The 55,221-nt window shown below is 70.9% G+C and carries 57 protein-coding genes and 1 pseudogene (1 of these 58 only partly in view); 30 read left to right on the top strand and 28 right to left on the bottom strand.

The features are described 5' to 3' along the window. From KILIM_RS08830 to KILIM_RS08815, 4 genes are all read left to right on the top strand, one after another. Positions 1-291: the final stretch of an alpha/beta hydrolase gene (locus KILIM_RS08830; RefSeq protein ID WP_006592319.1), read on the top strand. Its footprint begins 1,155 nt before the window's first position; the window shows 291 of its 1,446 coding nt (coding positions 1,156-1,446); its start codon lies off the left edge, out of view; its stop codon occupies positions 289-291. A 110-nt stretch (positions 292-401) separates the two neighbouring features. Further along, on the top strand, positions 402-659 hold the full coding sequence (locus KILIM_RS08825) for a hypothetical protein (RefSeq protein WP_006592318.1): 258 nt from the start codon (positions 402-404) through the stop codon (positions 657-659). A 452-nt stretch (positions 660-1,111) separates the two neighbouring features. Next, complete coding sequence (locus tag KILIM_RS08820) at positions 1,112-1,738, top strand: hypothetical protein (protein WP_006592317.1); 627 nt, start codon at positions 1,112-1,114, stop codon at positions 1,736-1,738. A 123-nt stretch (positions 1,739-1,861) separates the two neighbouring features. Beyond that, positions 1,862-3,043 carry an ATP-binding protein gene (locus tag KILIM_RS08815; protein ID WP_006592316.1) on the top strand — a complete coding sequence of 394 codons (1,182 nt, stop codon included), beginning with the start codon at positions 1,862-1,864 and terminating at the stop codon, positions 3,041-3,043. Between the two features lie 26 nt (positions 3,044-3,069). Here the strand turns inward: KILIM_RS08815 and KILIM_RS08810 are convergent, their stop codons facing one another. Next, positions 3,070-4,008, bottom strand: a complete 939-nt coding sequence (locus KILIM_RS08810; RefSeq protein WP_006592315.1) for a DUF2971 domain-containing protein — start codon at positions 4,006-4,008, stop codon at positions 3,070-3,072. A 106-nt stretch (positions 4,009-4,114) separates the two neighbouring features. On the opposite strand from KILIM_RS08810, the gene KILIM_RS08805 reads away from it, so the two are divergent. Then, complete coding sequence (locus tag KILIM_RS08805; protein ID WP_040562751.1) at positions 4,115-4,828, top strand: proline racemase family protein; 714 nt, start codon at positions 4,115-4,117, stop codon at positions 4,826-4,828. A 20-nt stretch (positions 4,829-4,848) separates the two neighbouring features. Here KILIM_RS08805 and KILIM_RS23950 read toward each other — a convergent pair whose 3' ends face one another. Beyond that, on the bottom strand, positions 4,849-5,040 hold the full coding sequence (locus KILIM_RS23950) for a hypothetical protein (RefSeq protein WP_157551604.1): 192 nt from the start codon (positions 5,038-5,040) through the stop codon (positions 4,849-4,851). Positions 5,041-5,243: 203 nt separating this feature from the next. Here KILIM_RS23950 and KILIM_RS08800 point away from each other — a divergent pair, with 203 nt between their 5' ends. After that, positions 5,244-6,485 carry a cation:proton antiporter gene (locus KILIM_RS08800; protein WP_006592313.1) on the top strand — a complete coding sequence of 414 codons (1,242 nt, stop codon included), beginning with the start codon at positions 5,244-5,246 and terminating at the stop codon, positions 6,483-6,485. Here KILIM_RS08800 and KILIM_RS08795 read toward each other — a convergent pair. After that, entirely contained in the window at positions 6,457-7,533 is a 1,077-nt protein-coding gene (locus KILIM_RS08795; RefSeq protein ID WP_006592312.1) for an NAD/NADP-dependent octopine/nopaline dehydrogenase family protein, read from the bottom strand. The two genes, KILIM_RS08800 and KILIM_RS08795, sit on opposite strands and share 29 nt — an antisense overlap. A 239-nt stretch (positions 7,534-7,772) precedes the next feature. Between KILIM_RS08795 and KILIM_RS22270 the strand changes: the two genes are divergently transcribed. Beyond that, positions 7,773-9,428, top strand: a complete 1,656-nt coding sequence (locus KILIM_RS22270) for a methyl-accepting chemotaxis protein (RefSeq protein WP_006592311.1) — start codon at positions 7,773-7,775, stop codon at positions 9,426-9,428. A 68-nt stretch (positions 9,429-9,496) separates the two neighbouring features. Here the strand turns inward: KILIM_RS22270 and KILIM_RS08785 are convergent, their stop codons facing one another. Next, a complete protein-coding gene (locus KILIM_RS08785; RefSeq protein WP_085955996.1) occupies positions 9,497-10,324 on the bottom strand; it encodes an alpha/beta fold hydrolase in 828 nt (275 codons plus the stop codon). Positions 10,325-10,602: 278 nt separating this feature from the next. Here KILIM_RS08785 and KILIM_RS08780 point away from each other — a divergent pair, with 278 nt between their 5' ends. Together KILIM_RS08780 and KILIM_RS08775 are read left to right on the top strand one after the other, a co-directional pair. Then, the gene (locus tag KILIM_RS08780) at positions 10,603-11,832 is read left to right on the top strand and encodes an AAA family ATPase (protein ID WP_006592309.1); all 1,230 of its coding nucleotides are present in this window, start codon (positions 10,603-10,605) and stop codon (positions 11,830-11,832) included. An 85-nt stretch (positions 11,833-11,917) separates the two neighbouring features. Then, positions 11,918-13,519, top strand: a complete 1,602-nt coding sequence (locus KILIM_RS08775) for a Na+/H+ antiporter NhaC family protein (RefSeq protein WP_006592308.1) — start codon at positions 11,918-11,920, stop codon at positions 13,517-13,519. Positions 13,520-13,561: 42 nt separating this feature from the next. Here the strand turns inward: KILIM_RS08775 and KILIM_RS08770 are convergent, their stop codons facing one another. From KILIM_RS08770 to KILIM_RS08755, 4 genes are all read right to left on the bottom strand, one after another. Then, complete coding sequence (locus KILIM_RS08770; RefSeq protein WP_051988711.1) at positions 13,562-14,338, bottom strand: CE1 family esterase; 777 nt, start codon at positions 14,336-14,338, stop codon at positions 13,562-13,564. A gap of 531 nt (positions 14,339-14,869) precedes the next feature. Continuing rightward, complete coding sequence (locus tag KILIM_RS22265) at positions 14,870-16,054, bottom strand: sensor histidine kinase (RefSeq protein ID WP_006592306.1); 1,185 nt, start codon at positions 16,052-16,054, stop codon at positions 14,870-14,872. A 13-nt stretch (positions 16,055-16,067) separates the two neighbouring features. Further along, on the bottom strand, positions 16,068-16,472 hold the full coding sequence (locus KILIM_RS22260) for a response regulator (RefSeq protein WP_157551603.1): 405 nt from the start codon (positions 16,470-16,472) through the stop codon (positions 16,068-16,070). Between the two features lie 26 nt (positions 16,473-16,498). Continuing rightward, a complete protein-coding gene (locus KILIM_RS08755; protein ID WP_006592304.1) occupies positions 16,499-17,233 on the bottom strand; it encodes a response regulator transcription factor in 735 nt (244 codons plus the stop codon). Between the two features lie 111 nt (positions 17,234-17,344). On the opposite strand from KILIM_RS08755, the gene KILIM_RS22255 reads away from it, so the two are divergent. Both KILIM_RS22255 and KILIM_RS22250 read left to right on the top strand, forming a co-directional pair. After that, positions 17,345-18,307 carry a M14 family zinc carboxypeptidase gene (locus KILIM_RS22255; protein ID WP_006592303.1) on the top strand — a complete coding sequence of 321 codons (963 nt, stop codon included), beginning with the start codon at positions 17,345-17,347 and terminating at the stop codon, positions 18,305-18,307. Continuing rightward, complete coding sequence (locus tag KILIM_RS22250; protein ID WP_006592302.1) at positions 18,304-18,741, top strand: hypothetical protein; 438 nt, start codon at positions 18,304-18,306, stop codon at positions 18,739-18,741. The genes KILIM_RS22255 and KILIM_RS22250 overlap by 4 nt, the downstream gene beginning before the upstream one ends. A gap of 25 nt (positions 18,742-18,766) precedes the next feature. On the opposite strand, the gene KILIM_RS08745 is transcribed toward KILIM_RS22250, so the two are convergent. Then, a complete protein-coding gene (locus KILIM_RS08745) occupies positions 18,767-19,600 on the bottom strand; it encodes a hypothetical protein (protein WP_051988709.1) in 834 nt (277 codons plus the stop codon). A 120-nt stretch (positions 19,601-19,720) separates the two neighbouring features. Here KILIM_RS08745 and KILIM_RS08740 point away from each other — a divergent pair, with 120 nt between their 5' ends. The 6 genes and pseudogenes from KILIM_RS08740 to vapC all read left to right on the top strand — a co-directional run bounded on the left by KILIM_RS08740 (position 19,721) and on the right by vapC (position 26,026). Then, positions 19,721-20,719: an MBL fold metallo-hydrolase gene (locus KILIM_RS08740; protein WP_006592300.1), complete on the top strand. Its 999-nt coding sequence runs from the start codon at positions 19,721-19,723 to the stop codon at positions 20,717-20,719. Between the two features lie 113 nt (positions 20,720-20,832). Beyond that, on the top strand, positions 20,833-22,512 hold the full coding sequence (locus KILIM_RS08735) for an ABC-F family ATP-binding cassette domain-containing protein (protein ID WP_006592299.1): 1,680 nt from the start codon (positions 20,833-20,835) through the stop codon (positions 22,510-22,512). A gap of 85 nt (positions 22,513-22,597) precedes the next feature. Continuing rightward, a pseudogene (locus KILIM_RS08730) lies at positions 22,598-24,304 on the top strand (ABC-F family ATP-binding cassette domain-containing protein). Next, complete coding sequence (locus KILIM_RS08725) at positions 24,301-24,939, top strand: cyclase family protein (protein WP_006592296.1); 639 nt, start codon at positions 24,301-24,303, stop codon at positions 24,937-24,939. The pseudogene KILIM_RS08730 and the gene KILIM_RS08725 overlap by 4 nt, the downstream one beginning before the upstream one ends. A gap of 455 nt (positions 24,940-25,394) precedes the next feature. After that, positions 25,395-25,622, top strand: a complete 228-nt coding sequence (locus KILIM_RS08720) for a type II toxin-antitoxin system VapB family antitoxin (RefSeq protein WP_006592295.1) — start codon at positions 25,395-25,397, stop codon at positions 25,620-25,622. Further along, complete coding sequence (vapC, locus tag KILIM_RS08715; RefSeq protein WP_006592294.1) at positions 25,619-26,026, top strand: type II toxin-antitoxin system VapC family toxin; 408 nt, start codon at positions 25,619-25,621, stop codon at positions 26,024-26,026. Before KILIM_RS08720 ends, vapC begins: the two co-directional genes overlap by 4 nt. A 138-nt stretch (positions 26,027-26,164) precedes the next feature. On the opposite strand, the gene KILIM_RS08710 is transcribed toward vapC, so the two are convergent. Both KILIM_RS08710 and arsB read right to left on the bottom strand, forming a co-directional pair. Beyond that, entirely contained in the window at positions 26,165-26,599 is a 435-nt protein-coding gene (locus KILIM_RS08710) for an arsenate-mycothiol transferase ArsC (protein WP_006592293.1), read from the bottom strand. Next, the gene (gene arsB / locus KILIM_RS08705; RefSeq protein ID WP_006592292.1) at positions 26,596-27,684 is read right to left on the bottom strand and encodes an ACR3 family arsenite efflux transporter; all 1,089 of its coding nucleotides are present in this window, start codon (positions 27,682-27,684) and stop codon (positions 26,596-26,598) included. The genes KILIM_RS08710 and arsB overlap by 4 nt, the downstream gene beginning before the upstream one ends. 82 nt (positions 27,685-27,766) lie before the next feature. Here arsB and KILIM_RS08700 point away from each other — a divergent pair, with 82 nt between their 5' ends. After that, on the top strand, positions 27,767-28,147 hold the full coding sequence (locus tag KILIM_RS08700) for an ArsR/SmtB family transcription factor (RefSeq protein WP_006592291.1): 381 nt from the start codon (positions 27,767-27,769) through the stop codon (positions 28,145-28,147). A 69-nt stretch (positions 28,148-28,216) separates the two neighbouring features. On the opposite strand, the gene arsM is transcribed toward KILIM_RS08700, so the two are convergent. Then, positions 28,217-29,077, bottom strand: coding sequence for an arsenite methyltransferase (arsM, locus tag KILIM_RS08695; RefSeq protein ID WP_006592290.1), 861 nt, complete (start codon positions 29,075-29,077; stop codon positions 28,217-28,219). Between the two features lie 95 nt (positions 29,078-29,172). Beyond that, positions 29,173-30,225 (bottom strand): aldo/keto reductase, encoded by a 1,053-nt coding sequence (locus tag KILIM_RS08690; protein ID WP_006592289.1) that lies wholly within the window; start codon positions 30,223-30,225, stop codon positions 29,173-29,175. A gap of 122 nt (positions 30,226-30,347) precedes the next feature. On the opposite strand from KILIM_RS08690, the gene KILIM_RS08685 reads away from it, so the two are divergent. Then, a complete protein-coding gene (locus KILIM_RS08685) occupies positions 30,348-30,968 on the top strand; it encodes a ClpP family protease (protein WP_006592288.1) in 621 nt (206 codons plus the stop codon). Further along, complete coding sequence (locus tag KILIM_RS08680) at positions 30,965-31,558, top strand: ClpP family protease (RefSeq protein ID WP_006592287.1); 594 nt, start codon at positions 30,965-30,967, stop codon at positions 31,556-31,558. Before KILIM_RS08685 ends, KILIM_RS08680 begins: the two co-directional genes overlap by 4 nt. A gap of 43 nt (positions 31,559-31,601) precedes the next feature. On the opposite strand, the gene KILIM_RS08675 is transcribed toward KILIM_RS08680, so the two are convergent. Then, positions 31,602-31,916: a helix-turn-helix domain-containing protein gene (locus KILIM_RS08675; RefSeq protein ID WP_006592286.1), complete on the bottom strand. Its 315-nt coding sequence runs from the start codon at positions 31,914-31,916 to the stop codon at positions 31,602-31,604. A gap of 70 nt (positions 31,917-31,986) precedes the next feature. Here KILIM_RS08675 and KILIM_RS08670 point away from each other — a divergent pair, with 70 nt between their 5' ends. Continuing rightward, complete coding sequence (locus tag KILIM_RS08670; RefSeq protein WP_255247628.1) at positions 31,987-32,688, top strand: MOSC domain-containing protein; 702 nt, start codon at positions 31,987-31,989, stop codon at positions 32,686-32,688. A 35-nt stretch (positions 32,689-32,723) separates the two neighbouring features. Here KILIM_RS08670 and KILIM_RS08665 read toward each other — a convergent pair whose 3' ends face one another. Continuing rightward, positions 32,724-33,194 carry a peroxiredoxin family protein gene (locus KILIM_RS08665; RefSeq protein ID WP_006592284.1) on the bottom strand — a complete coding sequence of 157 codons (471 nt, stop codon included), beginning with the start codon at positions 33,192-33,194 and terminating at the stop codon, positions 32,724-32,726. A gap of 240 nt (positions 33,195-33,434) precedes the next feature. Beyond that, positions 33,435-33,941 carry a GyrI-like domain-containing protein gene (locus KILIM_RS08660; RefSeq protein ID WP_006592283.1) on the bottom strand — a complete coding sequence of 169 codons (507 nt, stop codon included), beginning with the start codon at positions 33,939-33,941 and terminating at the stop codon, positions 33,435-33,437. A 184-nt stretch (positions 33,942-34,125) separates the two neighbouring features. Between KILIM_RS08660 and KILIM_RS08655 the strand changes: the two genes are divergently transcribed. Then, positions 34,126-35,340, top strand: coding sequence for a hypothetical protein (locus tag KILIM_RS08655; protein WP_040562748.1), 1,215 nt, complete (start codon positions 34,126-34,128; stop codon positions 35,338-35,340). Positions 35,341-35,418: 78 nt separating this feature from the next. Here KILIM_RS08655 and KILIM_RS08650 read toward each other — a convergent pair whose 3' ends face one another. The 4 genes from KILIM_RS08650 to KILIM_RS08635 form a co-directional block, all read right to left on the bottom strand. Next, entirely contained in the window at positions 35,419-35,679 is a 261-nt protein-coding gene (locus tag KILIM_RS08650) for a putative endonuclease domain-containing protein (protein ID WP_006592281.1), read from the bottom strand. Continuing rightward, positions 35,624-36,439 carry a hypothetical protein gene (locus KILIM_RS22245; RefSeq protein ID WP_006592280.1) on the bottom strand — a complete coding sequence of 272 codons (816 nt, stop codon included), beginning with the start codon at positions 36,437-36,439 and terminating at the stop codon, positions 35,624-35,626. The genes KILIM_RS08650 and KILIM_RS22245 overlap by 56 nt, the downstream gene beginning before the upstream one ends. Positions 36,440-37,023: 584 nt before the next feature. Further along, positions 37,024-39,363, bottom strand: coding sequence for an endopeptidase La (gene lon / locus KILIM_RS08640; RefSeq protein WP_006592279.1), 2,340 nt, complete (start codon positions 39,361-39,363; stop codon positions 37,024-37,026). A gap of 75 nt (positions 39,364-39,438) precedes the next feature. Continuing rightward, a complete protein-coding gene (locus tag KILIM_RS08635) occupies positions 39,439-40,323 on the bottom strand; it encodes a CPBP family intramembrane glutamic endopeptidase (protein ID WP_255247627.1) in 885 nt (294 codons plus the stop codon). A gap of 151 nt (positions 40,324-40,474) precedes the next feature. On the opposite strand from KILIM_RS08635, the gene KILIM_RS08630 reads away from it, so the two are divergent. Further along, complete coding sequence (locus KILIM_RS08630) at positions 40,475-41,386, top strand: CPBP family intramembrane glutamic endopeptidase (RefSeq protein ID WP_006592277.1); 912 nt, start codon at positions 40,475-40,477, stop codon at positions 41,384-41,386. Here the strand turns inward: KILIM_RS08630 and KILIM_RS08625 are convergent. Next, a complete protein-coding gene (locus KILIM_RS08625) occupies positions 41,294-42,940 on the bottom strand; it encodes a phytoene desaturase family protein (protein WP_006592276.1) in 1,647 nt (548 codons plus the stop codon). The genes KILIM_RS08630 and KILIM_RS08625 overlap by 93 nt on opposite strands. A 109-nt stretch (positions 42,941-43,049) precedes the next feature. Here KILIM_RS08625 and KILIM_RS24960 point away from each other — a divergent pair, with 109 nt between their 5' ends. The 5 genes from KILIM_RS24960 to gnd all read left to right on the top strand — a co-directional run bounded on the left by KILIM_RS24960 (position 43,050) and on the right by gnd (position 47,016). Beyond that, positions 43,050-43,592 (top strand): putative universal stress family protein, encoded by a 543-nt coding sequence (locus KILIM_RS24960; protein WP_006592275.1) that lies wholly within the window; start codon positions 43,050-43,052, stop codon positions 43,590-43,592. Beyond that, positions 43,589-44,035: a camphor resistance protein CrcB gene (locus tag KILIM_RS24955; protein WP_006592274.1), complete on the top strand. Its 447-nt coding sequence runs from the start codon at positions 43,589-43,591 to the stop codon at positions 44,033-44,035. The genes KILIM_RS24960 and KILIM_RS24955 overlap by 4 nt, the downstream gene beginning before the upstream one ends. After that, positions 44,032-44,436 (top strand): fluoride efflux transporter FluC, encoded by a 405-nt coding sequence (locus KILIM_RS08610; RefSeq protein WP_006592273.1) that lies wholly within the window; start codon positions 44,032-44,034, stop codon positions 44,434-44,436. The genes KILIM_RS24955 and KILIM_RS08610 overlap by 4 nt, the downstream gene beginning before the upstream one ends. Positions 44,437-44,523: 87 nt before the next feature. Next, the gene (locus KILIM_RS08605) at positions 44,524-45,210 is read left to right on the top strand and encodes a hypothetical protein (RefSeq protein ID WP_006592272.1); all 687 of its coding nucleotides are present in this window, start codon (positions 44,524-44,526) and stop codon (positions 45,208-45,210) included. 213 nt (positions 45,211-45,423) lie between these two features. Beyond that, the gene (gene gnd / locus KILIM_RS08600) at positions 45,424-47,016 is read left to right on the top strand and encodes an NADP-dependent phosphogluconate dehydrogenase (protein WP_006592271.1); all 1,593 of its coding nucleotides are present in this window, start codon (positions 45,424-45,426) and stop codon (positions 47,014-47,016) included. A gap of 62 nt (positions 47,017-47,078) precedes the next feature. On the opposite strand, the gene KILIM_RS08595 is transcribed toward gnd, so the two are convergent. Further along, the gene (locus tag KILIM_RS08595) at positions 47,079-47,573 is read right to left on the bottom strand and encodes an ANTAR domain-containing protein (protein ID WP_006592270.1); all 495 of its coding nucleotides are present in this window, start codon (positions 47,571-47,573) and stop codon (positions 47,079-47,081) included. Between the two features lie 462 nt (positions 47,574-48,035). On the opposite strand from KILIM_RS08595, the gene KILIM_RS08590 reads away from it, so the two are divergent. After that, complete coding sequence (locus KILIM_RS08590; RefSeq protein WP_040562746.1) at positions 48,036-48,938, top strand: NAD-dependent epimerase/dehydratase family protein; 903 nt, start codon at positions 48,036-48,038, stop codon at positions 48,936-48,938. On the opposite strand, the gene KILIM_RS08585 is transcribed toward KILIM_RS08590, so the two are convergent. The 6 genes from KILIM_RS08585 to KILIM_RS08560 all read right to left on the bottom strand — a co-directional run bounded on the left by KILIM_RS08585 (position 48,927) and on the right by KILIM_RS08560 (position 53,093). Beyond that, complete coding sequence (locus tag KILIM_RS08585) at positions 48,927-49,682, bottom strand: alpha/beta fold hydrolase (protein ID WP_006592268.1); 756 nt, start codon at positions 49,680-49,682, stop codon at positions 48,927-48,929. The genes KILIM_RS08590 and KILIM_RS08585 overlap by 12 nt on opposite strands. Before the next feature lie 68 nt (positions 49,683-49,750). Continuing rightward, complete coding sequence (locus KILIM_RS08580; RefSeq protein ID WP_006592267.1) at positions 49,751-50,467, bottom strand: ABC-2 transporter permease; 717 nt, start codon at positions 50,465-50,467, stop codon at positions 49,751-49,753. Further along, positions 50,467-51,090 (bottom strand): ABC-2 transporter permease, encoded by a 624-nt coding sequence (locus KILIM_RS08575; protein WP_006592266.1) that lies wholly within the window; start codon positions 51,088-51,090, stop codon positions 50,467-50,469. Before KILIM_RS08575 ends, KILIM_RS08580 begins: the two co-directional genes overlap by 1 nt. A gap of 47 nt (positions 51,091-51,137) precedes the next feature. Then, positions 51,138-52,055: an ABC transporter ATP-binding protein gene (locus KILIM_RS08570; protein ID WP_006592265.1), complete on the bottom strand. Its 918-nt coding sequence runs from the start codon at positions 52,053-52,055 to the stop codon at positions 51,138-51,140. Further along, complete coding sequence (locus KILIM_RS08565) at positions 52,052-52,507, bottom strand: GntR family transcriptional regulator (RefSeq protein WP_083876019.1); 456 nt, start codon at positions 52,505-52,507, stop codon at positions 52,052-52,054. Before KILIM_RS08565 ends, KILIM_RS08570 begins: the two co-directional genes overlap by 4 nt. Positions 52,508-52,592: 85 nt before the next feature. Next, positions 52,593-53,093, bottom strand: a complete 501-nt coding sequence (locus tag KILIM_RS08560; RefSeq protein ID WP_006592263.1) for a nucleoside deaminase — start codon at positions 53,091-53,093, stop codon at positions 52,593-52,595. Between the two features lie 106 nt (positions 53,094-53,199). On the opposite strand from KILIM_RS08560, the gene KILIM_RS08555 reads away from it, so the two are divergent. Further along, on the top strand, positions 53,200-55,221 hold a 2,022-nt coding region (locus KILIM_RS08555), incomplete at its 3' end, for an exodeoxyribonuclease V subunit gamma (protein WP_006592262.1).

Here is a 55,221-nt window from a genome sequence, read left to right as displayed (position 1 = left end):
TCGCTCACCGCTGTCGACGGTGCGACGTTCGACAAGCCGTTCCTTATGATCGGCGAGACCCTCGACGGAGCGACCCCGTTCAGCGACGCGCTTGCCGTGCGGGACCGATTCGCATCCGCGCGCCTCGTCGAAGGCAAGAACGGCTCCACCCATTCTTCCGCGTTCTCCGCCAGCCCCTGCGTCCTCGACACCATCGCCGCCTACCTGACCACCGGCGACGTGCCGGCCCGCGCCGCGGGCTCCGTAGCCGACAAGGAATGCCCCGCAGTGGCACCGCTCCCCACCAGCTAGCCAAGGGTGGGTCACGTCGTGGTCAGTGGCGTCTGTCGGGTTAGCCCGACAGACGTCTGTCCGGCTCACCGGATGGTGCCCGGCCACCGCCGCTCCGTAGCGTCAAGGGCATGACGTCCCACCGCGTGCGCGCCACCCTCAATCGCCTCGTCCGGGAGTCGGTCTACCTGCTGATCTCGTGGCCGCTGCTGGTCGCCGCGCACGTCGTGCTCCTCACGTTGATCGCGGCCGGCATCCCCCTGGTGATCGTCTGGGAAGCTCGAGCACGACCCCACATCGGCCGGCGCGGCGGTCGAGTCCTCGATGTCGCAGGCCCGAGACACCCTCGCCGGGTCAGCGCGGTGCTCGCCTTCCTCGATCGGCGATGACGCGGGCCTAGGAGGAGGCGGCCCGGAGCCCGACCACCGGGCGGCGGTGCTCGAATCCGGGCGAAATGCTCGATACGGTGCGGAAGCATGCCGCGCCTTCTCTTGCATTCGCCCGCGACCCTCTCCGGCCCTGCGCGCAGATCGAGCGGGCGTCTGCTCGCGATCGTCACGATCGGCGCGTTGGCGGTCACGGGATGCGCCATTGCGCAGGACCCGGACGACGCCGCCCAGGCGCAGGAGGCGCAAGCCCCCACTCCCACTCCGGAACCCGAGCCCGAGCCGGCTGAGCTGCCCGGCGGGGGCACCACGATGTTCCCCGACCGGCGACTCGTCGCCCTCTACGGCTCCCCCGGCGTGCCAGCGCTCGGAGCGCTCGGCCAGCAGGATGTGACGCGGCCATCGCGCGCATCAAGAAGAAGGTCACCGAGTACCAGAAGTACAGCGACGAGCCGGTGCAGCCGGCGTTCGAGATCATCACCACCGTCGCCGCACGCGACCCCGGGCCCGACCGCAAGTACACGATGCTGCGCCCCAAGAGCGTGCTGCGGCCCTGGATCGAGGCGGCCGCCGAGAACGATGTGCACGTGGTGCTCGACCTGCAGCCGGGCCGCTCCCACTTCCTCGATCAGGCCAAGGAGTACGAGGAGTTTCTGCGCGAGCCACACGTGGGCCTGGCCCTGGATCCCGAGTGGCGGATCACGAACACCCAGGTGCACGGCAATCAGATCGGCTCGGTCGACGCCAAGGAGATCAACGAGGTCTCGAAGTGGCTCGCGGAGCTGACCCGCGAGCACGAGCTGCCGCAGAAGATGCTCATCCTGCACCAGTTCACCGACGGCATGATCACTAACCGCAGCCAGGTCGACACCTCCCACAAGGAGCTCGCCATCACCCTGCACGCCGACGGCCACGGCGGCCGGGAGCTGAAGTTCGCCACCTGGAATCGCCTGCAGCGCAACCTGCCCGACGGCATCTGGATGGCGTGGAAGAACTTCCACAAGCAGGACACCCCGACGTTCACCCCGCAGCAGACCTACCAGGACGTCGAACCCAAGCCGTGGTTCGTCTCCTACCAGTGAGCCGCTGCTGACGCGCGCCGCCACCGGGACTCCTCGGGCGGCAGCACGAAGACGTCCGGCCGTCCCCCGCTTTATGATCCTTTATGAAACGGCCCACTTCATAAAGTTTCATAAGGAGGCTCCGTGCTCGACCCTCTCGCATCGCCCTACACGCCGGGCGACATCGCCACGTTCACTCCCGGTCGTGAGCGGCAGACCGCCGCGCTGGAGCGGAGCCTCGTCGGTGTGGCAGGCAGGCAGCACTTCGAGGGCCGGATTCAGGTCGTGCAAGGCGCTCGAGGTGTGGGCAAGACATCACTGCTGCGAGCCGTAGAGCGAACAGCAACGGCACTGGGCCTGTCCACGGCCTTCGTGACCGCCAGTCCCGGCGCCACGCTCGCCCCGCTGGCGGACCTCCTCGCGCACCGGATGCAGCAGCTGTCGCCGATGCCGCTCACCGAGCAGTTCAAACACGCCGTCAGCCGCGTCGGCCTCCGACTCGGCCCCGCCGAAGTCGCGCTCGATGTCCGGGCCGCGAGCGCACTCCCCTCCGCAGTCTCCAGCCTCAAGCAGGTGGTGACGGCCGTCGCAGGCGCGACACAGGCGACCAACCGCGGCCTGGTGATCTTCATCGACGAGCTGCAAGATGCCGACCCGTCGGAGATTCGGGTTCTCGCGACCGCCTGGCAGGAGCTCCAGGCCGAGGTGCACGCCGCCGGAGCAGCGGCCCTTCCAGCAGCACTGATGGCGGCCGGACTGAGCAGCACCCAAGAGCGAGTCACCGAAGGAGCGTCCTTCGCCGAGCGGTTCCGTTTCGAGACGGTCACTAACCTGCCCGAGAACGCAGCCACCGCAGCCCTCTTCCAGCCAGCTCTTGAGGCTGGGGTGATTTGGGAGTCCGAGGCGCTGGAGATCGTGCTGACCAGGTCGGGCGGCTACCCGTACTTCGTCCAGCTCTACGGCCATGAAGTGTGGCTGTCACGCGAGCGACGAAGCGGCGACCGCATCGACCTCGATGACGCCAGGAGCGGAGTCGCCGCCGCTGACGAGCAAGTCGAGCTGTTCTATCGGGGGCGCTGGAACCGCGCGACCGCAGCCGAACGGCGCGTCCTAGCGACCATCGCGCGCTCGGGGCTGGAGGAAATGTCCCGAGCAGAACTCGCTGCAGCACTCGGCATGCACTCCAACGACCTCAGCGTCGCCCGCGCAGCTCTCCTGGGGAAGGGACTGCTTGCTGTCCCCCGCCGAGGGGTCCTCGCGCTCAACGCTCCAGGGTTCGGGCAGTTCATCCTCGACGAAACCGACGGAGATCCCCAGTTCGCCTAGCCCTCGCGCTCGTAGGCGCAGACGCGCTACGCGCGGAAGGGGATCTGGGACGCGAAGACGTCGACGTCGTAGCCGTTGCCGGCGAGCATCGCGCGGGTGGGTTCGGCGGAGCGGCCGCCGTGGGGAGAGGGTGAGATGGCGACGGCCCGGATCGGCAGGGGCGCGGCGCGATCGGTGAAGACCGAGCCGGGCTCTCCTGCACCCGTGAGGTGCAAGTAGGGCGCCATCCCGAAGGCCGACGCACGGTAGCGAACCACCCCCTGCCGGTACGCCGAACCGTCGGGGTCGAAGATGCCGGTGCAGTAGCGCACCTCGCGCTCGTCGTGAAAGCCGGAGTGTTTGATGAGGAAGAGGGCCTGTTCGAGATCGTCGAGCGTGCCCTGCACCGCCTCCAAGACGTCGGCGCGATCCAATTCTCCGGAGGCCACGCGGGCTCGGGCCGCCTCGTACGCCGCCGGGAGTCCCTCGACCACCGCCTCCGCCAGCGCTCGCTGCTCGGCCAGGTCGTAGCGCACGGGGGCCCACGGACGATGCGTGACGTAGCCGTCGCCCGTCGTCAACGGCGAGACGTCGACGCCCGGTTCGGTGAGCACGGCCAAGGGGGCGTGCGGATCGAGGCCGATGGCGTACGACTCCCCGCGGCCGCCGTAACACCGCCACATCGCCAGCAGATCCCAGTGCTGGGCGGCGCTCAGGATGAAGAACAGCGTCGGCGAGGCCGTCGAGGGCTTCATCAACTCCGACCGCAGCCGCTCCTCGATGAAGCGGCGCACCACGTCGTCGCTGCCTGCGGCCTTGACCTCCAGAGCCTCCTTCATGCGCGTGACCCCGAGCTCCACCTCCAGTGCGTCGTTGAGAAAGCCGGACGCGGTCGCCCACAGCACATGGTTGCTCGTGATGGACAGCAGGCCGGCGGCGTCCGTGTAGTGCCAGACCAGCCCGTCCGCAGGGGTGCTCGACGTCATCGGCTCAGCCTAGAAGGCCGCTCGCTCCGCCGACCGGACTGAGGGCGACCGTCGGGGCGGCGAAGTCGTCGCCTATGTTGCCGACGCAAGCGCTAGCGTGCGCACCATGCCGCACTCACTCCCCCCGGCCACGGAGCATTACCAGAGCGTCGACTATCACACGGGCGGCGAGCCGTTCCGCATCGTCACCAGCCTTCCGATCGACATCGAGGGAGCGAACGTGCCGGCGAAGCGGGTCTTCGCGATGGCCAACCCGCAGATCGAACGGATCCGACGGATCCTGTGCCACGAACCTCGCGGGCACGCGGACATGTACGGCGGCTTCGTCGTCGAGCCCGACGATGCAGGCGCGCACTTCGGCGTGCTGTTCTGGCACAAGGACGGCTTCTCGACGGCGTGCGGACACGGCACCATCGCCCTGGGTGTCTGGGCGATCGAGAGCGGACTCGTCCCCGCCGACCCCAGCGGCATCACCGAGGTGATCATCGATGTCCCCTCCGGCCGGGTGACCGCGCGCGTGCACACCGCCGCCGACGGCACGGTCCAGTGCGCGGATTTTCTCAACGTCCCCAGTTACGTGCTGGCCACGGACGTACCGGTGCAGACCTCGCGGGGCGAGTTGAGCGTGGACGTCACCTACGGCGGCGCGATCTACGCGCAACTCGATGCGGCAAGCGTGGGCTTGCAGGTCACGCCCGAATACGTCGACGACCGGGATGCCGTGCTGCCGATGGTCACCGGGATGGCCTATCGAACCGGCGAGCACACATTCGTCATCGACTCTCGCGATGACCTGACCCCCGGGTTCGTACTGCGTTGACCCGGCCGGAGAGCGCTCGGTCACGTTCCGTCGGCTCCGGCGCCCACGTCGCGGACAGCTGGGGCCGGTGTCGCCAGAGCGGTGGCTGCCAGGCTGCGTTCGTTGTGGGCGGCCGCGAGGTCGGCGGCGGCCGTGGCGTCGCCGGCCGCCACGAGGTCGACGAGGCGCCGCGTGCGACTCGACGACCGCCCCGGCATCGGCTTCGCAGGCAAGGCCGCGTTCTACGAGGTGTTGCGCGGACTGCACAGCTGACGAGGCGCGTTGCTGCGGTGCGCAGGTGCCCTGACCGAGTTGCACGAGCGGCTCGGAGGTCGAACCCCTGGTGAGACGCCCTGTTGGTCTGGCCTACCTTTGTTCAGGGTTCAGCGTGCCAGGAGGGCCGCCGGACGGGGATGGATCGATAAGGGGACGTGTCGTGACGACCGCGATTTTGGCATGCGGTGCTGTGCTGCTCATCTGGGCGTTGGCGGCTGAACAGCTGCGCACGTGGCGCATCACGGCACCCATGGTCATGGTGGCTGGCGGCCTGGCTGTCGGCGCGGCCAGCGCCTTGGGCATCGTGTCCCAGGACTTCGACCTCAAGATCGCCAATCAGGTGCTCACGGGCCGCACGGCTCAGCAGATCGCCGAAGTCATCCTCGCGCTGGTGCTCTTCGTCGACTCCTTCGAGATCCGCCGGGGCATCCTGGGCCACGAGCCCAAGCCCGCCAGCCGGCTGCTGTTTCTCGCGCTGCCGCTGAGCATCCTGCTCGGCACCGCGGCCGGACTGTGGGCCTTCCCCGCGTTGAGCGTGGCCGCCGTCCTCGCCATCGTCTGCGCGGTCGTGCCCACCGATATGGCGCCGGCCGCCGACATCCTCAAGGACAAACGCTTTCCCGAACGGGTGCGCAACGTTCTCAACGTCGAAAGCGGCTACAACGACGGCATCGTCGCCCCGATCTTCATCTTCGCCCTCACCCTGGCCGGCAACACCTCCCACGCCGCCACCCCGCAGGCGGCCCTGGCGGAGGCGCTCCCTGCGTCCCTCAAAGCCATCGTGGTGGGCGTCGCCTCCGGTCTGCTGATGCGGTTCGTCGTCGCCCGCGGCTGGTCCTCCTCGACGGCCCTGCGCGTCGGCGTCGTCACCATTCCGCTGCTCGCCTACGCCTTGGCGTTCACCTGGCACGGCAACGGCTTCGTCGCGGCCTTCGTCGCCGGGTTGGCGTTCCGCGCGGCCCGCGGCCACCTCGCCCACTCCGAGATCGACCTGACCGAAGACCTCGCCGCGCTCACCGGTTACGTCATGTGGTTCGTGCTGGGCGTGTGTTCGGTGATCGCCATGCAGGTGCTCTTCAGCTGGCAGGTCGCCCTCTTCCCGCTCGCGGCGCTGACCGTCGTGCGCATCGTGCCCGTGCTGCTGTGCCTGCTCGGGTCCTCGATGCCGCTGCGCGACCGGATGCTCGTGGCCCTGCTGGGGCCGCGCGGCATCGCCACGATCGTCTTCGGGCTGCTCGCCTTCGCCGACCTGCCCGCCAACGAGAGCGAGACGGCGCTGGCCGCGATGGTGGTCACCGTACTCGCCAGCTTCGTGCTGCACGGTGTGGGCGCGCCCTTCATCGCGCGGGTCTACGAGCGGCGGGCCGCGCAGGTCACAGGCCCCGCACCTGCTCCAAAGTGAGGTCGGCGAAGCCGAGATCCTTGGGGAGGCGCTTGCCGGCGGCGCGGAAGTCCACGTCGAGAATGATCGAGGCCATCGAAATCACCGTGTCGATCGCCGGGGTGGGCACGTCGCATTGGCGTGCCAACTCGGACATGAAGACCAATCCGTAGGGAACGTCCTCGGTCAGGTAGCGGAAATCCAGTGTCTTCGGCGCCTGCGACTTCGCGAACCCGATGCCGTCGTTGTAGCCCTTGAGGTAGGTCGCCTCCGACACATAACCCTGGCGCAGGCCCAACTCGGGGTCGCGCACGATATCGATGCCGAGGACCCGGCCGAGCTCCTGCCGCTCGCCCTCGACCGCCTCCATGAGTCGCGCTGAGGCGAGCGTCACACCTTCGGTGTAAAAGAGGAAGTCGCCGCCGGTGTTCTCGATGCGGCTCGCATTGAGCAGCATGATCGCCGGATGCAGCACCGGATTGCCGTTCTGCAGGGTTGTCTGCAACACATTCTTCGCCGCCTCGGCCTGCGGCCACACGACCTGCAACTTGGTCAGCAGCTCCGGGGTGCGTGAGCTGGGCAGCGCCGCGACGAACAGGCCGTCGAGCACCCGCGTCGTGACCCGCACGATCCCGGGCGCGACGAGCCGGCAGCCGTACGGCAGCGTGTGCGTCTCGCCGATGACGTAGGTGTCGTCCATGAGGTCGAGCCCGAGCGCCTGCTTGAGCACCACCGCGCCATTGCACGAACTCGGCAGCACGCAGTAGGCGGCGTCTTCGGAGAGCTTGCCGCGCAACGCCTCTCCCATCGCCTCGTGCGCGTAGGCGGGGCCGACGATGAGCACCAACTCGGCCCCCTCCAGGGCCCGGTCGAGGTCGTGCCCCGCGTACCGGACCGGCGCCGTGCCCTCGAACTTCACCCGCCCCTCGATGCTCCCCGCTGCCGCGATCGCGGCGATATTGGCGTCGAACTGCTCGAAGTCCCACATCGAGACCTCGTGCCCCGCTTGCGCCCACTCGAACGCCGCCGCGGTACCGCCGTTGCCGGACCCCATGATCGCTACCCGCATGCCGCTGTCTCTCCTCATTCGATCGTCGCCTCGTTACCTCTGTCGATCTTGCCGCACTCGCGTGACCCTGGGTCCGGACCCACGAAGGCGGGAGGCCCCAGAAAGGCCGAACGTCCCTTCCCGGGGCAGCTCGGAGTGGCCGGTCTCAGATCCCGTGTCCGCGTGTCGATCTCTAGGGCTGGAGCGCAGAAATAGCACGTTTGCTCCTAAAAGGCACGAATTGTCCCGGAGGAATTCTCGTGAAGCAGTCAAGAATCACCACCATCGCGGCAGCGGCTGCGATCGGCCTCACAGCCTTGGCCGGGGCAGCCGTCGTCGGCAACGTGTACTCGACCAACCAGATGACGCGCTCCATCGCCGTCAAAGAGCAGTCGATCGAGGCCGCCGAGACGGTTCGGGACTCCTCCCGGCTGTTGACCAACACCGTGCGCGCCTACACCGCGACGGGCGACCAGGCCTGGCTCGACCAGTACTGGACGGAGATCAACGAGACCAAGTCGCAGGCCAAGGCGATCGCCACGTTGGAGTCGCTGGAGACGCCGCAGTCGGAACTCGACCTCGTGGCCCAGGCGAGCCAGAACTCCGCGACGCTCGTGCAGACCGAGACCCGAGCCATGCGGCTCATGCTCGAGGCCGCGAATGTCGCTCCCGCCGCCATGCCGGGGCCGGTCGCGGAGTACAGCCTGTCGGCTGCCGACCGCGCGCTGAACGCCGAGCAGAAGCGGGAACTCGCCCGCGACCTCGTGCACAACGAGGCGTACCTGGGTGAGGCCGCCAAGATCATGGGCCCGATCGAGCAGTTCCGCACCGAGAACGCCCAGCGGGTGACCGCCGACGCCGAATCGAGCGCCTGGCTGCGCTCTGCCACCGAGATCGCCCTGGCCATCATCGCGGTACTGCTCTCGATCGCCCTCCTGACCATCCTCTGGGTGTTCCACCGCCAGATGGGCTCGGTGATCCGGCACTACGCCACCACGTTGCAGGACCGCGACCCCCGCGACCTGTCGTTCACCCTCGAGCCCGAGGGCGTCGACGAGTTGCACGACCTGGCGGATGCCTTCAACGCCCAGAACGAGCAGGTGTCCACGGTCATCGCGGCCATCAGCACGAACGCGGCGGCCCTGTCGTCGGCCTCCAGCCAGCTGACTGCCACGGCCTCCCGCCTCGATGAGGTCTCGACCCGCACCCGCGCGGAGGCGCAGTCGGCCTCGCACGCCGCCGGCGATGTCAGCAACAGCGTCTCCACCGTCGCCTCCGGCACCGAGGAGATGAGCGCCTCCATTCAGGAGATCGCCACCGCCGCCACCCGCGCCACGGGCGTCGCCCAGGAGGCCGTGCATTCGGCCGAGCTGACCGCCGAGACCGTGCGCAAGCTGTCGGAGTCCTCGATCCGGATCGGGGAGGTCATGAAGGCGATCACCAGCATTGCCGAGCAGACCAACCTGCTCGCGCTCAACGCCACCATCGAGGCGGCCCGCGCCGGCGAGGCGGGCAAGGGCTTCGCGGTCGTCGCCAACGAGGTCAAGGAGCTGGCGCAGCAGAGCGCCGCGGCCACCGAGGACATCTCCACCCGCGTCCAGGGTATTCAGGACGACGCCGCCGCCACCAGCGCGGCGCTCGCCAACATCACCGAGGTCATCGCGCGCATCAACGAGACCCAGTCGACGATCGCCTCCGCCGTCGAGGAGCAGACGGCGACGACCAACGAGATGAGCCGATCGGTGCACGACGCGGCCTCCGGATCGTCCGGCATCGCCAGCAACATCGACAAGGTGGCCGGCAACGCCGGAGAGACGTCCGACGGCGCCGCGCAGACGCTCACCGCCGCGCAGGATCTGTCGCGCCTGTCCCAGGAACTGCACGACATCGTCGGGCAGTACCGCGTGCGCGCCTGATCGTTATCGCATCGCCCCGCCGGGCAACACTCGGCGGGGCGAGGCGCATCGGGCCTTCGGCGGGCCCCTCACTCTCCGGCTTGCAGCAGCTCCAGCACCACGCCGGCCACGAGGTCGGGTTCGGTGATGGGCACCAGGTGGCCGGACCGCGGCGTCACCACGTGCCGTCCGTCGTGGGCGGCGGCCGTCGCGGCGTGCGCTTCATTCAACTGCCGTCGGCTGCGGCGCTCCAGAGGTCCGGCACGGCCGCCGGAGACCACCACGGTGGGCACCCCTGGTAGCGCCGGAGGGTGGCGACGCAGCGCGGCCAGGCCCGGCTGGATGTGCCGATTCTCCGCCGCGGTCGCCCGGGCGGCGCTGGGGGTGCTGGAGGCCGCCACCGTGGCAGTGCGGTAGGGCTCGGGCAGGCCGGAGGCGAGAGCCCCGAAAACGGGCCGCAACAACCCCAGGCGCCCCAGCACCGGCAGGACGGCCGTGTAGAGAGCGTCGCCGACCGTCGCGGCCGCGCCGAAGTACAGGTCCGCGCGCTCGTCCGAGGCGTCGATGAGGGCCAAACCCGTCGGCGGCAGCCCCCGAGCCAGTCGCCTGGCCGCCACCAGGCGGACGATCGGCCCGCCCCAACTGTGACCCACGAGCACGAGGCGGCGGTGCGGGTGGGCGTCGATCAGGTGGTCGAGGTCGTCGGTCAGCCGGGCCGGATCGCGCGGCTGCGCGTCCGGGGTGCTCTCGCCGAGGCCGGCGCGATCGTAGGCGAGGGTGCGCACCTGCGGGGCGAGCCGGGCCAGGGCCTCCTGGACCGGGCCCCAATACCGGCCGCTGAAGCCCAGACCCGCCTCGAACACCACGAGGTCGGGGCCGTCGCCAGTACCCTCAACAGCGCCCTCCCCAGCGCTCATGGTGACGAGGCGACGCCCGTCCGGGAGGTGAGCCACGCCATCGACCGGAGTGGTCGCAGCGGGAGAGCCGTCCTCGCCTGGCTGCCGGCTGCTGCCTGGACTGTTCACCCTGCCCTCGACTTCTCACACCAGCGTGTTTCGCCCGTTTCACCTGGTCGGACGATCGCCCCCAGGGTACCTACCCGGCTGCCTCAGGGCCGCACGCGCAGGCCGCACGCGCAGGCCGCACGCAGGCGGGTCCGCGAACCTTGTCGGTGCTCGCCCCTAGGTTGCTCCACATGTACAGCGTGCTGGCGGTCGCGGGCTACCGATCGTTGCGTGACGTGCGGGTCACGCTCGGTCGGCTCACGGTCGTCACCGGCCCGAACGGCGCCGGCAAGTCGAGCCTGTACCGGGCGCTGCGGCTGCTGGCCGACTGCGGCCAGGGTCGCGTCGTGGCCTCCCTGGCCCGCGAGGGTGGCCTGCAGTCGGCCCTGTGGGCCGGGCCGGCCACCCTGGGCGGTGCCCGCCGGAGCGGCCGCACCGAGGGCACGATCCGCAAAGAGCCCATCTCCCTGCGGCTCGGCGTGGGCGGCGTGCACCTGGGCTACCTCGTAGACCTCGGTCTGCCGCCGCAATCCCCGAAGGCCTACCGGGCCGAACGCATCCCGTTCTTCCTGCGCGACCCGGAGATCAAACGCGAGGCGGTCTTCCAGGGGCCGGTGATGCGGCCGGCCACCCTCGCGGCCCGCCGCCGCCACCAGGTCGTCGAGCTGCGCGGGCCCGACGGGTGGGAGCGCGCGGAGGTCCGCTTGCCACCCTTCGCCAGTCTGCTGACCGAGTACAGCGATCCCGCTTCCGCGCCTGCGCTGTGGGCCATGCGCTCGGTGCTGCGGCGCTGGCGCTTCTACGACGGTTTTCGCGCCGACCCCCAGGCACCCGCACGGCTCCCGCAGGTGGGCACCCGCACCGGCGCCCTCGCCGACGACGGCGCCGATCTGGCCGCGGCCCTGGCGACGATCCTCGAACAAGACCCGGGCCGCCTGCACCGCTGCGTCGGCGACGCCTTCCCAGGCGCCACCCTCGACATCCAGGTCACCGACGGGATGTTCGACATCGCCCTGCAGCAACCCGGCATGCTCCGGGCGCTGCGGGCGGCGGAACTCTCCGACGGCACGCTGCGCTACCTGCTGTGGCTGGCCGCCCTGCTGACGATCGACCCGCCGCCGTTCATGGTGCTCAACGAGCCCGAAACGAGCCTGCACCCCAGCCTGCTGCCGCCGCTGGCCCGGCTCATCGGGGAGACGGCCACGCGCACTCAAGTACTGGTCGTCACCCACTCGCAGCCGCTGCTCGAGGCCCTCGCCCAGGCGCATCCCGGGTTGCTGGACCCGCTCGACGACGATCCGGTGCCACCGGGCGTCGTGCCCGCCCACCGCCTCGTCGACCTGGCGACCGATCTGGGCGAGACCGTCGTGGTGGGGCAAGGCCTGCTCAGCCGCCCGACGTGGGAATGGGGTCGTCGATGAACGTGTCCCACGCTCCGCATGGCCGGCCCCCGATACGTTGGGAGCCCCGCCCGGCACCGGGCCTGCCCACTGCACAGGAGCCCCCGTGATCGACTCGCAGCCCTGGTTGACCCTCCTGCCACCGTTGCTGGCGATCGTGTTGGCGATCCTGACCCGGCGGGTGCTGCTGAGCCTGGGGGCCGGTGTCGTCGCCTGCGCTCTGCTCATCGCCGACTTCTCCCCGGGTGCGTCCGTCGCCGTCGCCTGGCAGGCCTTCGCCGGGATCTTCGTCGAGGACGGGGAGCTGAACACCGGGCAGGTCTACATCGTGCTGTTCATGTTGCTGCTCGGCGCGATCAGCGCCTTCGTGCTGATGTCGGGCGGCACCCGGGCCTTCGCCGACTGGGCCTACGAACGCATCCACACGCGCCGCGGCGCGACCTTCCTCCCGGCGATCCTGGGTCTGGCCATCTTCATCGACGACTACTTCAACGCCCTGACCGTCGGCCAGGTGAGCCGGCCCGTGACCGACCGCTTCCGCGTGTCGCGGGCCAAGCTCGCCTACATCGTCGACTCGACCTCCGCCCCCGTGTCGGTCATCGTGCCGTTCTCCAGCTGGGGCGCGTACATCATCGGCGTGCTCGCCCCGATCGTCGCGGCCTCGACACTGACGATCTCCGGGCTGGAGGCCTTCGTCGGTTCGGCCCTGGCCAACTACTACGCCTTCGCCGCCATCTTCACGGTCGGGGTGATCCTCGCCCTGCGCATCGACTTCGGCCCGATGCGTGACCGGGAGCAGCGCGCGCTCGAGCACGGCGAGGTCGTCGACGACGGCTCCGACATCCCCGGCAAGCTCTCCGAGGACCTGCCCGTGCACCACCCGGGCGCCAAGCGGGCCTTGGTCGTGCCGTTCCTCGCGCTCGTCGTCGCGGTGCTCGTGGGTATCGTCTGGACGGGCTATCAGGGCGCCGAATCGTGGGAGCTCATCGCCGTCCTCGCAGAGACGGATGTCGTCACGTCGCTGCTGTTCGGCGGCATCGTCGGGCTCGCGGTCGCCCTCTACTACTACGTGCGTTACACCTCCCAGAATCCGCAGTTCGGGTGGTCAGCGTTCGGTAGGGCTTGGCACGAGGGCATCCGCTCGATGATCCCGGCCATCGCGATCCTGCTGTTCGCCTGGACCTTGGGCACCCTCATCGACGAGCTCGGCACCGGCACCTACCTGGGACACATCGTCGAGGCCTCGCCGTTGACCCCCGCATGGCTCGTACCGCTGATGTTCCTCGTCGCGGACACCATGGCCTTCGCCACCGGCAGCTCGTGGGGCTCCTTCGGCCTGCTGCTGCCGATCGCCGGCGCGATCATGGTCAGTCTGGACGCGCCGGAGCTGCTGCTGGCCGCGCTCGGCGCGGTGCTCGCCGGCGCCGTGATGGGCGACCACATGTCACCGATCTCGGACACCACGATCCTGTCGGCCACCGGCTCGACCTGCGGGGTCATCACGCACGTCGTCACCCAGCTGCCGTACGCCGCTGTCAGCGGGCTGGGCGCGCTGATCGGCTATGTCGCTCTCGCGCTGACCGGCCACACGCTGATCGGCCTGGTCGTGGCTCTGGCCGCCACGACCCTCGTGCTGCTGGGGATCCGCGCCGTGCGGCCACCGCTGTCGACCGAGGCCGCGGAGAAGAGCCCGCAACCCGCGCGTTGAGGCTGGGACGGCCGCGACAGCAGTGCTCAGCGCACGGTCCGTTCAGCGTCGGTGTTCTTCGAAGAACTGCGAGACGCGCGCGGTGGCGTCCAGGCCGTCGGCGGCCAGCGGCCACGTGTGCCCGAGCCGCTCCAACGTGATGAGCGTGACGTCCCGTCCGCCGGGGCAGCTGGCAGCGATGGTCCGCAGGTCACCCTCGTCGGTGTCGACGAGGGTGACGGTGGCCGGCGCACACCGCAGGCCACTGCGCCATTGGGCGACGACCTCCTCCAGCGGGCGCACCACCGTGCCGTCGAAGCGGGTCTGTCCCGCGGGAGGCACGGTTGCGTCGGCGAGCCCGTGCAGGTGCAGCACGGAGGTGTTCGACGGCGATTCGCACGGCACGTACTGGATGCCGGCGACCGGGCCGATCGCGGCGAACCGGTCGGTCTCGCAGCCCAACCGGTACGACATGCTGGCGCCGTTGGAGAAGCCGGTGCTGTAGATGCGGGCGGGGTCCACCGGCACGGCCGCTCCGACGGCGTCGATGGTCGCCAGCGTGGCGGCGACGTCGTCCACCTGCTGGGCCTGCGCCACCCCGCAACAATTACCGGCGTTGAAGCCGGCCTGCACGCCCTCGGGGTAGACGATCAGCGCGCCCTGTCGGTCGGCCCACTCGTTCCAGCCGGTGTGCCGCTCGATGCCGGCGGCCGATCCGCCATGGCCATGGAAGACGAAGACGAGCGGCGCCGGGTCGGCCACCTGCTGCGGCCGGTACACGCGGTAGCTGCGGGTCAACCCGCCCGCGACGACCTCGTGGCTCGCACTGCCGACCGCCACCGGGCTCGGCGCGACCGGCGTCGGATCCGGCTCCCCCGTAACCGATTCACCAGGCGCCCCGCACGCTGCGAGCACAGCGCTGAGCACCCCGGCGACCACGCTGAGGCGGCCCCGGCGCAGGCGGCGAGACAACCGACCGCCGGGGGCCGCACGATGCGGGACGCCCGGCCCGGCCGTCGCAGTTTCAGGAGCGGGGGCAAAAAGCACGCCTCCAGCTTCGCGGACGACTCCGCGGGCCGCATCCGAACATGACTGGAGGGTGGAAGCTCCCCTAGCTTCCACCCTCCACTGGCAGACCTCGTCCCCACGGGTCCCGCAATCGGGCCCGAACCGCCCACTGATCGATTCGGACTCTGCCGGCTCGCCGATCCCGCTCCCCCAAGCGCTCGGACCGTCTCGCCGTTTCGTGCTCTACCTCAGTTTCAGCGATCGGGGCCCTACGTAAACACCAGGTGAACCCCCCAACCATTGGTGGTGACAGCACCACCCAGGTCTGCCGGCCGGCGCGACCAAGCGGCCGGAGCCCTCGACTCAACTGGGCGGCAGAACAACTGCGGGAAGGCGCCCCGCCACGACGGTGCCGACTCCGGGCGTGGAGTCGATGCTCAACGTGCCGCCGGCGGCCCGGATTCGGTCGACCATGCCGGTCAGGCCACGGGACGTCACGGCCAGGGCGTCGAAGCCCGATCCGTCGTCGCTGACGGTGAAGGCCAGGGCGTCGTCGTCGTGCCGCAGCCGCAGGGTGATCGCGGTGGCGCCGGAGTGCCGGTCGGCGTTGTGGATCGCCTCCAGGCAGCAGAAGTACACCGCGTTCTCCACCGCGGCCGGATAGCGAGCCAACCCTGGCGCCTCGACCGAGCAGGGCCGGGTGGCGCGACGGGCGGCCGCCGCCAACGCCTGGGCCAGCCCGCGTTGTTCCAGCAGCATCGGGTAGATGCCGTGCGCGAGGTCGCGCAACTCCTTGATCGCCTCGTGCAACTCCTCCTGGGCGGCGGTCAACACCTGCTCTGCCTGGGTCGGCTCGCCCGGCAGCAGCCGCCGGGCGCGACCCAAGCGCACCGAGAGGGTCGAGAGCCGTTGCTGGGCCCCGTCATGCAGGTCCCGCTCGATGCCGCGCCGGGCATCATCCGCGGCCGAGGCCAACCGGCTGCGGGACAACCTCAGCGCCTCGGCCTGCTCGGTGAGCCGACGGGTGTGCTGCACAAGGCCCGCGCTGAGCACCCCGACCACCCCGAAGACGAAGAGGACGACGAGCGGGATCGTTATCGTCGGGGCCGTCATAGCGGCCGTCGCCTGCGTCCGCCGCCACTCGCCGACCCCGGCCAGGGTCGCCGTCGCCAGCACCGTGCCCATGGCGACCCGAGTCAGCACGCGCGGAGACAGGTAGTCCAGGAGCAGGACCACCGGCACGAGCAGAGCGAACAACCCGACCGGCGTGATGAACGGGGTCGCGTAAGCCACCCCGACTGCCGGGATCCAGTTGGCGACGACGATCAGGACGGCCACCAGCGCGAGCCGCCCACGCCGAACCCAGTACTCGGCTACCAGCAGCGCGACACCGCCGGCCGTCAGCATGAGCACACCCACGGTCAGCCCGGTGTCGGCGGTGAGAGTCAGGCGCAGGACGACGAGCACCAGCACCGAGCCCCAGAGGCCCACCTGGTTGGCGCGCAGCACCCGCTGCAGCCGGCGCGCCGCCCCGGAACCGCCGGTCATCCGGCACCCGTCGTCATCCAGAGCCCGTCGCGCGGGGGCAACCCTGGCCGAGGTGCAGGGCGGCCAGCAGAGTGTCCGGCTCCAGCTCGTCCTTGGCCAGGAAGCCGATGCCCAGGTCGAACACGTCGTCCGGGATGTCTTCGACGCTGTCGGCGGAGACGAGCAGGATCCGCAGGTGCGGCCGGGCGCGCCGAAGCTGCGCGGCCATCGCCAACGAGTCCTCGCCCGGCATGCGCACGTCGAGCAGCAACGCGTCGGCGCGCTCCGCGGCGACGACCGCGGGCACGGCGCTGACGCGGTCGACACACCCGACGAGCCGTAGCCCGGTCGCCTCGCCCACGACTCCGCAAGCGACCTCGCGGAAAGCCGCCTGGTCGTCAGCGACGACGACACGCAAGTCCCCCGATGCTGCCCCCATGATGTTCGATGGTGACATGCGGGCCCTCACGCAGACATGGTGCCCGCACCACCAGAGAGGTGCAGCAGCACCGCCGCCACACGGCGGTGCGTGTCGTCGCCGACCGGCAGGTCGAGCTTGGCGAAGATCGAGTTGATGTGCTTCTCGACGGCGCGCGGGGTGACCACCAGCGTCTTGGCGATGGCGTTGTTGGAGGCGCCGGTCGCGATGAGGGCCAACACCTCACTCTCCCGCGGGGTCAGTCGTTCCAACGGCGAGGAGGCGGTGCGTCCGTCGCGGCCCATGAGCTCGTCGATGATCTCGCTGTCGATCGCGGACCCACCGGCTACGACGTCGAACAGCGCGGCGACGAGGTGCTCGACGTCGGACACCCGCTCCTTCAGCAGATAGCCACGCCCCCCGCTGCCGGCGTTCATGAGCGCGACGGCCAGCTCGGCATCGGCGTACTGCGAGAGCACGACGACCCCGACGCTCGGGTGGGTGTCGCGCAGCATCGCGGCCAGTTGGATGCCCTCGTCGCGGTGATTCGGCGGCATCCGGATGTCGGTGATGACGACATCCGGTGCGTCGGCCCCGATGAGCTCCAGAACCTGCGGTAACGACGCCGCCTCGCGCACGTCGGCGATGGCCGGATGCGAGTCCAACAGGGCCCGCACCCCTTCGCGGAACAGCGCGCTGTCCTCCGCGAGCACTACCCGTAACGACGCCACCTCACCATGGTAGGCGCGCCGCGCTCCGGTGCCGTCGCCGCAGAGACGCATGCCGCCCGCCTTCGTCCAGATAGTGAACCTCCTTTATTCGCAGGCTCTTTCAGCCGCTGAATGCCTGAAATATCCGATAGAAACGGGAGACCTCGAGCACAGGAGCTTTCCATGCAACGACGCACGACTCTCCTCGCCCTGGTCGCCGGCCTGGCCACCGCGATCCCCATGGGAGCCGCCGCGGCCGCCCCCTCCGCCCCCGAATCACCGCGACCGACGCCGCCCTCGGCCCCCGCTGCCACGACCCTTGGCGATGCGCTGACCGACGCCGGCGCGGCACGGGGGTCGGCCGCGGCCACGCCGCGCACCCCCTTCGAGACCAGCAACGGGGCGCAGTGGAGCACCTTCGAGCAATGGCAAGGCTTCTGGCGCGCCCTCGACGCCGATAACGACCGGGTCCGCATCACCGAAGTGGGCCGCTCCGGGCAGGACCGACCGATCGACCTCATCGCCATCGGGGCCCCCGCACCGCGTTCGCAGTCCGCCGCGGCGAACGGATCGGTCATCCTCTACAACTGCTCGATCCACGGCGACGAGCCGTCCGGTCGCGAGGCCTGCATGACCTTCGGGCGTGACCTGGCGACGAGCCGGGACGCCCGGGTCGAGCGATTCCTGCGGCAGACGACCGTACTGTTCGTCAACATCAACCCCGACGGCTGGATCGCCGACACCCGCCAGAACGGGGCCAATGTCGACGTCAACCGAGACTTCCTGGAGTTGGCGACCTCCGAGGGGCGGGTGCTGGCCACGTTGATCCGGGACTGGCAGCCGGACGTGCTCAACGACCTGCACGAGTACGCGCCGCGGGAGTTCTACGACGCCCAGGCCACGACCCTGTGGCCGCGCAACCGCAATGTCGACGACGGTGTGCACGCCCTCGGCAAGTCGATGGTGCTGGACTACACCGGCGCCCGCATCGTCGCGGCCGGGATGACCAATGCCATCTACGGGCACCTCAACAAGGAGGGTCGCCCGTTCCGGCAGGTGGCCGGCGACGGCCAGGCTCGGATCCTGCGCAACTACTCGGGCCTGCGGCACATCGTCGGGCAGCTCACCGAGGCCGCCTGCCGGTGACCGACGCCGAGAAGGGCGACGAGCCCCTGACGAATCGGCGGCGGGTCGCGGTGCAGTACGAGAGCGCGCTCGGCAGCGCCGAGATGGTGCTGGAGAAGGGCGCGGAGATCGCCAAGACGATCGAGAACGCGCAGACCACCGCGACGCGGCTGGGCGCCGAGCGTGCCGGCGTCATCTACTTCGGCGGGCAGGACGACATGATCCCGACGCTGCCGGCGGAGGTCGAGCCGAACCCGATGTGCGGCTACCGACTCTCGGCCCAGCAGGTGCGTCAGCTCGGCGACACCCTCGATCTGCACGGGGTCAAGGTGGAGGCGGGTGGCTGGGTGCCGCTGGGGCAGCCGATGCGCGGTCTCATCCCGTTGCTGCTCGACGAGCGGTCCGAGCATGCGATCGCGACCGTGCCTCCGGTCGCCGAATGCCCCGCCGGGTGATCGCCGGCCCGCACCGGCGCTGAGGTCACCGATCGGTCGAGGCAGGCCAGAGCCGAGTCACCCAGGCCGTGATCGCCTGCGCGAGGTGCGGGTGCCCGAGCTGGGTCAGGCGGGCGTCGTACCCGGCGGCCAGTTGCGCGTAGAGCGGGGGCAGTCCCGCGGCGAGCAGGGCGGCGGCGTCGTCGGGGTCGCGCAGGCCCCGCTCGCGCCAGCAAAGCGCAGCCTGCGTGACGTCGGCGACGGGCCCGGTGCGGGTGGCCGCGATGTGCGCGGCCGCCTGCGGGTTGGCCGCGACCTGCCCGGTCTCGACCGTGACGAGGAAGCGCACGGGAAAGAGCACCGCCTTGCTCGCCTCCCGCACCCCGGCGGCCACCAAGGCCCGCGGGTCGGTCAGGAGCGCGTCCCGCGCGGGATCGGTGAGGCGGTCGACGATGAACCGGGCCCCCTCGACGACCAGGTCGTCGGGAGTCGGACGCGGCACCCCCTCCCGGCCATCGACCCCACACAAGAGTTGGCCATCGCGGCGAAGGTCGAGCTGGTCGACGAGCGGAAAGCGGCCGGCGCCAGTGCCGTGCCGCAGGTCGGGCCACGTCGAGTAGAAGATCGACACGCGTCGCGCGCTGGGCGCATCGATGTCGGCCGCTACGTGCGCCCCGATCGCCGCCGACGCCGCCGCATCGCCGGGCTCCAGGGTGCCCAGAATCAGCCCGAGGTCGACGTCGCTGACCTGCGGACTGAAGCCCCCGTGGGCCAACGAGCCCAGCCGATAGGCCGCCACGAGCCGATCCCCGAACGTCGCCTTCGCCTGCGCGAGGGCCGCCTGGAGCACCCGCTCCCCGATTCCCTGCTCGTCGCTCATGGGTCCAGTGTGGGGCGCACAGGTCTCGCCCCGCGGGGCCGGCCGCCGCATGATGTCCTGTCCTCACGCCCGGAGTGACCCCCGTCCGACCCGAGCGTGCCGAGTGACCCGAGGAGAGCGATGAGCCCGAACGGTGCCCCGCCGCCCGACCCCCGACTGCCGACCGACGTGGTCTGGCAGCAGCGGCCGTTTCCCGACGCCAACCTGATGCTGCTGCTCGGTCGCGAACCCGCCCTGGTCGACAGCGGATTCGTCGCACACGCCCAGGACACCGTCGCCTGGGCGACGGGGCAGGCCGGCCGGGTCGACCTCGTGGTCAACACGCACTGGCATTCGGACCACGTGGGTGGCAACGGGGCGTTGCAGGCCGTCGGCGCCCGCATCGCTGCGGGGGCACCGGAGGCCGACGCGGTCAACCGGCGCGACCCCGGCTGCTGCCTGTCGGAGTACCTGGACCAGCCCGTGGCGCCCTATACGGTCGAGGAGTCGCTCTCCGACGGCCAGGTGCTGCGGCTTGGTGACAGAGACTGGCAGGTCGTGGCCACGCCCGGGCACACCCCGGGGCACCTGTGCCTCTGGGAGCCGGAGGCTCGGCTGCTCGCGGTCGGAGATGCGCTGTCGCTCACTGATGTCGGCTGGGTCAACCTCGCGCTCGACGGTCCCGAGGCGGGCATTACCGCACACAATTCTGTGCTTCGCCTGGTCGACCTGGCGCCCCGTGTCATTCTGCCCGCGCACGGGCCGATCCCACCCGACGCCTCCGCGACCCTCGCCGCGGCACAGCGCCGCGCGCAGCGGCTGGTCGACGACCCCGACGGCGCGGTCTGGTACGGGGCGCGGCGGATCTTCGGCTACGCGCTGATGATTCGCGGCGGCATCCCGGAGGCGGAGGTCGAGGCGTACCTGGTGGCGCGGCAGTGGCTCGTCGACGGGGCGCGGTTGCTGCGCCGCACCCCCGAAGACCTGGCTGGCGAGCTGCTCACCTCGATGCTCGACGCCGGCGCCATCGTGCGCCGGGACGGCCGGGTGCACGCCGCCGCCGAACACCGACCCGTGGCGCCCGGGAGCCTGCCCACCGGGTTTCCCCGCTCGTGGCCGCCCGCCGCTGAACCCGACTGAGGACTCGACTGTAGACCCGCCTGCAGCCTGACCGGGCCGCGCCCGCTGCCCGCAGCCCGCTGCATCGACGGCCCCGCCGGGCCCGCGAAGCGGGCCCCGGCACACTAGGTCGCATGAGCGCGACGATCCAGGCAGACCAGGTGGGGGCGGGGCACGGGGACCGGGAGCTGTTCTCCGGACTTGAGCTCGTCGTCGCACCCGGCGACGTCGTGGGGCTGGTCGGTCCGAACGGTGCCGGTAAGTCGACGCTGCTGCGCATCCTGGCCGGGCTGCGCGCCCCGGACTCCGGGCGGGTGAGCGTCTCCCCCACCGAAGCGCAACTGGGGTTTCTCGCGCAGGAGCCAGACCGCGGGGCCGAGACGATCGCGCAGCAACTCGCCCGACGGACCGGGGTTTTCGCCGCCCACGAGGCCATGGAGGCGGCAGCCCAGGCGTTGGCCGACGGCGCTGCGGGTGCCGACGAGCGGTACACCCAGGCGCTCGAGGCCTGGCTGCACCTGGGCGGCGCCGACTTCGACGAGCGCCTTGAGCTGGTCGCCGCGCGCCTCGGGCTCACCGTCGACCTCGATCGACCCACCGCCTCCCTCTCCGGGGGGCAGGCGGCCCGCGTGGGGCTGGCCGGGCTGCTGCTGTCGCGGTTCGACGCCTACCTGCTCGACGAGCCGACGAACGACCTCGACGTCGAAGGCCTCGCTCTCCTGGAGGAGTTCATCGACGAACTCGACGCGCCGGTCGTGCTCGTCAGCCACGACCGCGAATTCCTCTCCCGCACCGTGACGACCGTCGTCGAGATCGACCGCAGCCTGCAGCGCGTCACCACCTACGGCGGCGGCTACGACGCCTACCTGGAGGAGCGCTCGATCACCCGACGCCACGCACGCGAAGCCTACGAGGAGTACGCGCAGCGCAAGAGCGCCCTGGAGTCCCGGGCTCGCATGCAGCGGGCGTGGATGGACAAGGGTGTGCGGGCGGCAAACACACGCGCGGCCAAACGCAAGGAGAAGGACAAGTTCATCAGGCACCACAAGGTCGCCACATCGGAGAAGCAGGCCGCCAAGGCGCGCCAGACCGACCGGCTGCTCGAGCGGCTCGACGTGGTCGACGAGCCGCGCAAGGAATGGCAGCTGCAGTTCTCGATCGCTGCGGCGCCGCGCTCCGGGGAGGTCGTGGCGACCGCCCGTGCAGCCGTGGCGCGGCGTGGTGAGTTCACCCTCGGCCCCCTCGACCTGCAGCTCGACCTGCGCGATCGGGTGGCGATCACCGGGCCGAACGGCTCCGGCAAGTCGACGCTGCTGGCGCTGCTGCTCGGCCGCCTGGAGCCGGAATCGGGGGCCGTGTCGCTCGGCTCCCGCGTGGTGATCGGCGAGATCGACCAGGCGCGAGCAGCCCTCGACCCGGCGCTCGAACCCGGCACCACCGCCTCCGATGCGGCCCTGGCCCGGGTGTTCGGCGAGCTGCTGCCCGACTGGTCGGATGCCGACGTGCGCACACTGCTCGCCAAGTTCGGCCTCGCCGGCGACCACGTCACCCGCCCGGCGCACACCCTCTCCCCCGGCGAACGCACCCGCGCCGCGCTGGCGTTGCTGCAGGCCCGCGGCGTCAACCTCTTGGTGCTCGACGAGCCGACCAACCACCTCGACCTGCCCGCGATCGAGCAGCTGGAGCAGGCGCTGGACTCCTTCGACGGCACGATCCTGCTCGTCACGCACGACCGCCGCATGCTCGAGACCGTCCGGCTGACGCGGCGCTGGCACGTCACCGACGGGCAGGTCAGCGAGATCTCCGCGGAGTAGCGCCCCGCCACGCCCCGCCGCGCCCCGCCGCGTGGCGCGTAAAGGCCTTCGCGTCGGCGGGGCGAATCTGGGATCGTGGCCCCCCGTGGGCCATATCGACGTCAATCAGATCTCGTACGCGCTTCCCGACGGTCGGCCGCTGCTGGACGAGGTGAGCTTTCGCGTCGGCGACGGCGCGGTCGTGGCCCTCGTCGGCCCCAACGGTTCGGGCAAGACGACGCTGCTGCGGATCATCGCCGGCGACCTCGACGCGCACGGCGGCGCCGTGACCCGCTCCGGCGGCCTGGGCGTCATGCGCCAGTTCATCGGCTCGGTGCGCGACGACTCGACCGTGCGGGACCTGCTCATCGCCGTCGCGCCGGAGCGCATCGCCAAGGCCGCGCGGGCGGTCGACGACGCCGAGCTGGCGATCATGGAGGTCGACGACGTGCCTGCGCAGATGGCGTACGCGCAGGCCCTCGCCGACTGGGGCGACTTCGGCGGCTACGAGTACGAGACGGTGTGGGACACGGTGACCATGGCCGCCCTCGGCATCGGCTTCGAACAGGCGCAATACCGGCGCGCCGCAACGCTGTCCGGCGGTGAGCAGAAGCGGCTCGTGCTCGAGGCGCTGTTGCAGGGGCCCGAAGAGGTGCTGCTGCTCGACGAGCCGGACAACTACCTCGACGTGCCCGGCAAGCGCTGGCTCGAGGCGCGCCTGCGCGACACCGACAAAACCGTGTTGCTCGTCAGCCACGACCGCGAGCTGCTCAGCGCCGCCACCGACCGGGTCATCACGCTGGAGCCGGGCGCGAGCGGGGCCGGCGCGTGGATGCATCCGGGGTCGTTCGCCACCTGGCACGAGGCGCGGCAGGCCCGCAACGCCGACCTCGAGCAGCGGCTGCGCCGCTGGGAGGAGGAGCTGGCCAAGCTGCGCAAGCTCGTGCTCATGTACAAGCAGAAGGCGGCGTACAACGACGGCCTGGCCTCGCGGTATCAGGCGGCGCAGACGCGGCTGCGCAAGTTCGAGGAGGCGGGACCGCCGGAGAAGGTCAGCGTCGAGCAGAACGTGCGGATGCGCCTGAGCGGTGGACGCACCGCCAAACGGGCCGTCACCTGCACCGACCTCGAGCTGCTCGCACCGGAGGAGAACGGCGCGGATTCGCTGATGCGGCCCTTCGACTGCGAGGTCTGGTACGGGGAGCGGGTCGGCGTGCTCGGCTCGAACGGGTCAGGCAAGTCGCACTTCCTGCGGTTGCTGGCTGCGGGCGGCTCCGATCCGGAGGTCGAGCACCGCCCCGTCGGCGAGGTGGCACCGCCGGCGGTGCGGCACACCGGGATCGCGAAGCTGGGGTCGCGGGTGCGGCCGGGGTGGTTCGCGCAGACGCAGTAGCACCACACCTACTCCGGGCGGACGCTGCTGGAGATCCTGCACCGGGGCGACGAGCATCGAGCGGGGCGCACCCGCGAGGAGGCTGCCCGGGTGCTCGACCGGTACGGGCTGGCGCGATCTGGCGAGCAGACCTTCGACTCACTCAGCGGCGGGCAGCAGGCGCGCTTCCAGATCCTCATGCTCGAGCTGTCGGGGGCGACGCTGCTGCTGCTCGACGAGCCGACCGACAACCTCGACCTGCACTCGGCCGAGGCGCTGGAGGAGGGTTTGGCCGCCTTCGAGGGAACGGTGCTCGCCGTCACCCACGACCGCTGGTTCGCCCGCGGCTTCGATCGGTTTCTCGTGTTCGGCAGCGACGGGCGGGTGCAGGAGTCGGCCGAGCCGGTCTGGGACGAGGCGCGCGTGCGGCGGGCCCGATGAGCGTGTGGGATCTGACGCATCCGATCCGCACGGGCATGCAGGTCTACCCCGGCGATCCGCCGGTGCGGTTGGCGCCGTCGCTGACTCTTGCGCGGGATGGGGTGGAGGTCACCGCGGTGTCGTGCGGCACCCACTCCGGCTCCCACCTCGATGCGCCGAGCCACACGGTTGTGGGCGGGCGGACCGTCGACGCCTTGTCGGTGGCGGAGTTGTGCGGCGAGGCGATCGTGCTGGCGGTGCCCGGCCTTGCTCCGCGTCAGCGCGTCGGCGTTGAGGCGTTGGCCGGCGTGCCTCCGGTCGTGCCGTCGATCGTGTTTGTCGCAACCGGTTGGGACAAGTCCTTCGGGGAGCCCCACTACCTGGCCCATCCGTGGCTCGATGCTCAGCTCGTCGTCGGGTTGCAGGCCCGCGGGATGCGGGTGCTGGGCGTCGACACCCTCAGCCCCGACGAGACTTCCCTGCCTGGTGCCGAGGTCGACTTCGCCGCGCACGCCGCGGTACTGGGCGCCGACGGCGTCATCGTCGAGAATCTGAGCGGCCTGACCGACCTCCCGCCGCGCGTGCAGGTGAGCCTGATGCCACTCCCCTTCGCCGGCGCCGACGGCTCCCCCATCCGCGCCATCGCCTGGACCTGACGGCACGCCACCCGGCGGGAAAGTCCAGGTCAGCCGGCGGCAGTTTCCAAGTTTGCCGGCGGGATTTCCAGGTCGGGGATGAGCGAGTGGGGTTCATGATCGCCTCTGATCACCTACGACGGTTTGCCGGGGGTCCGTCGTCCAGGCTCTGGCCGCGCCCTGCGACATCGTCACGTCACAGATACGAGGCCGAGCACCCGCAAGCGCGGGAGCAGGAACGTGCCCCGGCGCGTTCTCGAGGCCCGGCCAGGTGATGATCCGGCCGTACGTAGCGGATTCTCGACGTACCGCGGCGGCAGCCGCCGCCAGCTGAAAGCCTGTGACCTGCCCATTCATAAATCGGGCCGCTCGCGGGTACGTCAAGAATCCGCTACGTCCTGGGTGCCGGCCGGAAAATCGGACGGGCCAGCCGTCGATCACTCCTTGCGGCAGCCCTCGACGTGTAAAGTACGTGTATGGCTCGGACGCGCACGAACATCGAAATTGAGAACGACTACATCGATGTGATCATCGAGCGCTTCGGAGTGCGAACGAAAACCGAGGCCGTCGACCTCGCGCTGCGTCACCTCGCCGGTGATCCGATGTCCCGCGAAGAGGCCCTGGCCATGCGCGGCGCCAACGCCATCGGCACCGTTCCCATCGACACCGCGCCGGTCGACCGCTCGCCCGCCGAGGTCGCGTGATCCTCGTCGACACGTCCGCTTGGGTCGAGTTCGATCGCGCCACAGGTAGCACCGTGGACGAGGCGTTGACCGGCCTCATCGCCGACCAGGGCCCAATCGCTGTCACCGAACCGATCGTCATGGAGGTGTGCGCCGGGGCACGCACGGCGTTCAGGGAGACGGAGCTGCGCCGCCTCCTGCATCGCTTCCATCTCGCGCGCTTCGATGCTGCCGCCGACTTCAACGCCGCAGTGACGACCTATCGAGCGTGCCGGCGGGCCGGAATCACGCCTCGCGGCCTCATCGACTGCATGATCGTCTCCGTTGCGCTGCGAGGCGGCCACGAGGTCCTTGCCTGGGATCGCGACCTGGCGAACGTGGCACGAGTCACCGGCCTGCGCCTACACCGGGCCTCGCTCTCCTGATACCGACCAGCCGCCGGGCGATCTGGCCACGCCACCCTTCTTGTCCATATCCCAGGCACTACCCTTGGCGACAGTCTGCCCCTCGGGGTCTAGCTGCGGGGCTGAAGGCCGAGGCTGACGATAAGGTCGCGGATCGCTCTAGTGCGTATCCGGCTGGGCGGGGGCGCCGACTCCAGCCAGCAGGGCAGCGACGCGGGTCCGGATGTCGTCGCGCACGAGCCGCATCCGCTCGACGCCCTCGATGCCGCGGGCGGACGGCTCGTCGGTCTCCCACGTCTCGATCGAGCCGCGCATGCCTGCGACGGGTTCGACCACCGCCTCCGATCCGAGCACGATGACGCGGTCCACGCGGACAAGTAGCTCGGGGTCGATGGGCTTGGTCGACTCGCCGGCCATCGACCCGCCGGCCTCCTCGATGACCTGGCGGGACAACTCGTTGATCCCGGCGCCGGGCGTGGTTCCGGCGGAGTGCACCTCGATGGCGTCACCCGCCGCCTGACGCAGCAGCGCCGCGGCCATCTGGGACTTGCCGCCGTTTTTGACGCAGACGAACAGCACGGACGGTCGGGTCATGACCGCTCCTCCTCAGTGAGTTGGTGGGGGTAGTTCTTGCGCAGCGCGAGGGAGACGTAGACGAGGCCGACGAGCACGGGCACCTCGATGAGGGGGCCGACGACGCCGGCCAGGGCTTGCCCGGAGGTGACGCCGAACGTCGCGATGGCGACGGCGATGGCGAGTTCGAAGTTGTTGCCGGCGGCGGTGAACGCGAGCGTCGTCGTGCGCTCGTAGCTCATCTTCAGCGCCTTACCGACCAGGTAGCCCACCCCCCACTGCAGGGCGAAGTAGATGAGCAGCGGCACGGCGATCCGGGCGACGTCGAGCGGGCGGCTGGTGATCTGCTCACCCTGCAGGGCGAACAGCAGGACGATCGTGAAGAGCAGCCCGTACAGCGCCCACGGACCGACCCGCGGCAAGAAGGAGCGCTCGTACGCGGCGCGGCCCCAACGCTTTTCGCCGATTCGGCGCGACAGGTAGCCGGCTAGCAACGGTATCCCGAGGAAGACGAGGACGGACTTGGCGATCTGCCAGGCGGAGACGTCGAGGTCGGCGGTCGGCAGGCCGAGCCAGCCCGGCAGCACCTCCAGGTAGAACCAGCCGAGGGCGGCGAAGGCGATGACCTGGAAGACCGAGTTCAGCGCGACGAGCACGGCCGCTGCCTCCCGGTCTCCGCACGCGAGGTCGTTCCAGATGATGACCATCGCGATGCACCGCGCCAGGCCCACGATGATCAGGCCGGTGCGGTACTCGGGCAGGTCGGGCAGGAAGATCCACGCCAGGGCAAACATCAGGGCCGGGCCGACGATCCAGTTGAGCACCAGCGAGCTGATGAGCAGGGGTCTGTCGTGGGTCACGGTGTCGAGGCGGTCGTAGCGCACCTTGGCCAGCACCGGGTACATCATGACGAGCAGGCCGATGGCGATCGGCAACGAGACCCCGTCGATCTCGACGGCGGACAGCGCGCCCGAGAGTCCCGGCACCATCCGGCCCAGGAGCAGCCCGGCGACCATCGCTGCGAGGATCCACACCGGCAGAAACCGGTCGAGGGTAGAGAGTTTGGCGGCGACGGGCGTCTGCGCGTGATCCGCGGCGGTGGGCATGGCATCCTCTCATCGACGTTTGTCGATATGAAGCCTGCCGCCTCGCATTGATGATTGTCAATATGGACTCTAAGGTGGGGTGATGACAACGACCGCCGCCTCGACCGAGTCTGTCGCTGCTGCGCCGGACGACTGCTGCGCCACTGGCGGAGCCCCGCTCATGGCGCCCGCACAAGCGGCCTGCCTGGCCGACCTCTTCAAGGCGCTCGCCGACCCGACCCGGGTGCGCCTCGTGGGCTATCTGGCCTCCGCCCAGGGGGGCACAGTGTGCGCCTGCCACCTGCCCGACGAGCTCGGCATCAGCCAGCCGACCCTGAGCCACCACCTCAAGAAGCTCGTCGCCGCCGGCATCATCACGCGCGAGCAGCGCGGCCGCTGGGCGCACTACACCGTGGCACCCGAGGTGCTCGACGTCGCGCGCGACTACCTGGGCGCCTCCATCGGGTCGGCCCGCTGCTGCTGAGGCGCGGCTGCCCGTCCACTGGCGCCCACGACGTGGGCCTTGTGCCGGCGGGCGGGGAGGGCGATCGGGTCAGCGAGCGGGTTTGGCGGCGCGCACGAAGGCCGAGGCGAACGCGCCCTCGAGGGCGTCGACGACCTGCGGCAGCTCCATCCCCGCGGGCAACTGGTCGCGGCTCATCTGCTCGGCCATCGCCTCCAGGTCTTCCCGGGCGTACTCGCGGGTGACCTGGACGGAGGCTTGCTCGAAGCCGACGTCGGCGAGCTTGCCGAGGTACTCGGTGTCGCGCAGGGCGCCGGAGATGCAGCCGGTCCACAGGCCGACGACCGAGCGAAGTTCGGCGGGGATCTCGCGCAGCAAGACGACGTCGGAGACCGCGAACCGACCGCCGGGGCGCAGCACGCGGAAGGCCTCGCGCAGCACGGCGCCCTTGTCCGGGGAGAGGTTGATGACGCAGTTGGAGATGACGACGTCGACGGCCGCATCGGGCAGCGGCACGTCCTCGATGTGCCCCTTGACAAAGGTGGCGTTCACGATCCCGGCCTGCGCCTGGTTGCGGCGGGCGAGCTCGAGCATGTCGTCGGTCATGTCGAGGCCGTAGGCGGTGCCGTCGGGGGCGACCCGCCGGGCGGAAAGCAACACGTCGATGCCTCCGCCGGAACCGAGGTCAAGCACGTCCTCACCGGGGTTGAGCTGCGCCAGCGCGGTGGGATTGCCGCAGCCCAGGGAGGCCGCCAACGCGGCGTCGAGGTCGGTCGCCTCCTCGTCGTAGAGGTTCGCGGTGATGGGATCGACGCCCGCCCCGCCGGCCGACCCGCAACACCCGTCCCCCGCGTCCGCCGTCAGCGACCGGCGCGCTGCCTGGGCGTACCGCTCCCGCACCGCCGCCCGAACCTGCTCGTCACTGCTCGGATTCGTCGCTTCGGTCTGCACAACACCCTCCCTGAGAAGTCTTTGACTCAACCCTGGCATCCGCCCCGCACTTGCCCAGCGCGGGGCTCGTGGCGCTGCGCTGCCTGCCACACCCATCACTCCCGGTCTGCGGAGATCCAGCCGGGGTCGTTGAAGGTGAGGTTGCGGCCGCCGCTGACGGTGGCGGCCACGGCGTCGAGGCGCGCCAGGTGGTCGGCGGTCAGGCGTAGGTCGAGGGCGCCGGCGTTCTCGTCCATGCGGGCGGCGTTGCGCGAGCCGGGGATCGGGACGACAGGCAGGCCCAGCCGCTGGCCCTGGGCGTAGAGCCAGGCGAGCGCAACCTGCGCGGCGGTCGCGTCGAGTTCGGTTGCCACGGAGCGGATCACGTCGACGACGCGCTGATTCGCCTCGAAGCCGGCGTCGAACCTCGGCTGCTCGGCGCGCATCGAACCGGCCACGTCGTCCCTGGTGAGAGTGCCCGTGAGAAAGCCGCGCCCCAGCGGCGAGTAGGGCACGAAGCCGGCCCCGACCTCGCGCGCCGCGGGCACGACGTGCGCCTCGACATCCCGGCTCCAGATGCTCCACTCGCTCTGCACCGCGGCGATCGGATGCACCGCCGCGGCCTCGCGCAGCTCCGCAGCCGTCACCTCCGACAAGCCCAGATACCGCACCTTGCCCTCGGCGACGAGCTCGGCCATGGCGGCGACCGTCTGCGCGATCGGCACGTCGAGATCCCGACGGTGCAGGTAGTAGAGGTCGATGACGTCGGTGCCGAGGCGGCGTAGCGACGCCTCACAGGCCGCCCGCACGTAGTCGCGGTCCCCGCGCACCCGTTTGACCTCGCCCGCCGCCGCCGTGCCCAGGGCGCCGGTGATGCCGAATTTCGTCGCGAGCTGCACTTGCTCGCGACGGCCCTGCAACACGCGGCCGACGAGTTCTTCGTTAGTGCCGGCCGGCCCGGTCGCCCCGTCGCGAGGCGCGCCGTACACGTCCGCGGTATCGATGAAGGTGATGCCGGCGTCGATGGTCGCGGCGAGCGTGCGTTCGGCCGCCGCGTCGTCGATGCCTCCGTACACGGGCGAGAGGGCCATGCCACCGAAGCCGATCCGGCTCACGGTCAAGCCTTCGGCCAGCTCGATGGTCGGGATGGTGGGACCTTGGGAGTTCATGTGCCAAACGCTAGAACCTCGAGCGCGCTCGAAGGCAAGCGCACGCTGGCGCTGCCCACGGCAGCACTGCTCACAGCAGCGTCGGCGGACCCCACGGCCACGCCGGGGTCACCCTCGAAGGCATGAGCAACGACCAAGCCCCGCCCGGCCGATCCCTCGACGAGGACCTCTACCGACGACTCTTCGAGCAGCGCACGCTTCTGCTCGGCGAACCCCTGGAGGACTGGAACAGCAACCGCCTGTGCAGCAGCCTCATCGTGCTGTCGGCACAAGACCCGCGCGCCGACATCCGGCTGCTCATCAACTCCCCCGGCGGCTCGGTCCCAGGCATGCTCGCCATCCGCGACTGCATGCGGGCCGTGCCCAACGACATCGTCACGGTCAACCTCGGGATGGCCTACAGCGCAGGCCAATTCCTGTTGAGCTCCGGCACACGGGGCAAGCGCTTCGCGATGCGGCACAGCAAGGTGCTGCTGCATCAGGGCTCGGCGGGCATCGGCGGCACCGCCATGGACATCGCGATCCAGGCCGACGACCTGCGCCACACCCGCGACACCGTCCTCGGCCTCGTCGCCGCAGACACCGGCCGCAGCGTCGAGACGGTCGAGCACGACTCGCGCCGGGACCGGTGGTTCGACGCGCAAGAAGCCCTCGAGTACGGGTTCATCGATCACATCGTCGCCTCTCTCGAAGAAGCCCTGCCGCCCACCCGTCACCCGGTCGGACTGGGGACGTCGGCATGAGCAGCTACGCGATCCCCTACGTGACGACCCGCACGGCGCAGGGCGAACGAACCGTCGACATCTACAGCCGACTGCTGGCCGACCGGGTCGTCTACCTGGGGACCGGCATCGACGACGGGGTTGCCAACGCGATCATCGCCCAGCTCATCCACCTGGAGTCCGACAGCACCGAGCAACCGGTGCAGCTCTACATCAACTCGCCCGGCGGCGACATACCGGCGATGCTGGCGATCTACGACGCCATGCAGTTCATCAGGCCGGCCGTGCGCACGACGTGCGTTGGCCAGGCCGCCTCGACCGCGGCGGTGCTGCTCGCCGGCGGGGCGCCCGGGCAGCGGGCGATCCTGCCCCACGGCCGGGTAGTCGTCCACGCCCCGGCCGCGCAGGGACGGGGGACTGTGCCCGACCTCATCCTGGAGGCCGAGGAGATCGAACGCGTCCGCACGATGCTCGAGCAGATCCTCGCCAGGCACACTGGCCGCAGCGGCGAGCAGGTGCGCGAGGACACCCAACGCGACCTTGTGCTCACCGCTCAGGGCGCTCTCGACTACGGCATCGTCGACGAGATCATCACGAGCCGGCCGGTGTGAGCCCGCGGTCACAGCCCCGGCGGTTTCAGCCCGGCGGTCGGAGTCAGGCCGCGAGGCAGACCGTCCCAGCCGAGTTCCTCGACATGGTGCCGCTGGCCCGAGTGGCCACTTCCCGCACCGTGAGGTCGAGCGCGCCGCAGACGGCGGCGAGCACCTCCGAGGAGGGGTCCTTACGTCCGCGTTCGATCTCGGACAGGTACTGCGGGGCGACCCCGGCTCGGGCGGCGACGTCGGCGATCCGCTCGCCGCGTTCCGCGCGCTCCTCTCGCAGCACGTCACCGACGGCCTCGCGCCACAACGGCTCGGGTCGCACCCGTCGCTTCGGCCGGCCTTGTCGCAGCGGCAGCACGGTGCTCATGACTCGACGATACGACGCCAAGCGCCACGCCGCAGCAGGCACGGCACGCCGGTCGCACTAGCCTCGACGTGTGAGGCAGACACCGGCTGAACCAGGCGCCACCGAGGGAATCGTGCGCGCGGTGCGGGTCGGGCCCGCAGTGACCCGCGAGTGGAACGGTCGCACATTCGTCACGGCCGCCGCCAAGGAGCGCGTCGACGGGCCGGTGTCTCTGCGGCGCCTCGGCTTGGCCGGCGACGAGCAGGGCAATCTGGCGGTGCACGGCGGGCCGGACAAGGCCGTACTGCTCTTTTGCGCGGAGCACTACCCGCGGTGGCGGGCCGACGGCTTCGACGTGCCCGACGGTGGGTTCTTCGAGAACATCACGGTCTCCGGGGTCTCTGAGAGCGATGTCGTGCTCGGCGACACGTGGCGGCTGGGGTCGGCCACCGTGCAGATCACCCAGCCGCGTCGTCCGTGCCGCACTCTGGCCGACCGCTGGGGTCGCCGGCAGTTGCCGCAAGAAGTGCAGGCCAGCGGCCGCACGGGGTTTTACGTGCGGGTTCTCGTGGAGGGCACCGTCGCCGCGGGCGACCGCCTGACGCTGATCGACCGGCCCGAAGGTGGGGTCAGCGCGGCCGAGACCAACCGGATCATGAATCTCGATCGCGACGACGAGCCCGGCATCCGCGCGCTGCTCGCGGCGCCCGAGCTGCCGAAGAGCTGGCGCGACAAGCTGGAGCGTCGCCTCGGGGGCGTTCTGGAAGACGACTCGGCCCGCCTCGGCGGCTGATCCGTTCCTGCCCGGACTCAACCGGCCTTCGGCGGTCAGGAGCCGATCAGGGTGCCGACCGCGACCCCGAGCGCGATGTCCTCGACGGTGCCCAGGCCACGGAACCTGATGTCCCCGTTGCGGTCGACGAGCAGCAGCGTCGGGGTGCCCTGGAGCCCGAGGCGCTGCATCGTCACGGGCAGACCGACCCCGCGTGGCTCATCGACGGCGACCGGGAAGGGAGTCCGGAACTCGGCGAGAAACACCCGCAGCGCCTCGACGCCCATGACCGCGTGATGCTCGAACACCGTGTGCAGCCCGAAGACGACGATGTCTTGCCCGAAGTCCCGCTGCAGGCGCGCCGCCTGCGGTAACCCGTGGGTGACGCACCCCGGGCACAACATCTGAAAGGCCTCGATCGCGACGACCTGCCCCCTCAGCTCAGCCATCGTGGGTGCCGGGGGCGTGCCGATCCACTCGCTCACGGCGAGTTCCCCAATCGGGCCGAAGTTCGGCAGCTGCGGCATCTGCTCAGCATGGCCCTGCCGCTGCGTGAGGTCCAGGGGTCGGCTGCGACTCCAGCGCCGGCTGCCGCGCCTAGGGCTCGCCGGACGTAGCGACTTCTCAACGCACTGCGGTGCTACCTCGGCAGAGGGCCAACTCTCTGACCAGGCGTGATGCAAATCGGGCTCGTCGCGAGTGCGTCGAGAAGTCGCTACGTTGCGGGCGTCCCGCCGAGAATGCGCGCGGTCAGACCCGCGTCGGGGTCACGAAGCCGGGCTCACGAGGGTGACCAGGTCGGTCTGCAGGGTGGCGGGGTCCATGTCGGGGCGCGGTTCGGTGACGTAGACCTCCCAGAACGGGAAGTTCGGCGCCCGGCCTGCGGCCACGATGGCCCCCATGAAGCCGCCCCAGGCGTCGCCGAGACCCTCGTAGCCGCCCCGGTAGGACGTCCGCGCGACGGTGCCGGCCGGCAGCTCGGACGCGGTGAGTTCGACCTCGCCGACGGTGATCGGTTCGCTGAGCGGCTCGGTCAGCGGGATGCCGACCTCGAGATCGGCCGTCGCGTCGGGGATCCGGTGGTGCAACGAGAAGGGCGGGCCCGCCGGCGCGATGCCGCGCTGCGCAAGCGCCGGGAACATCGCGCTGAACGTCGAGTCGAAGAGGGCGGGCATCTGGTCCATCGGGTAGTCCCGCGCCCGAACGACGACCGTCGGCACGGCCGACACCTCGACGTACTCGACGGCGGTGGCTGGTGTTGGGGTGTCACTCATGGGGTGTCCTCTGGTCGGGTGATGCTGCTCATCGGAGACGGGAGCCGCCGCTCGCCAAGCAGCCTACGCGCGCCCGCGTCTGACGGAATTGCTCTCTCCGGGCCCCGCCCTGCGTCCATCCGAGACCGCCGGCGGCCCTGGTCTGCGACGCTGGTGGGAGGCACCGCAGACACAGGGGAAGCACATGGGCGTCAACATCGACATCTGGGATCCGGGCGACCCGCCCCAACCCTTCTCGGTCTGGTACGACCGCTGGGAGAACCCGTCGATGGGCGACGAGCCTCTCGCCGCGCCGACGCCACGCATCGCCCGCTTCGCGGAGCGTTACGAGGAGGCCCTGGCTCGCGAGGGCATCGACATCGAGACCCACCTGCCGGAAATGAACCGCAACGGTCGACTCGAGTGGTGGTTCAACGGGGACACCGTCAGCGCGGGCAAGTTCCTCGGCGACCGCGCCGCTGACGCGATGGACATCGCCGCGCGCATCGCCCGAGAGGTCGGCGCCGTCGCGTTCGTGGGCCTAGAAGAGGCGGTGCCGCACGGGTGGGAGCCCGCGTATCCCGATGCCGAAATACCCGAATACGCGACGCGGACGTTATACGTCGTCGTCCCGGAGCTTGCCGCCGACGGACCCGAGGACGCGCTACGCCGGGCCAGATGGGCCGAGCATCGGTACGGTCGGCCCGAGCCGCGCCTGATCGCCTTCCTCGAGCGACTCACCGCTAGGTTCGCGACCTTTGGGCTCTCACCCGGCTCGTCGCCGACGATGGAGGTGCCAGCCCGGGACGGCACCGAACACCATCTCGTGCAGCACCAATTCACGACCCGGCTGCCGCCTTCACCGCACGACTGGGTCGTCGCCACCGTGCACGAAGGCCGGCATCGGCTGGAAGTGTCCACTGACCCGCTCGACACCCTCGGTGCTCAGATCGAGCAGGCCACGCGCGAGGTCGCGGAGGATCTCGTCGTCATCAACACCGGTCTAGCGACGACGATGACCCACTTCACCGCTCACCTCGTGCCGCGCGATCAGTGGGACAGGCTCGGACCGGAGGCGAGCACAGCTGCCGGCCCGGGCGTGGGCGGGTCAGCCGCAGCCAAGGCCGTGCTCGAGACGCTGCGCAGCACCTTCACAACCATGGACCTGCTCCCCCACGACGGCGCCGACACGCCGGACTCGGTGTGGTTCGACACGGCGCAGGACCTCATGGTCGCCGAGGCCAGCGGGAGCGGCGATGTGGTCACCGTCTTCGGCTCCGAGACCGAGGAAGGACTGCACGCGGGGGTGCTCCGGTGTCTCGCCGAGGCCCGCCCGGCCGACTGGCTCGTCGTCGTCACCGACGAGCGGTCCGCAGCCCTCCTCCCGGAGGGCGTGCCGTACCGGTCGTTCGGAATCTGAGCGACCTGCCGGGGCGTCCCCGACCGACCCAGACGTGAGGTTCGCGGGCCAGGCCGACCGCCGGTGCGTCGAGAGTCGCTACCTCCCGCGCGCCCGAGCGACGAAGCGTCTGGTTTCTCGCGGCCCGTAGCCGCGGCTCACGCGGGCGTGCACTACGGCCTGCGTGGCGGTGCGGACCCAGTCGGGCTCGCGCGTCACCGCGGCGAAGCTGTACGGCAGCACGATCCAGTCGCGGCCGGCGAGTTCGACCTGACGCCGCTGCGTCTTCTCGAACAGCTCGCGATCACCGTGAAAGGCGTAGCTGTCGGCCTCTATGACGATGCAGTCGCTCGTCGGCAAGATCGGTGTGGGCCGTGAATCCGTCGCCGCCGATTTCGAACTGAGGCACCGGGGTCAACCCCGGGACGTCGACATGAACCGCGCGAAGCGCCGACTCGAAGGGGTTGGCGGCCCGCCCGTCCGCGAGGTCGCAGACTCGCCGCACCTGGCGCGAGCCGACGCCGCGGAAGGCCGCGCCCGCGGCCCGCAGTTCGATCGCTCCGACCGCTTCGGACCGCAAGGCCGAATCGGCCACCGCGAGCGCCTCGCCGAACGGCAGCCGCCGAGCGCAGTCGATGACTGTTCGCAGCGGGTCAGTGACACTGTCGGCCAGCTCGGTCGTCGACAGGGTTCGCGCCCAGTACCGCCGCACCTGCCCGGTGCCCTCGGGCGGCTTGCGGTGCAACGGAAGGGCGATGTCGATCTGGGTGGGCTCGCGCAAGATCGGCCACCCGTGATGCGCGGCAGCGCACAGGAGCGACAGCGCCCCGGCCTGGCCGCGGGCAATGGCATGCCGGGCCGTGAGCGCCGCGATCTCTTCGGGCGAGGGGCCTTCCTGCCACCGCGCCCACGCCCTGGTAGGCGCGTCGCCGCCGAGCGCTGGATCGGCGAAGGCTGCCAGCGTGTAGACGCCGTACCCGCAGCGCACCACCAGACCGTCCGCCACACAACGGCGCAGCGCAGCCTTCGAGGAGGCTGCGACGAGGTCGGCGGTCGTCGCCACGCCACCAAGCTCGGTGAGCCTGGCGAGAAGGTCGCCGCAGCGGGACGGACGGGGCACCCCAGCATCCTGGCGCGCCTCGCGCCAAGCCATCCGAAGTTATCCACAGGCTCGGCTTTCTCTCGCCCTGGCCGTTCGCTCGGGAGGCCTCCCGAGATGCCATGTCGCCCATGTCCCCTGGTCAGCGACCTGGTCACAGGCTGTCCACATGGTTCGGCCACTGTCCGAGCGCAACGGCTGGCCAGCAGCCCATCGCTGCGGCATCTCACGCCAATGGGTGCGGCGGCTCGACAGTCATCGGCGTCACACGCAGCACTGCGGCGCCCGGCCAAACACCTGCCCCACGCCCGGCCCACGCCCGGCGGCTGCAGAACTCGACGACGTAGCGACTTCTCGACGCACTCGCGGGCCATGCTGAAAAGCACGCACCACGCTGACCTGCATCTTTACAAATCGGCCTGCGCGCGAGTGAGTCGAGAAGTCGCTACGTCTGAGCGGACCGAGGCACCACCGACCCCGCCCTCGCGATGCCACAAGTAGGGACGCTCCCCGGGGGGGCTTGGCCTCGCGAGTCAGGAAATCGCTTGCGGGACAACACGATCGCGCGCCACCAGCGGGTGGCGCGCGATCGCGAGAGGGGTGGGTCAGGCGGCGGTTGCCGCGTTCTCCGGTGTCGCCTCGTTGGAGCCCACCGGCTCCAGCGCGGCAGTAATGAGCGCGCTGACCTCGCCCATGGGTCGCACCGTGAGCGCCTCGAGGATCTCGGCCGGGACGTCGTCGAGGTCGGGCTCGTTGCGGCTGGGCACGAAGACGGTGGTCAGGCCGGCGCGCTGGGCGGCGAGCAGCTTCTGCTTGACGCCACCGATCGGCAGCACCCGCCCGTTCAGCGTCACCTCGCCGGTCATGCCGACGTCCGAGCGCACCGGGCGGCCGGTGGCCAGCGACGTCAGGGCCGTGACCATCGTGACGCCCGCCGACGGGCCGTCCTTGGGGATCGCCCCGGCCGGCACGTGAATGTGGATGCGCCGGTCGAGCACGCTGACGTCGGCGATGCCCAGCTCGGCGGCGTGCGAGCGCACGTAGGAGAGCGCGATCTGCGCCGATTCCTTCATGACGTCGCCAAGCTGCCCGGTCAGAGTCAGGCCGGGCTCGCCGTCGACGGCATTGGCCTCGATGAACAGCACGTCGCCGCCCATCCCCGTGACGGCCAGGCCGGTCGCGACGCCGGGAACGCTCGTGCGCTCGTGGGCGTCGGGGGTGAACCGCGGGCGCCCGACGTAGTCGCGCAGGTCGGCGGCGTCGATGACCAGCGGGCCCGACTCATCGGCCAATTTGGTCGCCACCTTGCGCAGGGCCTTGGCGAGCAGCCGCTCGAGTTGCCGAACCCCCGGCTCTCGGGTGTAGTCGGCAGCGAGCAACCGTAGCGCTTCGTCGGTGAGCTCGACCTCCTCGGCGGTCAGGGCGGCCCGCTCCAACTGCCGGGGCAGCAGGAAGTCGCGGGCGATGGCGACCTTCTCGTCGCTGGTGTACCCGTCGAGCGTCACGAGCTCCATGCGGTCCAGCAACGCCTGCGGGATCGACTCCACGACGTTGGCCGTGGCGAGGAAGACGACATCGGACAGGTCGAGATCCAGGTCGAGGTAGTGGTCGCGGAACGTGTGGTTCTGCGCCGGGTCGAGCACCTCGAGCAGCGCCGCGGCCGGGTCGCCGCGGAAGTCCGAGCCGACCTTGTCGATCTCGTCGAGCAGCACGACGGGGTTCATCGAGCCGGCCTCGCCGATCGCCCGGACGATGCGACCGGGCAGCGCCCCGACGTAGGTGCGCCGGTGGCCACGGATCTCCGCCTCGTCGCGCACTCCACCGAGGGCGACGCGGACGAACTTGCGGCCCAGCGCCCGGGCGACGGACTCCCCCAGCGACGTCTTGCCGACGCCGGGCGGGCCGACGAGCACGAGCACCGCTCCGGAGCCGCGGCCGCCGACGACCTCTAGGCCTCGCTGGGCGCGGCGGGCCCGCACGGCGAGGTACTCGGTGATGCGGTCCTTGACGTCGTCGAGGCCGTGGTGGTCGGCATCGAGGATCGCGCGGGCTCCCGGGATGTCGGTCGAGTCGGTAGTGCTCGAGTGCCAGGGCAGCTCGAGGACGGTGTCGAGCCAAGTGCGGATGTAGCCCGCCTCGGGGTTGTTCTCGCTGGCCCGCTCGAGCTTGCCGACCTCGCGCATGGCCGCCTCGCGGACCTTCTCGGGCAGGTCGGCGGCCTCGACGCGGCCGCGGTAGTCGTCGGCACCTTCCGGCTCGCCCTCCCCGAGCTCCTTACGGATGGCGGCGAGCTGCTGGCGTAGGAGGTACTCGCGTTGGGTCTTGTCGACGCCGGCCCGCACCTCTTCGGCGATCTTCTCGCTGACCTCGGCCTCGGCGATGTGGTCTCGGGTCCAGCCGATCACCAGCCGCAGCCGAGCCTTGGTGTCGGGCGTTTCGAGCAGTTCGCGTTTTTGGCTGTCGCTGATGTAGCTGGCGTAACCGGCCAGGTCGGCCAGCGCCGAGGGGTCGCTGACGCGGTTGACGGAGTCGACGACCTGCCAGGCGTTGCGTCGCTGCAGGTCGGCCAGCACCAGCGCGCGGTACTCGGCCGCCAGGGTCGTGGTCTCGTCGTCGGGCTCCGCATTCTCGATCGGCGCGACCTCCATCCAAAGCGCAGACCCTGGGCCGCTGACCCCTTGCTCGAGGCGGGCGCGCTGACGGCCGCGCAGCACGACGGCCGGTTCGCCCCCGGGCGTGCGGCCGCGCTGCACGATGTCGGCCAGCACGGCGTAGTCGGGCAGTCGGTCCTCCAGCCGCGGCGCGATCAGCAGGGTGTTGTCGGCGCTCGCGGCGGCAGCGTCGACCGCGGCCTGCCCGGCGTCATCGAGTTCGATCGGCACGACCATGCCTGGGAGCACGACCGGTTCGCCGACGAGTAGAAGGGGAAGACGCAGCTGCGTCATGTGGCACCTCCAAAATTGAGTTCATGTCACTCAATGCAGAAGGGGCCGGATCTCTTCCCGAGTCCGGCGGGAGCCTCAGCTGAGGCGATGCAGGATCTCCACCGCCGGCCCCCAGCCGTTGACGAGGAGATGCGCGAGCACGACGAGGGTCAGGTTGCGGTAGCGCCACCACAGAACGCCCATGAACAGCCCGAACGACCCCTGGGCGGCGATGACTCGGGCGACGTCGAGCGGGAGGTTGCCGGTGCCGTGCGAGCCGAGGTGCATGAACGCGAAGGCCAGGGAGGCGAGCGCAATGCCGAGCCACGGGCCGAGCAGCGCCTCCAGCCGGGTCTGCAGCCAGCGCCGGTAGAAGAGTTCTTCACCGAGACCGGCCGTCACCGCGGTGGCGACCGCGGCGACGACGAGCAGTTCGGTGTCATAGCCGGAGAGGTCGTGCTGGGGAATCCACGGCGCCAGCAGCGCCAGCCACGCCCACGCCGCGACCGCGATGGCCGGCGCCCACCAACGCCACGCCGCGCGGGGCACTTCGAGGCGCACGGCTCCGCGGATCGTCAGCACGGTCAGCGCGGGAACCAGCATGAGCAGCACGAATTTGCCGAGGACGTAGTTCTCCCCCTGCAGCGGTACGAGCCCGACGGCCACCGGGAACGCGACAGCGCACCCGAGCAGCACGATCGTCGTGAGCAGCAAGGGTCGGGCGTTGACGGCGGACACGGCCAGCGCGGGCCTTCTGCCCGGCAGCGCGAGCGCCAGGGCGATGCCGACGAGCGGGGGCAGGATGGTGACCCAGACCGGGATGGCGGGGGCCCCTGGGTCCGACGACGTCGGCGTGCCGTGCGGGAAGGCCAGCGCCACCGTGACGAGGCTGACGATCCACAGACCGCCCAGGGCAGCGGCCAGCGGCAGCGCCGTTGGCGACGGGAGCACCGGCATTCTCGTGGAGCCAGATCGGGTCACGGCGACCGACTCTAAGTCCCGGCCGCCACCCACCGCCGACGCCCCGCCCCGCCGCAGCCGTGCGTGCCACATGTTTGACGGGAGTAGCAGGCTCACCGGCCCGATCTGGGAATACGCTGATTCTCATGACGAGCCGGTGAAGGAGCCTTCGATGACGGCAATCGTGCGAAACAACCCGGTCCTGACGTTCATCGTGCTGGCGTTCGCCGGCTCCTGGTTGGTGTGGGCGCCGTGGTTTCTGGGCTACAGCGGGATCGGGCTCTTCACCTGGCAGATGTCCAGCCTGACCGCCCTCAACGTGCATGTGTTGGGTCTCTTCGTCGGGCCGTTTCTGTCGGCTCTGATCGTCAGTCGGATGGTTGATGGGCCGGGCGCCCCACTGCGGCTGTTGCGCCGCATCGTGCAGTGGCGAGTCAACCCGTTGCACTACATCGTGGCGCTGGTCGCGGTGCCGCTGGCGATCTTCGCCGGCTACCTGAGCGTGCCTCGCGGCCCGGGCACCCCGAGCGTCACCTGGACTCTCGCGGCGTTCGTGCTGCTGTTCGTCGCGCTGGCCATTCTGGGCCCAGTTCAGGAGGAGGTGGGGTGGCGCGGGTTCGCCCTGCCGCGCCTGCAGCAGTCCCTGCACCCGCTGGTCGCGGCCGTCGGGCTGGGGCTCCTGGTGTTCGTCTACCAGGTGCCGTTGATGACCACCTCCGCGTGGAACCTGCGCTTCGCCACCTTCACCGAGATGGGCCTGTACGCGGCCTTCCTCGTGGCGGTCTCGATCGTGCTGTGCGCCCTGCGCAACCTGGCGCACGCCAGCCTGCTGCCCTCGATTCTCGCGGCCCACATGGTCAACTGGTCGCTGATCGCGGCGCCGGTGGCCATGGGCGTGCCGCTGGAGACCATCGCGCCGGCCACGATGGGCATGTCGGTCTTGGCGTTGGTCGCGGTGTTGCTCACGGGCGGGCGCCTGGGGGCGCCCGGCTCACCGAGCGCGACCGACCCAGCCCGGAGCGGGATCGCCGTAGAGCCGGTGCAACGCCCCCAGTCGCAATCGGTCGAGTCCGCGGCCCGCTAGCCCCACGTCGCGCAGCGCCGCGCGCGCCGCGAGGTACCCGCACGCTCCGTGCACCCCACCACCTGGATGGCTGGCGGCGCTGCCGAGATAGAGGCCACGCAGATGGGTTCGCGGCCCCCCGAATCCCGTGGCCGGTCGCCACAGACCCTGCTGAAACAGTTGCGAGGTGCCGCCACCGACGGCCCCGTCGCCGAGGTTCGCGTCGGCCCGCTGCAGGTCGGCCGGGGTCTGGTCCCAGCGGTCGAGGACCAGCTCGCGCCAGCCAGGGGCGAAGGCGTCGAGCATCGTCTCGGTGTGTTCGATCGTCGCGCGCGCGGCCCCCTCGTCGGTGACACCCCGGGGTAGGTGGGTGTAGAGCCAGAGCGCCTGAGTTCCGCGCGGGGAGCGGGTCGGGTCGATGGTCGTCATCTGCCCCACGAGGGCGAAGGGTGCGGTCGGCACCCGGCCGGACTCCAGGTGCGCCGACCAGCGCACCATCCCCGGCACGTCGCGGCCCACGTGCACGACGCCCGCCGCCCGCGCCTGCCGCGCGGTCCACGGCATGTCGGCGGCGAGGCGGTAGTTGGTCTTGACCGTCGGTAGGTCCCAGGCGAAGTTGCGCACGCGTGCGCGAAGTCCGTCGGGCACCTGCGCCGGGTCGAGCAGCCGCCCGTAGAGGGCCGGCGCGCTGGTGTCGGCCACCACCGCGCGGCGCACGGCGATCCACTCCCCCGCGAGCGTGCGCACGCCGGCGACGCGCGAGTCCCGCACGACGATCCGATCGACGCTCACGCCGGTGCGCAGCTGCGCTCCGGCCGCCTGCGCCCGCCGCGCCAAGGCCGCCGCCAGCTGGCCCGCCCCGCCCACCGGAGCGGGGTAGCCGACATCTTGCGCGAGCATGGCCAGCAGCCACCCGAACATCCCGCTGACGGGTGCCGTCAGGGGCACGTCGGCGTGCAGGGCGTTGCCGGCGAGCAACTCGCGCCCGGCGCGCCCCTCGAAGAGCTCCTCGCCCAGGCGCAGGGCAGGTAGCAGGAGGAAGCGGGCGAAGTCCGCGACGCCGCTTGGGTGGACGCGGCGCAGCAGCCGGGCAGCGCTGGTCAGGGGCGGCCACTGCGTCAGCAGCGCGTCGAGCAGCGGGCCCTTGACCTGCTCGTACTGCTCGACGAGCCGCAGCCACGTCGCGCCGTCGCGCGCAGCGTCCTGGGCCAGGGCCGCGGCGGTGTCCTGCGCGCGGGCTTCGATGGCGGGCGCCTGCGACTCTCCTGGTCGCGCCAGGTGCGCGACCTGCGTCGGGGCCCACGCCCACCGCAGCCCGTGCGCCGGCAGGTCCAGGTGGCGCAGCACTGGCGAGGCCAGGGCCAGCGGATGGCAGGCACTGAAGGTGTCCATGACCCAGCCGTCGCGGTCGCTGGAGTGCACCGCGCCGCCCACGACCTGCCGCTGCTCGAGGACCAGCACGTCCCACCCTGCGTCCGCTAGCGTCGCGGCGGCGACCAGGCCGTGGTGGCCGGCCCCGATGATCACGGCGTCGACCGCCGGTCCAGCAGAGCGTCGCGGCAGCAGCTCGGGCATACGTGCACCTTCCTTTCTGGGCCTATGGTCCCCGACGCGGCGACAGAACCTGCGAAGATGAAGAATCAGCCCCCTCCGCCGAATTCGTCGCGCTCACCAGGAGAGGACGATGGCTACGCACGTTCCGCCCCAACCGAGTCCGGACCGGCTGACTCAATTCGCCAGCCATCCCATCGTCGTCGGAGTTCAGCCCGCGCAGCCCGATCTGGTCGCGTTGACGGCCGCGTCGCTGGCCCGCGCCAGCGGAGCCCCCGCCCTCTACTTCGGGTACGTGGATACCGGCCGAGTCACCGTCGAAGAGTTCGCTGACGGCACCGTCAAGCACCAGTCGATGAACCCGGACGTGCTCGACGACGGCGAATGGCAGCGCACGGCGGATCGGCTCACCGCCCAGATCGCCGCCGTCATGGACGGGCAGGGGGTGCCCTGGCACCTGCGCTATCTGGCGGGCCGCGCCGATCGCGCGCTGACTCACCTGGCGCGGGCGGTCGATGCCGCCGCGTTCGTCGTCGGCACGCACTGCGGCAAGCGGCGCGGCTTGGACTTCCTGCACCGTTCCCTGGGCGTACAGCTGACGCACCGCCAGCACCGGCCGGTGCTCGTGGTGCCCCTGCAGGTCGTCGACTGGCGGGGCCGCGCACCGTGGGAGTGAGCCAGCGTCCGCACCGGGACCCGCTGCTGCTGGCCCTGGTGGCCGTGGGTGGCGGCGTCGGCACCGCGGTTCGGGCGGTGGCGGAGGAGCGGTTCGCCGCGCCTGCGGGCAGCTGGCCGTGGGCGACGTTCGCCATCAACCTCTCCGGGGCCTTCGCGTTGGCCCTCCTGCTGGAGTCTCTCGCGCGCCGCGGACCCGATGTCGGCCGGCGCCGCGCCGTACGACTCGGGGTGGGCACCGGCGTGCTCGGGGGCTTTACCACCTACAGCACCTTCGCCGTGGAGACCGGGCACCTGGGGTGGCCGTTAGGCCCGGCGTATGCCGTGGCCACGGTGCTGCTCGGCCTGCTCGCGGCGGCCGCGGGCCTGTGGCTGAGCCGGGCGTTGCCGACGCCGACGCGAGCGGCGAGCCCGCACCGCGGCCCGGAGCCGGAACCCCGATGACGGTGCTCTTCGTGGCGCTGGCCGGGGGGCTGGGGGCGGTCACCCGGTGCGTCGTCGACGGTGAGGTCGAGCGCCGGCTGCGCTGGCGGCGTGGGCGGGGCTCGCAGTCGGCGCCGCGGGCGCTGCCGCTCGGCACGTTGTTGATCAACGTCACCGGGTCGCTCCTGTTGGGCTTGCTCGTCGGCCTGGCCACCCGGCATCCGGGGGTGTTGCCGCCGACGGTGGTGGCCGCGGTCGGCACCGGATTCTGCGGTGGCTACACCACCTTCAGCACCGCCTCCGTGGAGTGTGTGCGGCTGTGGCTGGCCGGCGGTCCGGCCTCCGCCGCCGGCTACGCAGGGCTCACCCTCGTGGGCTCGGTCGCGGCCGCATTGCTCGGGATGTCGCTGTTAACGCCATAACGCGCGCGGGGGTGCTGCCGCTGGAGCGCGGGAGCAGCGCAGAATAGGGAGCCACGCACGAGTGGTTATGGGAGACGGGGATCGAAGATGAGCGCCGAGGAAGTCCGCGAACTGCTGATCGATGAGCTGAATCCCATGGCAGGAGCGTGTGCGGTGATGATCGCGCATCTCATCGACGCTCCCGACGAGCCGCCCGCCACCAGGGAGGATCTGCTGGCCATGGTCACCGCGGCCATGGAGAGCGGTCGAGCGCCGATCGGCCCGCTCGAGTACGCCGAGGAGGAGATCGACTACGGCCTGCGCACCAATGTGCCGGTCGCCTCCATCACCACGAGCGCCGACGGCCAGGTCTCCCTGCGTCTGGCCCTGGCCCTGTCGGGAAATACCTGCATCGGTGTGGGGGGCAACCGTTACGGGTACCAGCCGCATCTGGGTGGGCGCGTCAGTCCCTGGACCGTGCTGTTGCCGGATGTCGAGGCCGGCCTGGCAGAGCTCGTCGTCTATATCGACGAGCGCGCCAAGCTCATGGGCTACCACGGCCGGGTGCGCGCGACGCTGGAACTCATCTCGGCCGAGCCCGTGCATCCCGGGACCATCCACGGCGACTCCGGACGGGTCGTCGTCGGCGAGCCCATCGAGGCGTTCGAGCCGCTGACCTTCGAGTACTCGATCGACATGCCGGCGCAGTCCTTGCAGTCGTTGGTCTACGAGGTGGCCACGCAGGTCGCGCGGCGCTTCGGGGCCGATGAGCCGCAGTTCTTGACCCGCCCCTGAGATCCCGGGTCGGCAACCTGCGCCACGAACGCCGGCCGTCTCGGCGTGCCGCGGTGCGCCGACTCTTGGACTCGAAATCAACCGTGGATATACGTAACTCAGGTTTGCAGATCGCAAGTCTTGGCACAGTGGCTCGGCCCCGGCGGCCCCGCCTGTCGGACGAAGCTCGGACACTCGTTGCCGCCACCAGCGCACCAGTGAATGAATGAGGCCATGACTGCACGCGAAACCCAGCCCGAGCGCACCGACCGACCCGACGCGCCCACCGCAGACCCTGGAGCAACCGAATCCCCGCAGCAGCAGGATCGGGCGGCCGCCGCCGAGGCGCAAGCCGCCGGCATCCCCACGACGAGCCCGCAAGAGACCCGGCCGGCCTCGCCCGGATCGGCGCAGGTCGGCGTCATCGGGATGGCGGTGATGGGCAGCAACCTGGCGCGCAACATGGCGCACCACGGCTACCGGGTCGCGCTGTTCAACCGCACGTTCGCGCGCACTCAGGCGGTCATCGCCGACCACGGCACGGAGGGCGAGTTCGTGCCCGCGGAGCACCTGGAAGACTTCGTCGCCTCGCTGGAGCGACCGCGGCGCATCGTCATCATGGTGCAGGCCGGCGCCGGCACCGACGCGACGATCGACTCGCTGATCCCCCTCCTGGAGGAGGGCGACATCGTCGTCGACGGCGGCAACGCCTTCTACGAGGACACCCGCCGCCGCGAGGCCAAGCTCGCCGAGCACGGGCTGCGGTTCATCGGCGCCGGCATCTCCGGTGGAGAGGTCGGGGCCCTGGAAGGACCGTCGATCATGCCGGGCGGCCCGGAATCCTCCTACGAGTTCATCGGCCCGATCCTGGAGGACATCTCCGCCAAGATCGACGGCGAGCCGTGCTGCACCTACATCGGCGCCGACGGCGCCGGGCACTTCGTGAAGATGGTGCACAACGGCATCGAGTACGCCGACATGCAGTTCATCGGCGAGGCCTACGAGTTGCTCAAGGCCCTCGGCCTGAGCCACGAGGAGATGGCCGACACCTTCGACGGGTGGAACTCCGGCGACCTCGACTCCTACCTCATCGAGATCACCGCGCAGGTGCTGCGGCAGACCGACGCGCGCACCGGCAAGGCCCTCGTCGAGGTCATTCACGACGCCGCCGGGATGAAGGGCACCGGCACCTGGACCGTGCAGTCGGCGCTCAACCTCGGCACCCCCGTCGACTCGATCGCCGCCGCGGTCTTCGCCCGCGCCGTCTCCAGTCACCCGCAGCTGCGCGCGGCGGCGCAGGCGGCGCTCACCGGACCCGACGGATCGCTGCAGGTGGACGACCCGGCCGCCTTCGTCGATGCCATTCGCGACGCCCTGTGGTGCGCGAAGGTCATCGCCTACGCCCAGGGCCTGGACCTCATTCGGATGGCCGCCGCCGAGTACGGCTGGCAGATCGACGTGGCGGCCGTCGCTCGCATCTGGCGAGCGGGGTGCATCATTCGCGCCAAGCTGCTGGGCCGCATCAGCGACGAGTACGCCGCGAACAACCTCGTGACGCTGCTCGAGGCACCTTCGATCAAGGAGGAGCTGGGCGCCAAGCAGGACACGTGGCGGCGGGTCGTCGCCACGGCGGTCGTCTCCGGCGTGCCGGTGCCCGGCTTCTCCTCCTCACTCGCCTACTACGACCAGGCGCGCGCGCCGCGCCTCAACGCCGCGCTCACCCAGGGGCTGCGCGACTACTTCGGGGCGCACACCTATCGGCGCATCGACGACGAGGGCTCGTTCCACACCTTGTGGTCCGGCGACCGCTCGGAGGTGCCCGCCTGAGCCGTTCGCCGCGGGAGTCCTCGCGGTAGTCCTCGCGGCGGGGCGCGTAGTGCCTGGTCCGGCTACGCGCCCCGCCGTTGCGGGTGGGACTCACGATGCGCCAGCACCCCGGTTTCCACCAGCTCAGAGGCGACGTCGCGCACCTTGCGATTGGTCCGCTGACTGACCTCCGCGAGCACGCGGAAGGCGGCGTCCGGGAGCAGCTTAAGGCGTTCGACGAGGACACCGACGGCCGTGCCGATGATCCGCGACGTGGCCAACGCCGTCGTGAGGTTCTCGACTTTGTGGTGCGCCGCGGCCAACTCCTTGGCGAGGGCCTCGGCGTCGTCGGGCTCCTGCGCGGCGGACTCCTGCGCCGACTCCGCAGTGGCGGGCTGCACGGCGACGGACTGCTCGTCCACGCAGAACTGGGCACCGGGCGGCTGCGTGGCGACGAACGCGAAGCGATCGGCGTCGCCGCCGGCCGGACGTTCGAGCAGGGGGATCGCTGCGCCGAAACCGCGCCGCGGCGTGGTCAGAGCGCTGCCGAAGGCAGTGGAGTGGGACATGGGGACCATCTGGGCTCCCTCGATCGAAGGTGGGAGCGCGTGGTCCGGGCGCTGGTACAGCCAAGGTTAGCCGCCGCAAGACGCGGCGACCAGGCGCGGGTCCCGGCCGCTGCAGGTCGGCCCGCGATCCGACCCCAGAGACCCTTGCGCAAAGACTGCCCGTATGGCAGCGTTATGGATATCACAATTCGCGGTCGCGGATGCCCTTCCTGGCGCCTCTGCGGACGGCTCCGCAGCTCGCGTAGCGCAGGGCACCCCGTCGACGGCGATACATCGGCCTGAACCCACGGCTCACTGACGTCATGAGGCCAACCACTCGGTGCCCTCACCCCGACGCCTCCCGCATCCGGGTATCGGAGCATCGACCCATCGGACCTCTCCTCGTGCGCCTGCAGCGCGTCTGTAGTGCGCACCCGCGGTACGGCAGCTTCGAGCTCCGGCTTCGCTTGCGCGTGAAAGGACGTGTAACGAATGCACATTTCTCCACCTCGGTTACGCAGGGTCGTGGTAACGGGCGGAGGGGGCTCGGTCGGGGGACATCTGTGCTCACGGTTGCGGGCGCAAGGTGTGGCGGTGGTCAGCGTCGACACCTTCACCAGCGGGTGCCCGGGGCACCTGTCGCACCTGGCCGATGACGCCGGGCTGATGATCGTCAATCACGATCTGGAGCAGCCGCTGCAGGTGCAGGGCCCGGTCGACCTCGTCATGCATCTGGCCTCGCCGAGCCTGCTCGGCGAAGAGGGACGGCTGCGCCGCGTCCTCGCGGGACCGCACGGCACTCGCACCGCGTTGGAACTGGCGCGCGACAAGGGGGCGCGATTCGTCTTCGCTTGCGGCACAACGGGGCCCGATGACGAGGAGTTGCAGGGCGGCGAGGCTTTGACCACGGCCTACCGGCACGCCTACGGGATGTCGACCGCCGTCGCGCGGGTCTTCGACAGCTACGGCCCGCACATGCGCAGCCAGGAGCGCAGCACCATGACCACGTTGGTGCAGCAGGCGTTCTCGGGCGGCCCGGTGCTCATCGCCGGAGACGGATCGCAGGCACGCTCGGTCTGTTACGTGGACGACGTCGTGAGTGGGCTGCTGGCGCTGTCGCGCAGCGGCGCGCACGGGGTCATGGAGTTCGGCGATCCCGAGCCGCGCACCCTGCTGGATCTGGCCCGCACCGTCGTCGACGCCGCCGGCACCCAGGCTCCCTTCCTGTTCGTCAATGCCGCGACCGAAGCCGTCGGCGCCCAGCCCGACATTTCGCGGGCACGGGAAGTGCTCGGCTGGCAGCCGCAGGTGGCGCTGGCCGACGGGGTGCGCCGCACCATCCGCGCCATGCGTGAGTCGCTGCAAGGAGCGGGCCTACGCCGGCTAGCGCTCTGAGCCTGTCTCTCGGTGATCTGAGCGCCGGGTCGCTTCGGTGACGGATTCGCGCAGGATGTCGGCGACCTGATCGGCGTGGGTGAGGGGCGCCAGGTGGCTGGCTCGTGGGATGACCCGCACGCGCGGGTGGCGGGAGCGCCGCGCGTAGTGCCAGAGGTCGATGCCGAGCTGGTCGAAGCGCCCGGCGACGAGGTAGATCGGGCACGTGACCTGCGCCAACTGGTCGGCGCGGGCGTCGGCGACGACGGTGGCCCAGGCCGCTGGGGTCACCGCGTAGCCGGTGGCGTCCGGCAGCGCGTCGTCGCTCAATCCCAGGCCGCGCAACACCCGGTTGGCGACCCTCGCCATCCGCTGCGGGCCCAGCAGCGGGATGAGCTTGGCGAAACCCGTGTACGTCATCACGAGGTAGGGATGGCGAGCCGGGTCGGCGGTGGCGCCGATGAGCGCCAGCCCCGCGAGCCGCTCGGGGTGGCGGTACGCGTAGGCCGCGGCGACGTAGCCACCAAGGCTGTGCCCGGCGAGGACGACCGGCCGCCCCGCTCCCCCGCCGGCATCGTCGATCGCCCGCGCCACGACCTCCAGGGCCGCCTCGGTCGACCACTCCTGGCCGGCGCGCTGACCGTGCCCGGGCAGGTCGACCGCGACAACCTGTGCCTGCGGGATGGCCTGCGCATACCCCCGCCAGGCACGCGCGTCGAAGCGGGTGCCGTGCACGAGCACGAGGAGAGGGAGGTCGGCGCTCACGCCCCCACGCTAAGTGAGCGCGCCGAGGCGCCGAGTGCCGACTCGGCCACCGACGCCGACTCGCGCGGTCAGAGGTCGGTGCGGGCGAAGGCCCGCTCGGCGAGGCGGCATCCCGCGACGAGCACCGCGACCGCCGCGCCGGCGAACACCAGCACCGGCGGGATCGGGCCGCCGTAGAGCCAGGCGTCGAGCTCGGCGGTGCCGCTCCAGAAGTCCGCCCCGCGGCTCAGCGGCACGGCGACGATGAGGGCGATGACCACGGCCAGCGTCGCGAGGGAGCCTGTCTGGTGCCACCGCTTCCACGACGAGTACCGCAGAGTCAGGCTCACCGCGCAGATCAAGAGCATCGCGGCGATCATCGCGAGCACCAATCGTGCCTGCGTGAGGTCGCGGCCCAGCCCATGCCAGACGAGGCCCACGGCGCCGGTAGCCATGGCCAGGCCTACCGCGAGCAGCGTGACGTGCACGAATCGGGCCCGCACCAGCTCCGCTCGCGTGAGACCGAGCACGCACATCAGTCGCTCCTGCGCCCGCGAAGACTCCAGGTTGCGGTCCTCGAACGCCAGCGACGCCATCCAGAAGGCGATGAACGGCGAGGCATAGAAGGCGGGGCCGAAGACGGCGAACAGCGCGAACGTCACGAGGCTCAGGCCCCCCAGCACCGTGTGCTGCCCCACGGCCAAGCTGACGTCGAGGCGCAGGGCCCGTCGCAGGCTTCCCGGCCTCACGGCGGCCTTCGCCGGCCGCCGCGCGCGACTCCGGGTCGGTGTCGGCTTGTGGTCCATCACAGGTCCTTGGTGGCGTAGGCGCGCTGCGCGTCGAGATAGGACAGCGGCACGGCGATGACGGCCAGGGCTGCTGTGAGAGCGAACGCGACCAGGTTGTAGGCGGTCATGTCGGAATCGATCGGCACCAGCACCATCGTGGCCGCGGAGAGCGCCAGGGTGCCGACCGCGACCAGGATCATGACGACCGTCGAGGCCGCCCGGCCCCGACGGATGCGCGCCGGGATCCCGGCTGCCAAGACCACCATGACCCCCGTGCCCAGCCACCAGGTCAGCGTGAGCTCCTCGGCCGCCGGGCGATTCAGGAGCAGCCCGACCACCGGCACGTAGATCGTGGTGACGAGGACCAACCCGAGAACCGCCGTTCCAGCCCACAGGTAGCGAGCCGTGACGATGCTCCTTCGGGGCAGCCCGAGCGACGGGCGAAGTCGCCGCACGGCGGTGTCATCCGAACGCCAGGGGGTCAGAGCCACCATCGCCGCCCAGAGCACCACCAACGTCGACGGCAAGCTGGTGCCCCCGAGCCACATGCCGAAGCCTCCGACCAGGGGAAAGGCGACGAGGACCACCGTCACCGAGCCCGACTCGACCGCCCGCCAGTCCAGCAGCAGCGCCTGTCGCACGGAACTCCGTGCTGATTGCGCGCCGGGCGCGACACCCACCTGCGCGCTCACGACGCCACCCCCTTGGCGATGCCGACGACGATCTGATCCAGCGACGGCGCCTCGACGACCAGACCGCCCCAGGAGTCCGCATCGCCGGAGCGGGCCAGGCCCTCGAATCCCACCGGATGCTCGCGCAGCCCCAGCAGGGTGGCGCGAAGCTCGTCGGTGAGCTCGTCCGGGCCGCCGCGCACGAGCCGATACTGCTCGATGAGGTCGGCGGTGGACGCAGTCGCCGCCACCCGACCGTCGGCGAGCACGACGACGTGGTCCGCGATCTTCTCCAGGTCGGCGGTGATGTGCGTGGAGAAGAGCACGCTGTGGCTCTCGTCGGTCATGAAGTCGGCGATGACGTCGACGAAGCCATCGCGCGCCAGCGGGTCGAGGCCGGAGGTCGGCTCGTCGAGGATCAGCAGGTCGGGGTCGTGCGCGAGGGCGACCGCCAGTTGCAGGCGCATCGTCTGGCCGCGGGAGAGGTCTTGGATCTTGGTGCCGGTCTTGATCCCGAAGCGCACGAGCAGCGAGCGATACCGCTCGGGTGACCAGCGCGGATAGAAGGGCCGCACGGCGTTCTCGAGCGAGGTGGGGGTCCACCACGGCACGAAGTAGTGCGAGTCGAGGACCACGCCGACGCGGTCCATCGGTGGGATGTCGATGGTGCCGCTGCCGGGCACGACCAGGCCCAGGGCGCAGCCGATCGTCGTCGTCTTGCCCGAGCCGTTGGCACCGACGAGACCGACGACGTAGCCGCGCGGCACCTGCAGGTCGATGCCCTCGAGGGTGAAGTCGTCGAACCGCTTGACGAGGTCCGTGATCGTCAACGCGTCGGCGTCGGTCCCCACGGCGTCGTTCGTTGCCGGGCGTTCGGTGGGTCCGCTGTCGCGGGCGCCCGTCCCGAGGTCGCTGCGGTCTGTCGGTGTGTTCATCGGTCCTCCCCTGGATGGCCGTGGTCTGACTGTTCGTCGGGTGCGCGGGTCGGGCCGTGCGAGCGGCTGTCGCCGCCCTCGTCGGCGGTCAGCAGCGCCTCCACGCTGGCGCGGATTTCCGCGTCGCTGAGCCGGCCCGCTCGAGCGGCGTCGATCGCCGCGCTCAGGTGCCGCTCGACCTCTCCGAGCACGTGCTCGCGCACCAGTTCGGCGTCGCGGGCCAGCACGTAGCTGCCCTTGCCCTGGACGTTCGTGACGAACCCCTCGGCGGCCAGGTCGGCGTAGGCCCGCGTGGTCGTGATGACCGACACCCGCAGGTCGCGCGCCAGCGCCCGGATGGAGGGCAACCGTTCTCCCTCGGCCAGTTCCCCCGCCATGATCGCCGCGCGGATCTGCCCCGCGATCTGCTCGTAGATCGGACGCCCGGAGGCGTTCGAGATGACGATTCGCACCACCCATCTCCTTACTGTCTATATGCACTATAGACAGTAAGGGCACCTATGTACAGGCTGCCCGCGGCACGCTCCTGCGGCGCGGCTAACGGCCGCGTGACGAGGCCACCTCATCGAAGAAGCGGCGGTGCAAGGCGCGAACCCGGTCGGCCAGTTGCGGTGCCGGACCGTCGACTTCTGCGTCGGGTACGACGCTGGTGATCGGCAGCGGGGCGACGGGCGCGTCGGGAGCACCCCACTCCTGCTGCCACTGGGCGAACTGCAGCGCGGAGGCGGCGTAGACGATGCGCCCCAGGCCCACCCAGCCGTGTGCGGCGGCGCACATCGGGCAGTGTTCGCCGGAGGTGTAGACGGTGGCGGCGGCCCGCTGCTGGGGCGACAGGTGACCGCCGGCCCAGCGCGCCAGCCGGAACTCCGGGTGCCGCGTGCCGTCGCGGCTGACCACGCGGTTGTGGTCCTGCAGCAGCACCCTGCCGTCGGCGTCGACGAGCAGCGAACCGAACGGCTCGTCCCCGGCCCTCAGCGCCTGTTCGGCGAGGTCGACCGCTCGGTTCAGGTGCTGCAGGTCCACGGGGCTCAACGACATGCGGGCCAGTCTGCCGGGAGTCGGCGCTCGCGGGCACCCCCGCGCCCCCTCGGGCGCCGCTGCGAGGGAGCGCAGGCTTGTCGGGGGTGCCGGTTAGTGTCGTCGAATGGCCCTCTTCGTGCACCGCGGCACCGCCACGGACCACCTCGCCGACGGGCTCGCCGACCTGCTCACCCAGCCGGTCGACGACCCCTTCGCCCAGGAGGTCGTCGCCGTGCCCGCCCGCGGAGTGGAGCGCTGGCTCGCCCAGCGGCTCTCGCATCGACTCGGCGCTCGGCCGGGATCCCACGACGGCATTGCGGCCGGCATCCGGTTCTCCTCACCGCACTCGCTGGTGGGCCTGATCCTCGGCATCGACCGCGACGACCCCTGGCAGCCCGATCGACTCGCCTGGTCGGTGCTGGGCGTGCTCGACGAGGCCATCGACGAGCCGTGGGCGGGCGTGCTCGCCGCTCACCTCGGTGAAGACCGTGCGCTGAGCGCCCAGGAGCGGGAGTTGCGCCGCGGCCGTCGGTTCGCCGTCGCCCGGCGGCTCGCCGGTCTGTTCGCCGCGTACGCCCAGCAGCGCCCCGCGATGTTGACGCAGTGGCGCGAGGGTCTGGAGTCAGATGGGTTGGGGGGCGCTCTCGACGCCGACTTGCTCTGGCAGGCCCGGCTGTGGCGGCTGATCGTGGACCGGGTCGACGCCGACCCGCCCGACGTGCGTCACGCCCGGGTGCTGGCCCGACTGCGCAGCGGAGTCGGGGGCGTCGGTTCGGTCGGTTCGGTCGGTTCGCTCGAGGCTGACGGCGTGGCGGGGCTGGACGGGCTGGACCTTCCGGGGCGGCTTTCCCTCTTCGGGCACACCCGCATCGCCCGCAGTGAGATGGAGATCATCGACGCGCTCGCGCAACTGCGCGACGTGCATCTATGGCTCCCGTCGGCCTCGCCGGTCGCTTGGGATCGTTTGGCTCCCGAGTTGGCCGCGGGACCCGTGCCGCGGGTCGACGATCACAGCGCCTTGCACGTGCGCCACCCGCTGCTGGCCTCGCTGGGTCGCGACTCCCGCGAGTTGCAACGCACCCTCGCCCTGGCGTCGTCCGCGCACTCGAGCGCTGAGAACCACGACTCGCCGGCGCAGGGCGACTCGCCGGAGCCGGCGACCCTGTTGGGGTGGCTGCAACACGACATTCGGCGCGACGCCCCGCCGAGCCCTTCGGAGCGGGCCGGCCGGGTACTCCCGGGCCAGGACCGCAGCCTGCAGATTCACGCCTGCCACGGCAGAGGGCGGCAGATCGACGTCGTCCGCGACGTGCTGGCCGGGCTCTTGCAGGCCGACCCGACCCTGGAGCCGCGGGACGTACTCGTCATGTGTCCCGACATCGACTCCTACGCCCCGCTGATTCACGCAGGCTTCGGCCTGGGGCAGGTTGTGCGGGAGGACGTGCTGGCCGAGACCGCCGGCCGCGACGGTGGGCACCGGCTGGCCGCCCACCCGGCGCACGGGCTGCGCGTCAGCCTCGCGGACCGGGCGCCGGCCCACACCAACCAGCTGCTGGCGCTGGCTGCCCGGCTCGTCACCCTGGCCGGTGGCCGCGTGACCGCCGCGGACGTGCTCGACCTGGCCCGCACGCCCGCGGTGCGGCGCCGCTTCGGGCTGGACGACGACGACCTCGACGAGACCGCCGGCTGGGTCGAGCAGGTGGCGGTCCGCTGGGGCCTCGACGAGGAGCACCGACGCGATTTCGGGCTCGTCAACATCGGCCAGAACACCTGGCGGCACGGACTGTCGCGGATGCTGCTGGGCGCCACCCTCGACGGCCAGGACGCAACAACTGTCGGCACCGTGATGACCCTCGACGGGGTCGACAGCGCGGATATCGACCTGGCCGGTCGGTTCGCCGAGCTGGTCGACCGCCTGGGCGCCACCCTGCGGCAGCTGCACGAGTGCGCCACCCCCCGGCAGTGGACCTCGACCCTGCGCGACGGGGTGCTCGCCCTGACCGACACGACCAGCGACGACAGCTGGCAGGTCGCCCATCTGACGCGCGAACTGGCCCGCATCGAATCCGCCGCCGAGTCGGCCGCAGGGTCGGCCGCCGGGTCGGCCGCAGGGTCGGCCGCCGGGCAGTCGCCGACCGGAGCGGCG

Origin of the sequence: Kineosphaera limosa NBRC 100340, assembly GCF_000298215.1 — a bacterium.
Lineage (GTDB): Bacteria > Actinomycetota > Actinomycetes > Actinomycetales > Dermatophilaceae > Kineosphaera > Kineosphaera limosa.
The sequence above is the reverse complement of the archived record's forward strand: the minus strand, read 5'-3'. Positions and strand labels throughout refer to the sequence as shown.

Coding starts and splice junctions, on each gene's coding strand:
- KILIM_RS08610 (WP_006592273.1), top strand. CDS start 44,032: ATGACGGTGCTCTTCGTGGCGCTGGCCGGGGGGCTGGGGGCGGTCACC.
- KILIM_RS08725 (WP_006592296.1), top strand. CDS start 24,301: ATGAGCGTGTGGGATCTGACGCATCCGATCCGCACGGGCATGCAGGTC.
- lon (WP_006592279.1), bottom strand. CDS start 39,363: ATGACGCAGCTGCGTCTTCCCCTTCTACTCGTCGGCGAACCGGTCGTG.
- KILIM_RS08785 (WP_085955996.1), bottom strand. CDS start 10,324: ATGAGCGCTGGGGAGGGCGCTGTTGAGGGTACTGGCGACGGCCCCGAC.
- KILIM_RS08710 (WP_006592293.1), bottom strand. CDS start 26,599: ATGACCCGACCGTCCGTGCTGTTCGTCTGCGTCAAAAACGGCGGCAAG.
- KILIM_RS08745 (WP_051988709.1), bottom strand. CDS start 19,600: ATGAGCGACGAGCAGGGAATCGGGGAGCGGGTGCTCCAGGCGGCCCTC.
- KILIM_RS22265 (WP_006592306.1), bottom strand. CDS start 16,054: ATGACCGGCGGTTCCGGGGCGGCGCGCCGGCTGCAGCGGGTGCTGCGC.
- KILIM_RS08735 (WP_006592299.1), top strand. CDS start 20,833: ATGAGCGCGACGATCCAGGCAGACCAGGTGGGGGCGGGGCACGGGGAC.
- KILIM_RS08595 (WP_006592270.1), bottom strand. CDS start 47,573: ATGGTCCCCATGTCCCACTCCACTGCCTTCGGCAGCGCTCTGACCACG.
- KILIM_RS08675 (WP_006592286.1), bottom strand. CDS start 31,916: ATGAGCACCGTGCTGCCGCTGCGACAAGGCCGGCCGAAGCGACGGGTG.
- KILIM_RS08605 (WP_006592272.1), top strand. CDS start 44,524: ATGAGCGCCGAGGAAGTCCGCGAACTGCTGATCGATGAGCTGAATCCC.
- KILIM_RS08655 (WP_040562748.1), top strand. CDS start 34,126: ATGGGCGTCAACATCGACATCTGGGATCCGGGCGACCCGCCCCAACCC.
- gnd (WP_006592271.1), top strand. CDS start 45,424: ATGACTGCACGCGAAACCCAGCCCGAGCGCACCGACCGACCCGACGCG.
- KILIM_RS24960 (WP_006592275.1), top strand. CDS start 43,050: ATGGCTACGCACGTTCCGCCCCAACCGAGTCCGGACCGGCTGACTCAA.
- KILIM_RS08805 (WP_040562751.1), top strand. CDS start 4,115: ATGCCGCACTCACTCCCCCCGGCCACGGAGCATTACCAGAGCGTCGAC.
- KILIM_RS08680 (WP_006592287.1), top strand. CDS start 30,965: ATGAGCAGCTACGCGATCCCCTACGTGACGACCCGCACGGCGCAGGGC.
- KILIM_RS08740 (WP_006592300.1), top strand. CDS start 19,721: ATGAGCCCGAACGGTGCCCCGCCGCCCGACCCCCGACTGCCGACCGAC.
- KILIM_RS08660 (WP_006592283.1), bottom strand. CDS start 33,941: ATGAGTGACACCCCAACACCAGCCACCGCCGTCGAGTACGTCGAGGTG.
- KILIM_RS08630 (WP_006592277.1), top strand. CDS start 40,475: ATGACGGCAATCGTGCGAAACAACCCGGTCCTGACGTTCATCGTGCTG.
- KILIM_RS22255 (WP_006592303.1), top strand. CDS start 17,345: ATGCAACGACGCACGACTCTCCTCGCCCTGGTCGCCGGCCTGGCCACC.
- KILIM_RS08665 (WP_006592284.1), bottom strand. CDS start 33,194: ATGCCGCAGCTGCCGAACTTCGGCCCGATTGGGGAACTCGCCGTGAGC.
- KILIM_RS08795 (WP_006592312.1), bottom strand. CDS start 7,533: ATGCGGGTAGCGATCATGGGGTCCGGCAACGGCGGTACCGCGGCGGCG.
- KILIM_RS08580 (WP_006592267.1), bottom strand. CDS start 50,467: ATGGACCACAAGCCGACACCGACCCGGAGTCGCGCGCGGCGGCCGGCG.
- KILIM_RS08810 (WP_006592315.1), bottom strand. CDS start 4,008: ATGACGTCGAGCACCCCTGCGGACGGGCTGGTCTGGCACTACACGGAC.
- KILIM_RS08690 (WP_006592289.1), bottom strand. CDS start 30,225: ATGAACTCCCAAGGTCCCACCATCCCGACCATCGAGCTGGCCGAAGGC.
- KILIM_RS08560 (WP_006592263.1), bottom strand. CDS start 53,093: ATGTCGTTGAGCCCCGTGGACCTGCAGCACCTGAACCGAGCGGTCGAC.
- arsB (WP_006592292.1), bottom strand. CDS start 27,684: ATGCCCACCGCCGCGGATCACGCGCAGACGCCCGTCGCCGCCAAACTC.
- KILIM_RS08590 (WP_040562746.1), top strand. CDS start 48,036: ATGCACATTTCTCCACCTCGGTTACGCAGGGTCGTGGTAACGGGCGGA.
- KILIM_RS08570 (WP_006592265.1), bottom strand. CDS start 52,055: ATGAACACACCGACAGACCGCAGCGACCTCGGGACGGGCGCCCGCGAC.
- KILIM_RS08825 (WP_006592318.1), top strand. CDS start 402: ATGACGTCCCACCGCGTGCGCGCCACCCTCAATCGCCTCGTCCGGGAG.
- KILIM_RS08720 (WP_006592295.1), top strand. CDS start 25,395: ATGGCTCGGACGCGCACGAACATCGAAATTGAGAACGACTACATCGAT.
- KILIM_RS22260 (WP_157551603.1), bottom strand. CDS start 16,472: ATGGGGGCAGCATCGGGGGACTTGCGTGTCGTCGTCGCTGACGACCAG.
- KILIM_RS08685 (WP_006592288.1), top strand. CDS start 30,348: ATGAGCAACGACCAAGCCCCGCCCGGCCGATCCCTCGACGAGGACCTC.
- KILIM_RS08625 (WP_006592276.1), bottom strand. CDS start 42,940: ATGCCCGAGCTGCTGCCGCGACGCTCTGCTGGACCGGCGGTCGACGCC.
- KILIM_RS08755 (WP_006592304.1), bottom strand. CDS start 17,233: ATGCGTCTCTGCGGCGACGGCACCGGAGCGCGGCGCGCCTACCATGGT.
- KILIM_RS08780 (WP_006592309.1), top strand. CDS start 10,603: ATGTACAGCGTGCTGGCGGTCGCGGGCTACCGATCGTTGCGTGACGTG.
- KILIM_RS08700 (WP_006592291.1), top strand. CDS start 27,767: ATGACAACGACCGCCGCCTCGACCGAGTCTGTCGCTGCTGCGCCGGAC.